This window comes from Bradyrhizobium sp. CCBAU 51627, from assembly GCF_028128765.1.
In the GTDB taxonomy this organism is placed as follows: Bacteria; Pseudomonadota; Alphaproteobacteria; order Rhizobiales; family Xanthobacteraceae; genus Bradyrhizobium.
Genome location: NZ_LBJG01000024.1, coordinates 1 through 55,234, shown reverse-complemented (window position 1 = coordinate 55,234; position 55,234 = coordinate 1). Strand labels below are relative to the sequence as shown.

Genomic DNA, 55,234 nt, shown 5'->3' with positions numbered 1-55,234 from the left:
ATCACCGAATGCGATGACAGCCAGCCGGCATTGCCGTAGCTCGCCGCCTGCTCGCCACCGGGCTCGCCGGCATCGATCAGCGTGACGCGATGGCCCTCGCGCAGCGCCTCGATGGCGCTGATCACGCCGACCGCGCCGGCTCCGATGATGACGACGTGGCGGCCTCCCGACATCGCTTAAGCCTTCACAGCCGGCGTAAAGTCCTTGCCGACCGATATCGCGCGTGGATCGATGATGCAGTGAAGGATCGACGGCTTGCGAGAGGCGAGCGCGCGCTCGAAGGCCGGCGCGAATTCTTCCGTGCGCTCGACACGCTCGCCATGGCCGCCGAACGCCTTCGCATACATCGCGAAGTCAGGGTTCTTGAGCTGGGTGCCGACGACGCGGCCGGGATAGTCGCGCTCCTGGTGCATGCGGATGGTGCCGTATTGCGAATTGTCGACCACGATCACGATCAGCGGCGCGTCATATTGCACGGCGGTCGCGAACTCCTGGCCGTTCATCAGGAAGCAGCCGTCACCGGCAAAGGCGACGACGACACGATCGGGATATTGCCGCTTGGCGAGCACGCCCGCCGGCACGCCATAGCCCATCGAGCCCGAGGTCGGCGCAAGCTGCGAAGCAAAGCTGTGGAAGCGGTGATGGCGATGGATCCAGCCGGCATAATTGCCGGCGCCATTGCAGACGATCGCATCCTTCGGCAGGCGATCGCGCAGCCAGGTCATGACCTGACCATACTGGAACGTGCCCGGCAGCTCGCGCGCCTTGTCGGTCCAGGCGAGGTAATCGGCATGCGCCTTGGCCGCCTCGCCCTTCCAGGCCACCGCGCCCGAAGGCTTCAGCGTCTCCACCGCGGCGGCGAACGCGGCCGGCGTCGCCTGGATCGCGAGCTCAGGCTGATAGATGCGACCAAGCTCTTCCGAGCCCGGATGCACGTGGATCAGCTTCTGCTTCGGCGTCGGGATGTCGAGCAGCGTGTAGGACGAGGACGGCATCTCCGACATGCGGCCGCCGATGAGGAGAATGACATCGGCGTTGTCGATGCGCGCCTTCAGCCCCGGGCTCGGCCCGATGCCGAGATCGCCGGCATAATGCGAATGGTCGGCGTCGATCAGCGAGGCCCGCCGAAACGAGGTCGCGACCGGCAGGTCGAACCGCTCGGCAAAACGTGCGATGCCCTTGGTGGCGTCCTCGGTCCAGCGCGAGCCGCCGAGGATGACCAGCGGCGCCTTGGCGCTCGCAAGCAGCGCACCGACGCGCTCGATATCACCAGGCGCCGGCCAGCTCATCGCCGGCTCGATGCGCATGGCATCCGCTACGGCAGCGGTTTCGGTCAGCATGTTCTCCGGCAGCGCGATCACGACGGGACCCGGACGGCCCTGCATGGCGACGCGGAAGGCGCGCGCGACCAGCTCGGGAATGCGATCGGGGCGATCGATCTCGACGGCCCATTTCGCCATTGAGCCGAACACGGCCTTGTAGTCGAGCTCCTGGAACGCCTCGCGCTCGCGCATGCCGGTGTCGACCTGGCCGACGAACAGGATCATCGGCGTCGAGTCCTGCATCGCGATGTGGACGCCGTGGCTGGCATTGGTGGCGCCGGGGCCGCGGGTGACGAAGCAGACGCCCGGGCGCCCGGTGAGCTTGCCGTAGGCTTCCGCCATCATTGCCGCGCCGCCCTCGGCGCGGCAGATCACCACGTCGATCGGGCTGTCATGCAGCGCGTCGAGCGCCGCCAGATAGCTCTCACCCGGCACGCAGGTGACGCGCTCGACGCCCTGGGCGACGAGCTGATCGATCAGGATCTGGCCCCCGGTGCGGGTGTTTCGGATGGACATGACAGCTCCCTGCAGGCTTTGGCGATGCGCTGAAGGCCTCGCGCGAGTTTGTTCCGAGGTGGCGTAAGACAAGCGGAAATAAGGTGCAAGCCGAAACAGCTGCACAGCTGCCCCGGCATCGTTCTGCACCGCGCGCACGGCGGTTGCCGGTTCGGATGCCCTGAGCAAACCGGGACGCTGATATGCACCGGGCCCACGCAGCGCTTCCGCCGTTGACGCAGACCGACGCCGGTTTAAGTAGGTGAGACAAATAATGCAGGGGTGGCGACGTTCGCTGGGCTGGTTCCCCTTGCCCCATGCAGGACTCATGACGCGCTCGCCTCACGCGACTTCGCCAAGCACGACATCGAAATCAGCTTCAGCGCCGCCTCATCTCGCCATCGTCCTGTTCTCGCTCGCGATGGGCGGATTTGCGATCGGAACGACCGAATTCGCATCGATGAGCCTGCTGCCGTTCTTCGCGGCTGACCTTCATATCGACGAGCCGACCGCCGGACACGCGATCAGCGCCTATGCGCTCGGCGTGGTGCTGGGCGCGCCGCTGATCGCCGTGCTCGGCGCAAAGTTCGCCCGGCGCACGCAGCTGCTGGCGCTGATGGCCGTGTTCGCGCTCGGCAACGCCCTGACCGCGCTGGCCCCCGGCTTTGGCTCGATGGTCGCGGCGCGCTTCCTCTCGGGCCTGCCTCACGGCGCCTATTTCGGCATCGCCGCGCTGGTCGCGGCCTCGCTCGTTCCGCAGCATCGCCGCTCGCAAGCGGTCGGCCAGGTCATGCTGGGCCTCACCGTCGCCACCATCATCGGCGTGCCGCTGGCCAATCTGATCGGCCAGTTGGTCGGCTGGCGCGCGAGCTTTGGCCTCGTATCGCTGCTCGCCTTGCTCACCGTCCTGCTGTGCGCGCTGTTCGCGCCGCGCGACCAGGCCGGAAGGTCGGACCCGCTGCGCGAGCTCGGCGCGCTCAAAAGCCGCCGCGTCTGGACGACGCTCGCGATCAGCGCCATCGGCTTCGGCGGCATGTTCGCGGTCTATACTTATCTCGCGACCACCTTGATCGAGGTCACCAAGGTCAGCACCGAGGTCATCCCGTTTTTCCTCGCCATCTTCGGCATCGGTGCCACGCTCGGCAATCTGTTCGTGCCGCGCTTCGCCGACCGCGCGGTGATGCCGACGGCCGGTGGCATCCTGATCTTTGCCGCCGTGGCGCTGCTGGTCTTTCCGCTCGTCGCCGGCAATCCCTGGCTGCTCGCAATCGATATCTTCGCCATCGGCGCCAGCGTCGCGCTCGGAGCCGTGCTGCAAACGCGGCTGATGGACGTTGCTGGAGATGCACAGGCGCTCGCGGCCGCGCTCAACCATTCGGCGTTCAACACAGCCAATGCGCTGGGCCCCTTCCTCGGCGGCCTCGCCATTCGCGAGGGGCTGGGCTGGACTTCCACCGGTCCCGTCGGGGCCGCCCTGGCAGTCCTTGGCTTTCTGATCTGGATCGTCGCCTATCGCGACACCGGCCCCGCGCCGGTCGCCCACGCCTCGGACAGCGCCGCGCCACGCGAAGCAGCTTCCCCGAAGCGCGCGCCGCCGCTAGCGCCGCGCGAGCGGAGCCGTCCCAGGGATCCGGTCGCCTGACCGATCGGAACAGGCTCAAAACAGAGCGGCGTTGAGGGCCTGTCCGTAGATCATCGCGGCGACGAGCGAGACCAAGAGGCCCGCGCCCGAGAAGATCACGAGGATCTTCAGAGTTTCGATATCGACGTTGGTTCCCGTCGCGCGGGATATTGCCCTTGCCAGTGCAGCAATCATCGCCAGCTCCGAAGCCTCCCGCGTGGTCGCGGGCCTGACTTCATCTAGCCCGGATCGGCGCATCCGGCTGTGAAGCAGATTACAGGTGCGGCTTGGCCGCAGTAATCCCGAGGTGATAGCTGAAGTGCTCAGCTTTTTCGACCGCACGCAGAAGGGTAAGCCGTGAGGCCACGCGGCCTCGCGCTAGACAGACGGCAGTGGCGCCACACACTCGCGGTCATGCCCCGGCTTGACCGGGGCATCCAGTACGCCGCGGCCTATCGAGGACACGCAACCGCCTCGGCGTACTGGATCGCCCGATCAAGTCGGGCGATGACACCGTGAATGGAGCACCAGCAGCGGCGACCGTGAAATTGCCGATCACCGATGCTCGATCGCGCGGATCGCACCGCGCAGCTCCGCGAGGCCGCGCAGGCGGCCGATTGCGGTGTAGCCGGGATTGGTGCGCTTGGTGGCGGCGAGATCGTCGAGCATGCGGTGACCGTGATCGGGGCGGAACACGATTTGCTTGTCGGGCGCCCGCCGCGCGTTCTCCTTCAACAGCGCCTTGAGCACCGCGACCATGTCGACGTCGCCATCGAGATGATCGGATTCGTAGAACGACAGACCGTCGGCCTCGCGCTTGGTGGCGCGCAGATGGGCAAAGGCGATGCGCGGGCCGAACCGTTCGACCATTTCAGGCAGATTGTTCTGAGGCCGCACGCCGAGCGAGCCTGTGCACAGGCAGATGCCGTTCGCCCTGGACGGCACGGCATCGAACAGCGCCTGATAATCATCCGCGGTCGATGCGATGCGCGGCAGGCCGAACAGCGGCCGCGGCGGATCATCCGGATGCAAGGTCAACGACACCCCGAGCTGCTCGGCGACTGGCGTCACGCGCGTGAGAAATTCGGCAAGATGCTGCCGCAGGATCTTTGGCGTGATGTCGCGATAGGTCTCCAGCCGGTCGCGGAATTGCGGGATCGTCATCGGCTCGGTGGTCGAGCCCGGCAGCGCGCTCGCGATGACCATGACGAGATAATCGATGTCGGCCCGGCTCATCTTCTCGAACAGCGCCTTCGCGCGCGCCTGCTGCTCCGGCGAGTAGTCCTGAACGGCAGCGGGCCGCTTGAGAATATGCAGCTCGAACGCCGCAAAGCGGTCCTGGTCGAAGCGCATGGCGCGAGCGCCGTTCGGCAGCTCCCATTCGAGATCGGTGCGGCACCAGTCGACCACGGGCATGAAATTGTAGCAGATGATCTTGATGCCGGCGGCTGCGACAGCCTCCAGGCTCGCGATCCAGGCGTCGATGGACTTGGTGGCCTTGCCGCCGAGCCGCTTGACGTCGTCCGGGATCGGAATCGACTCCACCACCGACCAGGTCAGCTGTGAGCGGCCCGGCTGATCGTTCTCGATAAAATTCTTGCGCTCCTCGACCGCCTTGCGCGTCCAGGCCTCGCCGATCGGCACCTGATGCAACGCCGAGACGATGTCGGTCGCGCCGGCCTGCCTGACATCGTCGAGCGAGACCGGATCATCCGGCCCATACCAGCGCCATCCCTCGAGCATCATTGGCTCTCTCCTAAAGCGTTTTCCAGCGAAGTGGGTACCGGTTCGCGTAAAGAAAACGCGCTAAATCAAGATTCAATTGGCCGTCAGAACCACCTTGACACTCTGCGAGCGGTCGAGTGCCAGACGCAACGCGTCGGGCGCGGTCGAGAGCGGCCGCTCAGCGGTGACCAGCGACAGCACGTCGACGCTGCCGCTCCCGATCAGTTCCACCGCTGTCATGAATTCGAGCCCGAAGCGGAACGAGCCGCGCAGGTCGATCTCCTTGGCCATCACGGCATTCGACGGCGTCGGGATCTGGCCACCCGGCAGATTGCCGATTTGCACCACGACGCCGCCACGCCTGACGATCCCGATCGCGCTGGCAAGACCTGCGGCCGTGCCGGAGACCTCGAACGCGACGTCATAGGAGCGCGACGCCGCCTGCGCCTTCAGGCCTTCGTCGCCGCCCGCAACGTTCTCGACGTGTGAAGCACCGAGCTTGGTCGCGAAGGCGAGCGGCGCCGGCGCGATGTCGGCGACCGTGACGTCGGTCATGCCGGCGCGGTGCGCGGCCAGCATGGTCAGGAGCCCGATCGGACCGGCCCCAAAAATGATTCCGCGCTTACCCTGGATGTTGCCGGCGCGCGCGACCGCGTGCAGGCAGACCGCCAGCGGCTCGGCCAGCGCTGCGGCCTGATAGGAGACGTGATCCGGGATCTTCACGCATTGCGCGGGGACGGCGTCGAAGTAGTTGGCAAAGCCGCCCTGCATGTGCGGCGTCTTCGACGCCGAGCCCATGAAGTAGATGTTCTCGCAGAGGTTCTGCCGGCCCTCACGGCAGGCGGCGCAATGGCCGCACCAGCGCGACGGGTTGACCGCGACGCGGTCGCCGACCTTGAGATTGGCCGCGGAGCCTGCGATCTCCACGACTTCGCCGGAGATCTCGTGACCAAGCACCAGCGGCGACTTCACCACGAAATCCCCGGTCCGGGCGTGGCGGAAGTAATGCATGTCCGAGCCGCAGATGCCTCCGGCGCCGAAGCGGATGCGCACCATGCCCTCAGTGAGCTTGCCGAGCGGATGCTCGACCATACGCAGGTCTTCGGGCCCGAACAGCGTTGCGGCGAGAGAGGTGGAGGTCATTTGGAGAGTCCCATGTATTTCGGCAGCCAGAGGGTCAGTTCAGGAATGTAGGTGATCGCGATCAACGCGAGCAGCAGCGGCACCAGCCAGGGAAGGATAGCGACCGTCGTGCGCTCGATCGAGAGCTTGGCCACGCGGGCAAGCACGAACAGCACCATGCCGAGCGGCGGATGCAACAGGCCGATCATCAGGTTCAGCGTCATGATCAGGCCGAAATGAATGGGATCGATCCCGAGCTTGAGCACGATCGGCAGCAGGATCGGCACCAGGATGGTGATCGCCGCCGTGGTGTCGATGAAGCAGCCGACGAACAGGATCAGGACGTTGGCGAGCGCCAGGAATACCCATTTGTTGTGGGTGATGCTGAGCATCCAGTCCGAGAGCAGCTGGGCGGCCTGTGACACCGTCAGCAGCCAGGCGAAGATCGAGGCGGCCGTGACGATGAACAGCACCGAGGCCGTGGTCTCGATGGTGTCGAACGTCGCCTTCGCCACCGTCTTCAAGGTCATGGTGCGGTAGCGCACGAGGCCGAGGAACAGCGACCAGATCACCGCGGCGACGGCGGCTTCGGTCGGCGTGAACCAGCCGAGCGTCATGCCGCCGATCAGGATCACCGGCGCCATCAGCGCCATCACCGCCGAGAAATCGAAGTACCAGTCGATCGCGAGCAGCGTGCCGAGACCGATGACGACCGCAAGGTTGGTCGACATTCCGGCCAGCGTCATCAGCCAGATCGCGAGCGGGAAAGCGAATACGACGACGATCTCGAGGCCGGCCGAGCCGAGCTGCGGCCAGGAGAACGGCGTATCGCTGCCCCATTTGTTCCGGTGCGCGAAGTAGGTGACGGTCGCCATCATCAGCAGCGTCAAAACGACACCCGGAATGACACCGCCCAGGAACAGCGCACCGATCGAGACGTTCGCCATCATGCCGTAAATGACGAAAGGCAGGGACGGCGGGATGATCGGGCCGAGCGTCGCGGAAGCCGCGGTGACGCCGACCGAGAACTCGGTGGTGTAGCCGTGGTCCTTCATCGCCTTGATCTCGATGGTGCCGAGACCCGCCGCGTCCGCGATCGCAGTGCCTGACATGCCGGAGAAGATCACCGAGCCGATGATATTGACGTGGCCGAGACCGCCGCGCATCCACCCCACAAGCGCGACCGCGAATTTGTAGATGCGCCCGGTCACGCCGGCGATGTTCATGAGATTGCCGGCCAGGATGAAGAACGGCACGGCGAGCAGCGGAAAGCTCTCGACACCCGCAATCATGCGCTGCGCCAGCGTGACATCGGGCGTCACGCCGCTGACCAGGATGTAGAGCAGCGACGACGCGGCCATGGCAATCGCCACGGGGACGCCGAGCAGCATCAGGACGAGAAAACCGCCAAGCAACAACAGCATGGGACTACCCTTCAAAACCGTCGTAGGCGCCGGGACGTTCGAGGATCGAATAGCCCTGCCGCAGATGTTGCAACGCGACCTGCAGCGAACGCGCGAACATCAGCACGAAGCCTGCCAGCACCGCGTAATAGACGTAGTTCTTGGGAAAGTTGATCGTGGTCATGGACTCGTCGCCGATGATCTGGATGTAGACCCAGACCAGCTTGATGGCGTAGCCGAAGAAGACGATGCGGATCAGGTCGATCGCCGTCGACATTGTTCGCGCCACGAGACGCGGAAGATACCGGTAGATCAGGTCGACCTGGATGTGCCGCGACAGCCGCACGCACATCGAGGCGCCGATGAAGACCACGCCGATCAGGCAGTAGGTCGCAATCTCCTCGGTCCAGGCATAGCTGTCGTTGAGCACGTAGCGGGTGAAGAACTGCAGGAAGACGGCGAGCGCCATCACCCAGAAGATCGCCAGCGCCACCCAATCCTCGAAAGCGTAGATGCCGAGATCGATCTTCGGCGTCCCCTCCTCCTCGAAAGTATGGGCGATTTCGTCCCCGGTAATCTGCCGGTGTACCTCGGCGGTCGACATGTCGTTACTCCTCAGAGGCCCTGAACATCATCCCGGGGCCTCGATGGAAGGCCCCGGGATGACCGTCCGTCACTTGATTGCCTGGATCCGCTCCCAGTCGGCCTTGCGATAGCCGAAGGTCTCGAACGGAACGTTCTTGAGAACGGTGTCGCGGAACTCGTTCTTGTCGACCTCGGTCACGGTCAGGCCCTTCTCCTTGAAGAAGGCGACGAGCTTGGCCTCCTTCTGCTTGATCTCCTCGGTCGCCCTGGCCGCAGCCTCCTGCGCGACGTCGGTGAAGATCTTCTTGTCCTCGTCGCTGAGCTTCTTCCAGAGCGCGCCCGCGATCACCGTATTGAGGTGGTCGACGATGTGGCCCGTCAGCACGATGTGCTTCTGCACCTCGTAGAACTTCTTGGCCTCGATCGTGGTCAGCGGATTCTCCTGAGCCTCGACCGTGCCGTTCTGGAGCGCGAGATAGACCTCGGCGAAGGCGATCGGAGCGGTGTTGGCGCCGCAGGCCCGCGGCATCGCGAGGTAAGCCGGCACGTCGGGCACGCGCATCTTCAAGCCTTTCATGTCAGCGCAGGTCTTGATCGGCTTGTTCGACGAGGTCTGGCGCACGCCGTAATAGGTCACTGCGACAATGTGGTGGCCGCTCTTGTCCTCATAGCCCTTGGCGAGCTCCTTGAAGATGTCGCTCTTGGTGTAGGCGAGCAGATGGTCGGCATCGCGGAAGGTGTAGGGATAATAGGTCACGCCGATCGGCGGAAAGCTCTTGGCCGCGAAGCTCGAGCCGGAGATGATGATGTCGACCGAACCGAGGGAGAGGCCCTGGTTGATGTCGGCTTCCTTGCCGAGCTGGGAGGCCGGATAGACGTCAATCTGGTAGCGCCCGTTGGTGCGCTTGCCGATCTCCTGCGCGGCCCAGACCGACGCGGTGTGGAACGGCTCCGACGTTTCGTAGACATGCGCCCATTTCAGCTTGGTCTGTGCCATGCCGGCCCCGGTGCTCGCAAACGTCGCGGCGACCGACATCGCCAGTACCATCGTGATTTTCTTCAACACTGATTATCCTCCACTGATTAAGTCTGCTTCTTGTTCACCCGCCCTGGAATTGAGGCGGGTCGCCCAATCTCATCCGCGTCGTCCATCGCCGCGTTTGGCCGCTTTGTTCGACGGTCGCTTTGGTTTTGCCGGCTGAGCCCCGGATCGCGTGGCCCGCTTCGGCGCCGCCGGCGCCGCCGCGCCGGTTTCGGCGCCGAAGTTCTGCGCAAAGCGCTCCTGCGAATGCGCGAGGTGGTCGCGCATGGCGTCGTGGGCCGCCAGCGGCCGGCGCGCTGCAATGGCGTCGCGCACGGCCCGGTGCTCGTCGAGCGCGGTTCGCCACGTGGTGGGGTTCTCGAAATAATGCGCAAGCTGCGCGAAATAGGGATTGAGTCGCTGGTCGAACAGTTCGCCGACGACGCGGACCAGCACGGCGTTGCCGAGGCACCCGGCGATGGCGATGTGGAAGGCCCGGTCATGGACCATCGAGGCTTCGCCGGGATGGTCGACATTCTCCATCGCGACGAGCGCGGCGTCGATGCGCGCGACATCGTCCTTGGTCGCCACCCGCGCGGCCTGCTCGGCGATGGCGCTTTCCAGGAATTCGCGGGCACGCAGCAGCTCGAACGGCCCTTCGATGACGGCTGATGGAACCGGCTTGGCATCGGCGGGCTCGGTCACATAGATGCCCGAGCCGACCCGAATGCGGACGCGCCCCTCCACCTCGAGCGCGATCAGGGCCTCGCGCACCGTCGGCCGCGATACCTTGAGCTGATCGGCGAGCTCACGCTCGGTCGGCAAGCGACTGCCGACCGCGTACTCGCCGCTGTCGATCAGGCTTCGCAATTGATCGGCGACCTGGCGATAGAGCCGTCTCGCCTCCACAGCTTCCAGCGGCACGCTGGTCCTCCCGAAGAGGGTCTCGCCGGGAAGCTTCCCGCCCGGCGGCCCGCCAATTTTGGAAAATTGGTCTTACCAATTGACCGGAGCATTGACCTGATATGGCCGTCATGTCAAGCAGCGGCCAATCAAAGGGGAGACGTTCATGCGGCTTGAAAGCGCCACTCTCGATCGGCTGGCACCTCGCATCCGCCGTCCGGCCTATGACCGCTCGCGCATCACGCCCGGCATCGTGCATCTCGGCCTCGGCGCGTTTCATCGCGCCCATCAGGCCGTCGTCATCGACGACTGCCTTGCCGCGGGCGCGACATCATGGGGCATCGTCGGCGCCAGCCTGCGCAGCCCCGAGACCCGCGACGCCCTTGCCCCGCAGGATCATCTTTATACGGTTGCGGTGCGCGCCACTGAGGGCACCGGGCACCGCGTCATCGGCGCGCTGCTGGACAGCGTCGTCGCGCGCGAAAAGCCGGCTGCGCTGGTCGAACGGATGGCCGATCCCGGCATTCGCATCGTCTCGCTCACGGTCACCGAGAAGGGCTATTGCCATACACCGCAGACCGGGGATCTCGACGAGCGGCATGCCGACGTCATTCACGATCTCAACAATATAGACGCGCCACGCTCGGCTCCCGGCTTCATCGTGGCCGCACTGGCGCGGCGGCGGGCGCTCGGCATTCAACCTTTCACGGTGCTGTGCTGCGACAACCTCGCCGCCAACGGCCACACCGTGCAGCGGATCGTGACCCAGTTCGCCGCGCTTCGCTCGAAGGATCTCGGCAAGTGGATCACAGACAATGTCGCGTTCCCCTGCACCATGGTCGACCGCATCGTGCCGGAAACCACCGACGCCGACCGCGGCACGGTCGCCGCAGCGCTCGGCCTGCGCGACGCCTGGCCGGTCATGACCGAGCCCTTCACGCAATGGGTGGTCGAGGACCGCTTCTGCGCGGGCCGGCCGGATCTCGCGGCTGCGGGCGTCGAGCTCGTCACCGACGTCAAGCCGTTCGAGCTTATGAAGCTGCGGCTGCTCAACGCCAGCCATTCGGCGCTGGCCTATCTCGGCTATCTCGCCGGCTACGAGACCATCGCCGACACGATGCAGGATCCGCATTTCGCGCGCCTCGGCGCGCGGGTGATGGAAGAGGCCGCCGTGACGCTGACGATGCCTGCAGGCACCGACCTTGCCGCCTATCGCGCCTCGCTTCTCGAACGCTTTTCCAATCCGGCGCTGCATCACCGCACGTGGCAGATCGCAATGGACGGCTCGCAGAAGCTGCCGCAGCGCCTGCTCGGCGCCATACAGGATCGCCTCGCCATGAACCTGCCGATTGCGACGCACGCGCTCGCGGTGGCGGGCTGGATGCGCTACGTGACCGCGCGCGACGAGCAGGACCGCGCCATCGACGTGCGCGATCCCCTCGCCGCCGAGATTGCAGGTCTGGCGCGCGAGGCCGGCCCGGCAGCAGAGCGGCTCGCACCCGCATTGCTCGGCGTCACAAAGGTGTTCGGACCACTCGGTGCCGAACCGCGCCTGCGCGAGGCTGTGACCGCCGCGCTCGGGCGGCTCTACAAGCAAGGTGCGCGGCGCGCAGTGGAGACGCTGGTTTCGGCGTGACCACAAACTGGGCAGCCATGCTGCACTGCGTTCAAAGTCGGCCTGAAGTCGCGCTTGATTTTTGCCTGCCATTGGCCCACCCGAGAGGCATGGCAAAGGACAGCAAGGTCATCGCCGCGAACGCGGCTTTTTACGCCGCCTTTTCAGCGGGCGATTTCGATGAGATGAAGCGGATGTGGGCGGATGACGACGCCATCTCCTGCATTCATCCCGGCTGGCCCGCCATCGTCGGCCATGCCACGGTGATCGGGAGCTGGCGCGACATTCTGCAAAATCCAGAGCGGCCGCAGATCGTCTGCGCCGAGCCGCAGGCCATCGTCGACGGCGACAGCGCCCGCGTGCTCTGCATCGAGATCGTCGACGGCACGGCGCTCGCCGCCGCCAACCATTTTCGCCGCGTCGGCGACGGCTGGCGCATGGTCCACCACCAGTCGAGCCCGATCGCGCAAATTGTCGAGCAGGCCGAGGACGATAGAGCGAGCCACCGGGTGCACTGAGGATGGCCCTCACGCCGGCGTGATCTACTGTGCATGGGGTTGTTTTTCAGTTTTTGATTTGGATGGCGAGTTCCGACAGATCATCCAGCACGAAACGGGCGTCGCGGAAGTCGTCTTCGCGGAAGTACATGCTGCGGGTGATGAGCACCGGAATGCCCGCCCGCGTCGCCGCGACCAGCCCGTTGGCGGAATCCTCGATCGCGACGCAGTCGGGCGGCGCGAGCTTCAGCCGCGCCAGGATCTCCAAATAAACGTCCGGCGCCGGCTTCTTGTGCCTGACATCATCGCCGACAACGGTCGCCTCGAAATCCGCCGCCCACCGCGGCCCCAGCGCCCGCGACAGCAGCGCCTCGATGTTGCCGTGCGAGGTGGTGGTCGCGATCGCCAGTCGCTGGCCGCGCCCCTTTGCGGCCGTGAACAGATCCGCCACACCGGGCCGCAAGCGGCAGCAGCCGGTGTCGACCAGTTCGGCGTAGTGCGCGGTCTTGATGCGGTGAAGCTCGGCGATCTCAGCGTCCGACAGGGACGGCGCGACCCACTGCCTGGTGTGGAAGGCGCGGATGCGTTCCTTGCCGCCGGTCACCCGCAGCAGGTCCCGGTACACCGTCCGGTCCCAATGCCAATCGAGACCGTGACGGGCAAAGGCGTGGTTGAAGGCGCGCCGATGCAGCTCTTCCGTCTCGGCGAGCGTCCCGTCGACATCGAAGATCAGCGCGGCCGCGTTCTGGATCAGCTCTGCCGCGCCCGAAGGCGTGATGGTTGCCGCTTCCGCCTGCATGGTCGGCGCCTCCCTATGATGGCGACCATCGCCTGAGGTGGCGAGTGAGTAAAATCGCAATATCTTTTGCCGGCCCCAAAAATCTCTTATGAGCGAGGATGCGCTGACAGCGCGAACGGGAACTCGGACCAGCACGGAAGACGCATGCGGCTCTTCATCCTCGGCCTCGGCTATAGCGCCCACCATTTCGTTCGCAGGTTCGGCGGCAGCTTCTCGCATATCGCCGGCACGGTGCGCGATCCCACCAAGCGGGACGACCTTCCCGGCCTGGAGCTGCATGGCTTTTCCGGCTACCGTCCTGACGACGCGACGGTCAACCGCATCCGTGATGCCGACGTCCTGCTGGTGTCGATCCCGCCTGATCGCACCGGCGATCCGGCGCTCGCGGCGCTCGGCGACGTGCTGGCGGCCGGTCACCGCAAGGTGGTGTATCTCTCCACCATCGGTGTCTATGGCGATCATGCCGGCGGATGGGTGGACGAGAGCACGCCGCCACAGTCCGCGCTCGATCGCGCACGGATGCGGGTCGCGGCCGAGCAGGCCTGGATGGATACGGCCCAAGGCAATGTCGCGATCCTGCGGCTCGCCGGCATTTACGGCCCCGGACGCAACGCGCTGGTGACGCTGCGCAGCGGCACGGCTCGCCGCATCATCAAGCCCGGGCAGGTCTTCAACCGCATCCATGCCGACGACATCGCAAGCGCAATCATGGCCGCCATCGACCGTCGTGGCGGCGGCACCTGGAACGTCTGCGACGACGAGCCCGCGCCGCCGCAGGACGTGATCGCCTATGCCGCGCAGCTCATGGGCATTGCGCCGCCGGCCGAGGAAGCGTTCGCAACCGCCGAGATGTCGGCGATGGCGCGCAGTTTCTATGCCAGTAGCGCCCGCGTCTCCAACCTGAGGCTGAAGCGCGAGCTGGGCGTCACGCTTGCCTACCCGACCTATCGGCACGGCCTCGATGCGCTGTGGCATGATGGCGAGGCGCAGCTTGCGCCCTAAAGCAAGAAGGGCTGCCGATCGGCCGCGCTTTGCAGTTCTGCGTCAGCTCAACACGCCGTATTTCTTGAACCACGCCTGCGCCTGCTTCCAGCCATCTTCCGCCGCATCCTTGCGATAGCTGCTGCGATAGTCGGCATGGAAGCCGTGCGGCGCCTCCGGATAGATCTTGAACTCCGCCAGTCAGCCCGACGACGTCGGCTGTCACGGTGGTTTCAATGCTCATCGGTCGTTCCTTCCTGATGCCTGCCTGGTGTCTTGCCCTGATCTTTCAGGCGACGCATTCGCCGCCACCCGCCAGCCATAGAGATCCAGCATCTCCGGCGCCATCGTCTTGCTGAGCATGACGCCGACGAGCGCTCCGGTCGTCGCTGCGATCTCCTGGCTCGCCGGCTGCCACACCACGACCAGCGCCCGATGCTCCGGCGGCGCGATCTCGATCAAATAGGCGGTGGTCGGCCCCACCTCGCCGCCAAGCGCAAAGCCTTGCACCATGCGGGCCGCAATCACGATGATCGGCGCCGCAAGCCCAACCGAATTGTAGGACGGCGTGAACGTGATGGTCAGGATCGCCGCCCCCATCAGCGCGAAGCTCAGCAGCATCGCCGGTCGCCGGCCGATCCGGTCGGAATAGATGCCGAGCACGATACCGCCGATCGGACGCGTCACGAAGCCGGCCCCGAACGTCGCCAGCGACAGCATCAGGCTGCCGTACTCGCTGCCGGTCGGAAAGAAGGTATGGCCGATCTGGATGGCGAAGAAGGTGTAGGTGATGAAGTCGTAGAACTCGAGCATATTGCCGACCGTGGCGGCCAGTGCTGGGCGTTTGACGCTGAACGGCTCCGCTTGCTCGATTCCCGACGACACTCTTGGAGTCCCGACCTGCTGATGTGCACGATTTAACCGCGTGACCGCGCTGCGCCGCAACATCCATTAGCCGAACAAATGGGTTATCCCGTCCCTTGCCGCATCTATACCTGCTGCAGCTTGTGTGCAGTTTCGCGCGGTTCGAAACGCCTGACCGCAACAAACAGCCTCGAACGTCCCCATCGACACATGATGTCGCTCAGGCACAGCACAGCGCCCGACAATCGGACGCGAGCCCGCGCCATTTGACTGAAATTTTCAGATCAGTCGAACCGTCATATTTACTCGAACTTTCTTCGCGGCGCTCTAGTTCCACTCCCGAATGTTCCATCTCCAGAACGGAGAAGTGTCTTCCAAGCGCGGCAATTGTCTTCGACAGCTCCACTGTGACCCGCAGCGATCGCGCCCCAAAGGCTCAATTGAATAAAGCTTTATCCGATCTGGCACCGATATGAATTTGGCTCGCGAAGCGATTGAATTACTGGGACAGGTGGCGCAAATCCTCTGGTTCGAAGGCACCAAGCACGGCATGCGCGACCGCGAGTGGATGGCATTGCGTTTCCTCTCGCGTGCCAACCGCTTCTCCAGGACGCCGTCGGCGCTGGCGAGCTATGTCGGCACCACGCGCGGCACCGCCTCATTCATCATCGGCGAGCTCGAGCGGCTCGGCTATCTGGAACGGAAGCGCTCCGCCAAGGACAAGCGCTCGGTGATGCTGAGTGTGACGCTGCAGGGCAAGAAGTTTCTGGCGCGCGATCCTGTGAATGGCCTGGTCGAGGCCATCGCCGTCCTCGAGGAGGACAGCAAGATCCGCCTTCGCGACATCTTGCGACACGTGCTCGACCAGGCGGATGCCGCCGAACAGCGGCACCACACCGACGTCTGCAAGCGATGCATCTTCCTTCGGGAGGATCGCACCAGCTCCGAGAACAAGACGGCCGAGTTCACCTGCCGCCTGTTTCGCGCACCGATCGCGGAGACTGAGGTCGATCTGCTATGCACCAGCTACGAACATCATCGCCAATAGCATTATCGGCCTCTCACCTGCGCGCCGAATAGACCACGCCTCCGCTGGTTTCCACGACCAGGCGGCCGTTCTCGTTCCTGATTTCCTCGATGCGGCCGAGGCTCGGGACCTGCTGGCCGAGTACGGCCTCGACGACACCGTTTGGCCCCTGAAGAATCGCGATACCTTCATAGGCCTGGCGCACTGACCAACCCTTGACCGTCTTTCGTGGTACCGAGCTGCGGTCGACCGGCGATACCGACCCGGTGGTTTCGGGCACGGTGATCGAGGCCATCATCGGCATCGCCGGTGGCGGCGAAAGCGGCTGAGCCGCGACGGGAGGCGGCGGCTGGACCTGGGCCTGAGCCAGCCTGTCGAGCTTCGCCGTCGACGACGAGCTCACCCGCTCGATGCGATCGAGATTTTCGGCAAACCGGCCGAAGCGATCACTTGTTGCCTTGCTCGACTGATCGACTGCCGTGCGCAGACCATCGAGATTTTCGGAGACCCCAGACAATTGCTTGCGCAGCTGCGCGACCGTGTCGCGCAGATTCCTGATCTCCGCATTCGCCGCGACATTGGTCTGGCTCGGCTGCGTGGCGAGATAGGCGATAACGCCGGTGCAGGCGCAGACGACCAGGATGGCGGCAACCGCCAACGTCGCGAGCGGCGCGACCCAGGTCGGACGCGGCGGCGGCGGCTTGGCCACGATCACGGCCGGCTTGATCACCGTCGGCACGGGCTTCGGTATCGCCATCTTGTCCAGACGCGCCTTGGCGCGAATGCGCTTCAGTCCCTCCAGCGCTTCTTTAGCTGCAACTTCGTCGCTCGACGCCGATGCGGGCTTCGCGCCCGTTGCAGGCCTGGCCGCGCGCGCATTCGTGTTGAGCTTCGTGTCGCGCACTTCCGGAGCGGGCTTCGCCGTAGCGGACATATCCGCAGCTTCGGCGGGACGCGCTTTTCCATCGGACGACATTTGAAAATGCTCCGTTCGTTTCGATCTTCGAGCGAAGCTAGTTGGTGAAGCTTGCCTGAAACGTGCGCATCGAAAACTCTTCGCCGCGAATGATCGCGGGCGAGTCAGACGCATCGAGCGTGAGGCAAAAGTGCGACTCGAAAGACACACCCTCGCCAAGATTTCGCCAAGTTGGAGTCGCGTCGCTGCACATGAGTCGAATTGTCGCACGAAGCTGCGCGGCCAGGAGAGTCAATCCGGGGTTGAAAACCCCTCACTGCGACGATCCGACAGCACTACCAAAAATAGCTGTATTTGTACGGGCATATGGAACTTTATAACCGTCACGGTGCAAAACTAGTTTGGATTTGAAATCAACTGATGCGGAACGACACACAAAGAAACAACCGGAAACGAATCAACAGCATCAAGCACACGTAGCAAACGCTTTGTTTCGCACGCTTGATCGGAAATCGGCAATTGTTACGGTCTACATCAAGTGATTCTCGCCCGTTGGCGAGGAGATCGACTGAGTTCAGTAGTGTTCGGACGCGATATGCAACGTGACGCCACTGTACCAGGTCGCTTTCTCAATCCGCCCCGCAAGGTGATCCGTAAGACACCCGCCGGGCTTCACACAGTAAGCGTTCAGTATCGAGTCGAAGTAGCAGGCCTGCTCACGCAGGCACTGAATGCGTAGGGCTGCCCGCGAATATCGAAACCATAACAACGGTTCGCGGGAGGGAAATATCGTCAAACAGCATGGCTGCCGAGCCGGGGCATCACAATAAACCTCCCGGCCGCGGCAAGTGCGAAACAGGGGCGACTGACTGATGTATATTATCGTTGATGATCGCGAGAGCGTCACGAACAGCTACGTAGGAGGGCTCGTTCGCGAGGGCGTGTCGTCGATCGGCTTCTCCTCCGGAGAATTCTGGGACTGGCTGCATTCCGCGAACGAATCGGACCTCGCAGCCGTCGATGCCTTCCTTCTGGGGGAGTGCGATGCCCGCGGAAGCTTGCCACGGGCGATGCGCAAGCGGTCCGCGGCTCCGATCATCGCGATGAGCGGCCAGAAGATGCTCAAGAACACGCTGGAGCTGTTCGAATCGGGCGTCGACGACGTCGTGCACGTTCCGATTCACCTGCGTGAGATCCTCGCTCGAACGGCCGCGATCGCACGCCGCCGGGTGGGCGAGTTGCCGAGGCCCTGCGAGACCAGGATCCAGGTCTTCTTCAATGGACGTGATCCCGAGATCGCAGGCCACGCCCTGACCTTGCCGCGCCGCGAGCTCCGCATCCTCGAGTATATGGTCAGCAACCACGGCAAGTGGATTACCAAGACGCAGATCTTCAACGCGGTCTACGGCATCTTCGAGTCAACTTTCGACGAGAGCGTGATCGAGAGCCACGTCAGCAAGCTGCGCAAGAAGCTCCGTGACCGCCTCGGTTTCGACGCCATCGTGGCACGGCGCTATGTCGGGTACCGGCTCAATATCCCCGCCAACGAGACCATCGACGAGCCGATGCAGGACCTCGATGAGGTCGGCATCCTGCTGAACCGGGCCCATGCCGCCCAAGCGGCGTACCCGGCCGGCAACTGACGCGCCAGAGCGCAAGGCTCGCAAACGACGACCGGCCTCTGCGGGAGATTCCGCAGAGGCCGGTTTGCTATTGGGAGCAGAAATGTCGTTGCGCAGGCGCGGCTTCGCGGCCCGTCGCGTTACGGCTTCTGCTGGAATTCTTCCTTGGAGACGTAGTTGAAATCCTCGACCAGCACGTCCTGGACGACATCGGCCTGCATCCGCTCGTTGACGCGCTGCTTGATCGCAGTGGTGAGGATGGAAAGGTCGTAGCGGGCGAGCTTCCTGAAATCGAGGCGCTCATCCGCATAGATCCTGCGAAAGGCCTCATCCACGACGAACGGCTCCGGTGGAACGGTGAGCTGGTGCATGATCTTCGCCTCTACTGTGTAGACGAAGCGCGCGACGATGTAGCCCTGCACGGCGCCGCCCTCGACCATAGGCACGCTCAGCGCCCGCGTCTTCTGGTACTGCAGCCCGTCGAGATATTCGTCCTTGGCGGGCAGCAGGCTGCCGTTTTCCTTCCAATAGGCCACGCCGTAGCTCGTGCCCGCGGTGAGGATGCAAACCCAGAGCCCGGCCAGCACCAGCTTGATCATTTTGTATCTCGCGCTGCACGACCGGTATAGGTGCCGTCCGACTCGGCATCCTTGATCGCCTTGACGATAATGGCCGCGACCTCGCGCACCGCGTCGTAGTGCATCTCGAGGAGAGAGCGATTTCGCTCCAGCTTCTCGCGCAGCCGGCGGATTTCCTCGGTGATCTCGGTTTCACCGCCGAGATGCATCCGAGCCCGCATCAGGCGGACGAATTCGAGCATGCTTCGGCTTTTCCGGGCGCTGAAGTCATCGAAATCGACCTTCTGCCCTGTCGTGAGCGCAGTGGTCTCTTCCACGACGATGGTTTCGAGCCGCCGAATCGCGGCCAGCAGGCCGCGGATCTCCTCGGACCGCGTCGCCTCCGCCCCTGCCGCTTCAGCATCGTCGGGTGTCACGTCGCTGCCACTAGGCAGGAGGGCGGGCAGCAGAACCCCGCCCGGCGCAACCTCGACCTCGATGTCCACGACCGGCTGCTCCATCACCGGGGCCGTCGCACATTGTTCTACCTGCATAGCAAATTCACCCCTCAACTTTCGTCATCTATGTCTGGATTCATCATCCGGCCTTGCCCGTCGCATCCGGGCGCGCCGGATGCGCGGCCGCGAGCTGCTTGGCAATTCCGATCCCCTTGCCCTTCGCAAGCTGGGCGCCAAGCTGCTCGGCCAGCATCGATTTCCAGATGCCGCCGGCTGTGCCCTTGCCAAATACTTCCTCCGACTCCTTCGGTAGCATCGTTTCGACGAAGGTCTGGAGGATGAAGGCTTCGAACTTGCGATAGACCTCGTCGGGGCCGGGCTTCTTGATCACCTGCACCGGTGGCCCGTTCACCAGGCCCGATTGCGCCTCGGCGACGCTTGCGGTCGATTGATCTGCCGCCTTGCTGGCCGCGTCCATCGTGGCGGCAAAATCGGTATTCGACGATTTCAGCGCATCGAGTTTCGCCGTTGCCGCGCGTTGCGCCACAGGATCGGCCGCGTCGAGGACGTCGAGAACGAGGTCGGATGTCGGTGTCACGATCATGTCTCGTTCCGGCTGGCTGGCCGCCGCGTCAAATCGCGCACGGCGGCGTATGTCCCCGTCATGTCCTCGAGCGACCGCTTCTCGGCGTCGCGCACCTTGTGGGCGAGCGCCACCTTGGCGACCTCCTCGAGCTGCTTTACGCGGCGCGTCTCCGAGCGGACCTTGTCGAGTTGCATCGAAGCCCGCTCCTGCACGGCGCTTGCGCCGACGCTCGTCCTGTTGAGGCGCCGGGCGATCGAGGCGCTCGACGATCCCGCCGGCGCCTTGCCTTCGTTCAGAGTTCCCACCAGCCACGCCTGCTCATCCTGCATGGCCTGCTGCTGCTGCCGCAATTGCGCGAGCTGCCATTCAGACAGCCGCAGCTGGAGCTTCACCAGCGAGACGATGCGACTGAGCTTGTCCGCGCGCGATTCCATAGCCGATCACCCCGCCAGCCAGGACGACAAGCCGAGCATGAACTGCGTCAGCAATTCATCGCTGGTGAGGTAGAGCAGCAGGAATCCGCCGAACAGGACGAACGGCACCGAGACGAAATAGACCGGAATCGCCGGCGTCAACTTGTTGATGAGACCGATCGAGAAATTGACGACGATGGAGTAGACGATGAAGGGGCTGGTGATCCGGAGTGTCAGCACGAACGCGTCCGTCAGTCGGTTCACGAGCTGGTTCAGTGCCATCTCGCCGCTCAACTTCTCTCCGGGGTGCCAAACGTCGTAGGAGTTCATCAACCCGCGCAGGACCTGCCAGTGCTGGTCGGTCAGGAAGAACAGCGTGGTGACGGCGGCCATCATCAGCGGCACCACGGGGGGCGCCGGATCGGTGTCCCCGACCGGCGTGCCCGGGATGCTGCTCAGGCCGATCGCGCTCGTCATCACGGCGAGCATGGTCTGGAGCGCGAGGAAGAACACACGCCCGCCAAGGCCGATGACGCTGCCGACCAGCAACTCGGTGCCGATCAGCAGCGCCAGCGTCGGTGGCGAGGCGTCATCCACGAGCGGCTTCAGGATCGAAAGCAGGATCGGCGTCAGCGCGAACGTCGTGACCAGCGCGACGAACAGGCGGATCTGCGGCGGGACGTTCACGCTGGAATAGCCCGGCACCAACATCAGGCAGGCACCGATACGGCAGAATACGATGAACGTGGCGAGCACGCTGTCGGCGAGGCCGCTGATCACGAAATGGCTCCGAGCGCCTGGATCTCGGCGCTGCGGGCGACCTCGACATGCGAGAGGACCGGCAATGTCGGGAACACACGCTCGAGAATCATGCGGACAAAGGGGCGCGCTTCCGGGGTCACCGCCAGCACCACGCTGGTGCCGTCTTCGGTGAATTTCCGGATCGCGGCGCTCGCTTCGGTGGCGAACTGCTCGATCAGCCGCGGATCGGCATCGAACTCGACGACATCACCCTTGCCGTCGCGCTTCAGGCTCTGGTGGAAGGCGAGATCCCAACGGTTGCCGAGACGAAGGACATTGAGCACGCCGTTGTCGGAGAGGTCGCCGCAGATCTGCTGGGCCAGGCGCATCCGCACATGCTCGGCAACCTGCTCGGAGCGCCGCACGTGGGGCGCAATCTCGGCAATCGCTTCAAGGATCAGATGAAGGTTCCGGATCGACACCCGCTCGCCCAGCAGGATCTTCAGGATCGCCAGCAGACCGGAATAGGAGATCTGCGATGGGCAGAGGTCGTCGACCAGACGCTTGTACTCGGGCTCGAGCCGATCAAGCAGTCCGCGCATGTCCTTGTAGGACAGAAGCTGGGAGAGATTCGCCCTGAGCACTTCGCTTAGATGCGTAAGCAGCACCGACAGATTGTCGACCGGCTTGCAGCCCTGCCGCTTGACCTCTTCGGTGAAGGCTTCCGTCACCCACAGCGCCTTCATGCCGAACGCGGGTTCGATCACCTCGTCACCGGGCACGTCGGGCTTGCCGTCCTTGTCCACCAGCACCAGCACCTCGCCGATCCTGAGCTCGCCGTGGGCGACACGGGTGTCGTGGATGCGGATCTGGTAGCCCTTGGGATCGATCGATAGATTGTCCGACAGTTTGATCTCGGGAATGACGAAACCGTACTGCTTGGCGAATTTCTTGCGGATCTTGCTGACGCGGTGGGCCAGCTCGTTGCGCGAACCGAGCAGATGAACCGACAGATGGCTGCCGAGCGACAGCTCTATCTCGGCGGTCTTGAGCGATTCCTTGACGGATTCCTTGACTTCGTTCTGCGCGCGCTCTTCGGCCTTGCGCGCGTCTTCCTTCTGCTTCGCAGCCGCCTGCCGCTTCGGCAGCGAGTAACCGACGAAGGCCATGACGCTGCCAAGGAGCACGAAGGGCGGCATCGGCAGCCCCGGCATCAACGCGAGCACGAACATCATCAAGGAAGCCGCTGACACGGCGCGCGGATACCCGCCGAGCTGCCGCAGCACCGCCTGCTCGGCCGAGCCCCTGGTGCCGCCCTTGGACACCAGAAGTCCCGCCGACAGCGACACGATCAGCGCCGGCATCTGCGACACCAGGCCGTCGCCGACCGAGAGCTTGGTGTAGACGTCGGCGGCGCGCGACAAAGTCAGCCCATGATGGGTGACGCCGATGATGATGCCGCCGAAAATGTTGATCGCAGTGATGATCAAGCCGGCGATGGCATCGCCACGGACGAACTTCGAGGCACCGTCCATCGCACCGAAGAATGCGCTCTCTTCCTCGAGCTCGCGGCGCCGGCGCTGAGCCTCCTTGTCGTCGATCAGACCCGCAGACAGATCAGCGTCGATCGCCATCTGCTTGCCGGGGATGGCATCCAGGGTGAAGCGGGCGCCGACTTCCGCGATGCGGGTCGCACCCTTGGTGATCACGACGAAATTCACCGTGACCAAGATCGCGAAGATGATCAGACCGATGACGAAGTCGCCGCCCATGACGAATTTCGAGAAACCGGCGACGACGTGGCCTGCGGCCTGCTCGCCCTCCCCGCCTCGGGACAGGATCAGGCGGGTGGTCGCGATGTTCAGCGCCAGACGCAGGATCGTCGCGATCAGGAGCACGGTGGGAAAGGCCGAGAAGTCGAGCGGCCGCTGGATCCACAGCGCAACCATGAGAATAAGCGCGGACAGCGCGATCGAGAAGGCAAGGCCGAGGTCGATCAGAACAGGAGGAATCGGCAGGAACAGGATCGTGAGCATGGTCACGATGCCGCCCGCGAAGAAGGCGTCCGCGCCGAAGCGTCGCGGGTTCGGCAGGCTAGCAGCTAACGTATCGGCCATGGGTCACCGGAAGCAGGGTCCGCCCCGCAATCTGCCCCGCAAAGCTTACGCGAAGGTGGTGGCCGGGCCCTCCACGGATCAGAACCCGTGCTCAATCCGCGAATAGACCATTTCGGTAAAAGTGGAGAGATGCGCACCGATGAAGGAGCCGGAGATGGCCACGACAACGAGAATGACGATGATCTTCGGAACGAAGGTCAGCGTCGCCTCCTGGATCTGGGTCAGGGCCTGGATCAGTGCGATCAGGATGCCGACCAGCATCGCCGCGCCGACTGCGGGTCCGCAGGCGACGAGGATGGTCCAGATCGCCGCCTGGACGATGTCGAGCGCGTCCCGCTCGTTCATCGCTAGCCGCTGATCGTGAGGCCAGGGCCGACCGCAACCTTGGTGCCGTCCTGGAGGGTCGCGACGGAGCCGTTGCTGTTGATCGAGATCGAGGCGACCTTGCCGGTGAAGGCCGCTCCGGTCGAGTCGGTGAAGCTGACGGTCTTCCCGATCAGCCCGTCCGCCTGCGACAAGGACTGGGAGGACAGCAGCGAATCCAGCTTGGTATTGGTTTGCATCGCCTGCTCGACCGTCGAGAGCTGGGCGAACTGGCTCATATATTGCGAGGTATCCGTCGGATTGGTCGGATCCTGGTTCTTCATCTCGGCGATGAGGAGCTGAAGGAAGGTGTTATAGTCGACGCCGTTGCTCGACGAGGTCAAGCCGGTGGATGACGTTGAGCCGGTCGAATTCGTGCTCGTGGTATCGGTCGCGCTGGTGACGTTCATGTGGCTCTCCGCTGTCAGGCCGCCTTGAATGGGGATTCCGTGGTGGCGCCGGCAAGGATCGCCTGCTCCAGCGGAAACAGCGCTCGGATCCGCTTCAGCGCCTCGAAGTAACGGGTGCCGCCGACCATCTCGTCGATCGCCGCGAGACCGTCCAGCATCTCGCGGTTCTCGCAAACCGCGAGAAGTGCCGCGTGGTGCTGCGCATAGAGCGAGGCCGCGGCGGCGATGTCAGTCGGGTTCATCAGCATGAGCTGGACGATGAAATAGAGCTGGCGCATCGCCGTGGTGGCGTCGGAGGCCTGCATCACCTGCCCTTCGAGCAGGAACATCACGTCGTTGACGAGCTCGAGCGAGACCTTGCGATCCACGCGCAGCACCGCACCGTTGATGTAGATTCGTTCACCGGCCCGCAGGGAAATCTTCATTAAAGCGCGTCTCGGATCAGGCGGTTGATTTCGACGAGCTGCATCACGTCGTTCGATCGTTCTTCACGCAGACGATCGGCTTCCTTGACCACCCACAGGCCGATGGAGATGATATCGGCACGCAGTTGCTCGGGCAGCCCGTTCTCCGGGTGGGCGAGATCCTCGATGAAGATGGTCCATAGCCTCCGGACGTAGAGCAGGCTCTGAACCTGGTCCTCGATGCTGAAGCGCTGCTCCTTCTGGAGCCGCTCCAACCGGTCGATGCCGAGGCTGAGCGCCTGGCGCTCGCGCCCTCGCGCCTCGTACCCGCTGTCTTCAACGACCGTCTCGTAGGCTTCAAACGTCATGCGGACCAACTCTGCGCAGGATATTGCAGGAAACTGAATTGAGAGCGACCGTCGCCGGAGCTCAGAGATAGTTGATCAGGCTGATCTTCTGGAGCTGCGATGTCAGCGCGAGCGCGGTCTGGATCTGGGTCTGCAAGGCATTGACCCGCGTCGAGGCTTCCGCCGGATCGACCTTCTCCATGCCGACGATCTGATTGCTCAGAATATCCTTCTGCGTCTTGAGCTTGTCGGTCGCGGTGGTGATCCGCTGCTGGACCGTGCCGACGCTGCCGCCGAGCGCAGCAAGGTCGGTGATGGCGCTGCCGACGAGGCCGATGGCCTTGTCGACGACCACCTGGAAGGTCGATTGATTCAGGTTCGCGTTCCCGAGATCGGCCATCATGGTGTAGGCCTCGGCGAGCTTGCGGAAGCCGATCTGGTTGGCGCTGACGGACGTATCGGCGATCTCGGTGGTCGAGATGCGGCTTTGCATGACCTGGTCGGTGGCCGTCGACCAGTTGGTGTTCCAGGCCGGGCTCGTGAATTCGGCGTCGAAGCTGGTGTTGAGAAACGTCTGCATTTGGGCCGGGGTAATGCTGCTCACGCTGGCCGAGGATTGCGAGAAGCCGAACGCCGCGAGGAAGTCGCTGTCGACCTGGTTCTTGCTGGCCGAGCCGGCGGTGTAAGCCGTGATCGGCTGGGTCTGTGTGTTGATGCCCGAGAACAGATACGAGCCGTTGTAGGAGATGTTCAGCGCACCGATCAGATCCTGGAGGTTGGAGGACGCAGGCGGCAGGATGATCCGCCCACCGCCGTCGGTGCTGCGGGCTGCGATCAGATCCTTGAGGAAATCCGTCGCGGTCGTGCTGAGTTGGGTGATGCGGTCCTGGGTCACATCCAGACGTCCCGCGACCAGCCCGTTGGTGTCGACCAGCTGGTCGGCGAAGTTCAGGTCCGCCCGCAGGGTGACGTCGCCGCCCGTCGTGGCCCCGAGTTCGAGGCCGACATCGGCGAAGCGGCCGGTGGTTGCTTCCGTCGAGGCCTTGCTCAGCGCAGCCTGGTTGTTCGTGATCGAATACCTCAATGACGAAGACAACATCAGGGTGGAAATGTAGTTTGCGCTCATCATGACTTAATTCCCCACGGCGGCCAGCAGGCTCTGCATCATCTGATCGACGGTCGAAATGATCTTCGACGACGCCGAATAGGTCCGCTCGACCTGGAGCATCAACGACATCTCGTCGTCCATGTTGACGCCGCTGACGTTCGACAGCGCCGTCGTGCTGCGGTTGAGCAGTGTGTTCTGATACTGGGAGTTGTCGTTGGCTGTCTTGCGCTGGTTTTCGATCCAGCTCGTCGATGACGATGCGTAGTCGATCAAGCTGCCATTTGGCTTGCCTTGCGTCGTGGCATCGAACGGCTGCGAGGCATCCATGTTGCCGATGAGCTGCTGAAGCCGTGTCGAATAGCCTCCGTTGCCCGCTGTATTGTATTTGTAGGCGACGTTGCCGCTGATCGCACCGTCGCGCAGCAGATTGGGGTTGCCACCCTGCGCCGGGTCGACCGATGCCGCAACCGAGATCGTGGCGGCGAGACCCACCGAGACGGTGGCGCTCGCCGGCATCGCCGGCGCGCCGGGATAGGTGAAGAGGCCGGGAACGTCGGGCAGCGACGCGCCCGATTGATCGCTCTCCTTGAAGGCATTGATCAGGCCGCGGGCGATTTCGTCGAGCTGACTCTGATAGGTGACCGTGTCGTTGTCGCGCAACTGGGCGAGACCGGCCAGCTTGCCGGACTTGATCGGCATCACGGAATTGGCGCCGGTCACGGGCACGCCGTCGATGAAGACCGCATTGCCCGTGAAGTTGGCCGAATAGGAGGTGGTCGGGGCGAAGCTGACGGTGCGCGCGGTCTTGTCGAACAGCACCACGCCGCTGTCGGTGTAGAGCGCGGCATCGCCGTTGGTGCGGATCGACATCGTGACGCCGACCTCCTGCGACAGCTTCGAGACGATGTTGTCGCGCTGGTCGAGATAATCGGTCACGTCGTCGCCGGAGATCGTTCCCTTCACGATCGCCGTGTTGACGGTCTGGAACTGGGAGAGCAACTGGTTGATGTTCTGGACCGATATGTTCATGTCGGCATCCGCGCCTTCGCGGACCGACTGCACGGTCTGGCTCGCCTGGTTGAGCGCGGTCGCCATGTCCTTGGCGGAGGTAACGGCCGCCTGCGCCAGCGTGGTGTTGTCAGGCGCGTTGGCGTATTGCTGCAACGCCTGCTTCAGCGCATTGAGTTGGGCGGTCGGCGACTGGTCGAGTTGCGGATCATCCACCGTGGCGGACGCGATCTTCTGGAGACCGTCATAGATCGCGCTCTGCGTGGCCGCCGCGGAGGTTGCGGTCAGGACGTTGCTGTACAGGCCCGACGAGGCCGCGCGCTGGATCGCCGCCACATAGACGCCGGCGCCGGGAAGATTGTCCAGCACGGTGATCTTGCGCGAATAGCCGGTCGTGCTGGCGCCGGCAATGTTGCGCGAGATGGTCGACGACTGGATGCCCGACGCCATAAGCGAAGAGCGGGCGGAGTCGAGGGCTGATGTAAGGGACATGGCGTGCTCTTGAACGTTCTCTTGCCCACAAACGGCGCTGAGGGACTCAGCGCTTCAGGTTGACGACGACGTCGAGCAGATCGGCGCCGGTCTGGAACGATTTCGAGTTCGCGGTGAAGCCGCGCTGCGCCTCGATCATCGAGGTCAATTCGTTGGCGAGATCGACGTTGGAATCCTCCAGCGCGCCCGACTGGATGGTTCCGAGACCGCCCTGGCCGGCGAGGCCGACCTGCACGTTTCCGGAGTCAAGGTTCGGCGAATAGACGTTGCCGACTTCGGGCGTCAGATGGTCCGGGCTCGGTACGGTGGCGAGCGCGACCTGGAAGCTCGGCAACTGGGTGCCGTTCTTGAGCACCGCGGTGACCACACCCTTGGAGTCGATGCTGACCTTGTCGACGGCGGACGGCGCATTGCCGTCGACTGTCGCCTTGAAGTCGAAGCTGGAGGCGACCTGGGTCATGGCCGAGAGATCGATCGTGAAGGGGTAGGTCGAACCGCCGGCACTGGGGACGTTGAACGAGAGCGACTTCGTGCTCGCTGCGGCCAGTGCACCCTTGCCGGCCGCAGTCGTGTCAAAGGTGAACGTGGTACTGGGGCCGGTCGGCGCGAGCAGCGACCCTCCCTGATAGACCTGGATATCCCAGGTGTCCGTTGCAGTCTGGGCCATATAAACGTCAAGCGTCACGGCATTGCCGATATTGTCGTAAGTCACCATTGACGTCTTGGACGTATAATTGGCTGGGCCTGCCGGAGCCGTAAGGTTGGTGGCGCTCGGCGCCAGGTTGGCGGCAACCGTCGCCTTGGTCGAGGCCGAAGCTTGGAGCGCCATCTGATTGACGTTGATGACCTGGAGATTGCCGAAACCGTTGGCTGCAACGTTGGGCGCGGCGCCGTTCTGGATGTTGTAGCCCATCAACTGGAAGCCGGCGGTGTTGACGAGATTGCCCGTGCTGTCAGGCACGAACGAGCCGGCACGGGTAAGGAAGTTGTTGCCGTTGGCGTCCCGCACGACGAAGAAGCCGTTGCCCTGGACCGCGAGGTCCGTCGCCGAGGTCGTGAACTGGAGATTGCCGCGATCGGTGATGGCGTAACGGACCGTGGTCTCGACCGCGCCGGAGTCGTAATTGCCGGAACCGCTCTTCAGGATCAGCGAAGAGAATTCCGTCGAAGCCCGCTTGTAGCCAACCGTGTTGACGTTCGCGATGTTGTCCGAGACCGTCGACAGCTTGTTGGACTGCGCGTTCATTCCGGAAACGCCGGTGCGCATAACACCATACAGGCTCATGTAGTGGGCTCCTTTGGCAGATTGAAATTACAATGGGGGGTCTTGCTTGCGCGGGGCTGATGGTTGCTGGCGATGCACAACTTGATGCGCTTCGTCATTTCACGTCATCTTGGGTTGGCAGAACGAGCGCGCCTTGTCGGTCCATGCGCCGAAGCCGCTGGAAACGAGATGCGCGACGATGTGGCAGACGTAGCGCTTCTGCGCCGGCTGATTGTTGGGGCCGGCATTGTAGCGGGCCACCGCCATGGTCCAGCTCCCCTCGCGCTGCTTCAGCTCTTTCAGGAAGCGCGCGGCATAGTCGACGTTCTTGGCCGGATCGAACATCGCCCGCACCGATGGAAATTTGTCGCCGTGAAAATAATGGTTGATCTGCATGCAACCGAGATCGATCAGCTTGATGCCCTTGGCTCGCATCGCTTCGAAATTCGCGATCGCGTCATCCAGGTCCCTGGCGAACACGGTCTGTCCTTCGGCACCGAGCGCGTAGGGATAGAGCGCGCCGCGCCTGCCGGTCTCGGTGAGGCCGACGGCATAGAGAATGCCGAGCGGAATCCCGTGCTGCTGCGAGGCACGCGCCATCTCGCGCTCGCAGGAGCGCGCGGGGTCTGTCGTCGCCGCCGCGGCGGAGCCGGCGCTACAGATAAACAGGGCCGCGACGAATCTGCGGCGCCACGTCCTGATCATGGCGTGCCTCCTGGTTAAGCTGCTGTTCCTGCCGGGCTTGCCTGGCTCCGCCGTCCGACTGACCGGACGACGTGCCGGCGCCGCCGAACGCGCCTTGCGACTGGGATGATTGCTGTTGCTGGCCCGAGAGCTGCGGTTGCGACTGGCCGGATCCAGACTGGAAGCCGTCGAGCGAGCCATGCTGCACCGGCGCGACGTCGGCCACATAGCCTGCCGACTGCATCAGGTCGCGGATCTGGTCGCGCTGCTGATCCAGCATCGTGCTGGTGTCCTTGCGTTCGGCGGCCAGCTGAACCGAGACCTCGTTGCCGACGAGACGGAGGCGCATGGTGACATTGCCGAGATCAGGCGGCTCGAGATTGACGGTGAGGATCCTGAGCGGCTGATCCGGCGAATTGCTCTGGGCGCCCACGAGATCGGGTGAGGCGGATGCAGCGGGCGCGGGCGAACTTTTCAATTCCGACACTACCGCATTTGTGACCTGCTGGGTCGCGCTGAACTGCGCCACGGGAGGCAGATGCGTCTCCTGCTGAACCACCGTGACCTTGGTCGTCTCGGGCAGCGCGTCTCGGCCTGCGGACTTTGCCGCGCGCTCGACATTCGCTGCGACCGCTTCGAAGCCGGGCGTCACGGGTACGCCTTTCGGCTCGACGTCGCTTCCCTGCGGCATCGCCTGGCCGGCCTGCGCGTCCGCAGCCGGTTGCGGGCGCGACCCGGATGCATCGGTCCCGGAACGTGCGACGATCGACGGCATGACGGCGGATCTCGCGACATCTGCCGCCGTCGTGCTTGCGGTGCCAAGTACCTCGCGCTTCGTTGCGGAGGGACGTTCGTCCCGAGCCGATGTCTCCTTCTTCTCGGTCGACGGCTGGGGCGCCTGCATCGTCACGGCCGGCGCGACGGCGAGCTCCTGCCCCATGATCGTGGGAACGCTTGGCCGGTTCGGGACCTCCGCCTTTGCGGACTGATCAAGCGGATCCTGCTTGCCCGACGACTTGGTCTCTCCGGCGCGCCCGTGCGCCGACTCGTCCTTCGACGTGTCGCGCTCAGCAAGCTGGGCGAGGCGCGGGCGCACCGGAGCAACGGCCTTGGTGGTCGTGTCGCCGTGCTGATCGTCCAGGGCCCGCTTGGCCATGTTCGAAACGGTGTGGAGCAGATCGTGGAACGAGGAATCGTCGGTCGCTTTCGCCCCCGTCGTTGCCGATCCCTTCGTCGAGCGGGACACCCCGCGGGTTAGGGATTCGGCAAGACCCGCGAAAAGCTGTCCTGAGGTTCCACTAAGCTTGGTCATGGACGGCGATCCCTCGTGAGAAGCTCCAGTTCGCCGAGCTGCGTCCTGGCGCGCGCGAGCGTCGCGTCGGATGACGCAAGATCGATCCGCGCCGGCGTGAGTGGAGGTTTTTCGGCCGACGCGACCGCGGGCGGGGCTGTAATCGGCTTGCGGATGTCGAGTGCGAGCTGAAGGGTTGCGTTGAGGAGCAGGATGTCGCGCTCGGCCAGCTTCGATCTGTCGAGCGCCTTCAGCTCGGCAAAACCGCCGTCATACTCGTCGGTAAGTGCGCGGGATGCGCCCCGGTAGAAATGGGCGCGCTCGCGATCGGCCGTGGCATCGGCGCTGAGCGTCAGAGCACGCTCGCCCGCGAGTCTGACGACAGTGAGCTTGCCACGGATCAGCGCGCCGCGCGCAATCACCAGATAGAGCTTGACACGGCTGGCGCGATCGACCTGTTCGAGCAGCGCCGCGATCCGCGCAAAGCGACGATCATCCAGGGCAAGGCTTGATTGTGTCAGGCCCGTGGAGAACCGTTGCCAGAAGTCGCCGGCATAGACCGAGTTGTGATAGTGGCGAATATAGGCCAGCGTCAGGAACTCGAACTTGTCGAAATCCTCGGCCTGCCCGACCAGCAGGATCTCGCGCCGCAGCGCCGCCTCCTCGACCAGCGTGCCGGGCAACAGCAGGCGCGCGTCGTCGAGACGCTCGATCGCGAGCGAGGCCTCGGAACGAGCGAACAGCGCGCCCTGGACCAGCGCCACCTGCCCGCCCATGCCGGACGAGATCGTGCGCGGCTTGACGTCCTTGAGCAGGTCCCTCGCCTCGTCCTGACGACCCTCGACATAAGCCAGCGCGCCGTCGAACAGCCGCGCATCGACATTGATCTTGTCGCGCGGCAGCCTGCGGACGATCTGCGGCGCGCCGCCCGAAAGCAGATAGATCACAACCGCCTGGCCGTTCTGCGGATTGCTCCACAGACTGGGATCGGCGGCAAGAAATTTTTCCCCGATCTGCCGGATCAGCGCGATGTGGCTGCCATGTGCCGCGGTATCGCCATTGGCGATGCCGTCTTGCACGGTCTGCAGCGCGCGGACGAGCTCATACGGCTGGCCGGACGGCGGCGGCGCGGCTTCAGCCGATGCGCGCGTCGCCGCAAGCGACAACACCATCAGCAGCGCGGCACGGAGCAACGACTTGATCAAGGGCGCTTCTCCCGGATCAGGATCTCGATCCGCCGATTCTGCGCGGCTGCCGGATCGTTCGGAAGTTTCGGCCGCCTGTCGGCATAGCCTTCGACATGTTCGATCCGCTGCGCATCGATGCCGGAGCGAACGAGCATATAATACGCCATCTGCGCGCGCGCGGTGGACAGCCGCCAATTGTCGTAGTTCTCCGATTTGTATGGACGATTGTCGGTGTGCCCCCGGACGATGATCAAGCCGCGACGCTTCGCGATAATCGGACCGATCTTGTCGATGACGCGGACCAGCTCGGGCCGCGGCTCGGCCGAACCGACCGCGAACATGCCGAAGCTTGCATCGTCGGTCAGGCTCACCAGCAGCCCCTCCTCGACCTGGCGAATCTCGGCCACCGGCCCGGCTCCGGCCTTGATATCCGACAGCGCATCGGCAATCGCGGACTGAAGCTGCTTGACGGTCGGCTGCTGGGTCTGGGCGGTGTCGCGCGGCTCGGGCTCCTTCGGCGAATCGGAGGGACGCGCCTGCGGTGTCGCGTTGGCCTTGAGATTGGCCTGCGTGTTCGGCTGAACGCGGCCATCGCGCGCAGCCGATGATGGCGCCGGTCCCGGCGGCAGCAGCGGCGACATGCTCGTGGACGACGCCTGCGCGTCGGGAGCCACGCTGCCGCCGGCATCATCAGTCCTGCCGCGGCGCGGCTCGCCCTGATTTGTATCCGCCGGGTTGTCACGCGCGGAAGCGGTCGGCTTCGGCTCGCCGTCCATGATCCGGTCGGCTTCCTTCGAAGCCTCGGGCGCGAGTTTCCAATAGCCGGGATCGAACGGGTCGCGATAGGCATCGCCGCCCTTGAGGCCGTCTTCTTCGACGGACGTCAGCGCACCGGCGCGCCGCTGGCCGGAAGCCTGGTTCGAGCTCGCCGCGATTTCGGCCAGCGTCGCGTAGGGATCGCGGAACAACACCTTCTCTTCATAGAAAGGCGGCTTCTCTGCCGTCGGCGAGTCGCCGCGACGCTCTTCGTTCGGCCCCGCTGGCTGACGCTTGCCGTCCTGACCGTCGAACGTCGTCGGCTCCTTCTTGGTAAGATCCTTCAGACCCTTCGGCGCGGGCGCGTTCTCGGCGAGCTTGATCGGGTTGAAGTAGCTCGCGACCACCTGTTTCTGGTCCTGGTTGAGCGCGTTGAGCAGCCACATCACCAGGAAGAACGCCATCATCGCGGTCATGAAGTCCGCATAGGCGATCTTCCAGACGCCGCCGTGCGCCTTCTCGTCCTCAAAGGCGCTCCGCCGACGAATGATGACGAGCTCGTGCTTGACCTCCTCCATGGTGAAGCTACCGGCGCGCCTCTTTCAACCGATCCATCCAGGTCGAGATCTGCGTCTCGATCGTGGTCTGATCGGCGAGGACGCGAACCTCGACGGTGTCGGCGGACTGATACTCGACACCGGTGCGGCCGGCGCGATTGAGTTGCGTCCTGACGAGATCGATGAGCTCGCCCGGGCCGGTGACGCGGAACGCCGGCACGGGAGAATTCGAAGTCAGCGCCGAGATCTGCTCGACCAGGGATCCGATCGCCTTGTCGCGAACCGCCTCAGCGAGGAACGGCAGCAAGATCCGCGCAACCGAGCTCGCGATGTTGCTCTCGATCTCCCGACAGGCTGCGTCAAAGCCGTTGACGATCGCGACCGCCTGCTGGTCGGACCATTTGGCCCGTTCCTCGCCGAGCCGGATCGCGCTGCGGACCCGCTCCTCGGCGAGCTTGGCTTCGCCTTCCGCAAGGCCGGCGGCATGGCCACGGCGATAGGCCTCGTCGAGGAGATTGGCCGATGCAGCTTCCGCCGGCGCCGGCTGAAGCTGCGACTGCGCTTGGCGCTCCTGACGCTGCGGTTGATGTTGCGGCGGCAATTGCGGCTCGCGCCGGATTTCCTTCCTTGCCAGAACGTCCTGGATCTTCAGTGGCGGAGGCGGCGGCGACTTGGCCCGACCGTTGGCGTCGAATTGCGTCAGGAGCTTTCCAATTGCCGCGTTCATGCCGCCTCCTCGCGTCGCATCCAGTCTTTAAGGATTGCCGCCGCCTGCATCTGATCGAGGCGAACGATCTGCTCCAGCCGCTTCTGCGGCGTGCGTTGCATCTTGCCTTCGAGATCCTCGACGAGATTGAGCTCGGGATCCTGGCTGTCCGCCAATGCGAGCGCCGCCGCAGAGTCGAGTTCAGCAGCCTCCATTGCCTCGGTCTGCTCCTGCTGCGCGCGATGGGTCAGGATGCCGTTGACCGCGGGGCGAAGCCCGAACCAGACCAGCATCGAGGCGACCGCCAGGATCGTCACCGCGTTGATGACGCTGCCGAGCTGCTTGTTCATCATCTCGACGAAACTGATCGGCGGCACCGGCGCGAGATCGCGCGAGCCCTCGACGAAGTCGACCGCGGTCACCTGGATCTGGTCGCCGCGCGTCTTGTCCAGACCACCGGCGGTCGCCGCGAGCTGGCTGATCTCGGCGAGCTTGCTATCGACGATCGCCTGGTTGGTTTTGTCGCCGAGGTCGGCGACGAGCCTTGCGCGATTGACCAGCACGGCGATGAAGAGCTTCTTGACCGAGTAACCGTCACTTACGGTCGTCGTGGTCTTGGACGAGACCTCGAAATTTGTGACGTCCTCGCGGCGCGTCTTGTCCTCGCTGGAGTTCTTGGTGCCGCCGGCATTGACCTGCTGATCGGGCAGGTTCTGCTGCACCGTGGTTGGCGTCGAGCGATCTGCATTCGATGACTTCTCGTTTTCGCGGACGTTGCGAACGGAGCGCTCGGCGCGGGTCTCCGGATCGTAAACGGTCTCGTTGATCTGCCGCTTGTCGGTCGAGAGCTGCGGTGCGACGCTGACCTCGAAATTGTCCAGGCCCAGATAGGGCGTCAACGCCTTGCGGATATTTTCCTGTACCATGCCGCCGACGGTCTTCTGGAGGCTCGCCATCCTGGTCGGCGCAGCGCTGGCCTCGTCTTCCTCGGCCAGCAGCATCGAGCCGTCGGCATCGAGCACGGTGACCTTGTCGCGTGTCATGCCGGGAATGGCGGCCGCGACGAGATGGCGGATCGACTGCGCCGTGCGCGCCTCGATCGCGCCGTCGGTGCGCAGCACGACCGATGCGGAGGGCGGCTGCTGCGTGGCGCGGAACGAGCCACGCACTGGCATCACGATATGGACCCGTGCCGCCTTGACGCCCTTCATCAGCTGAACGGTGCGCGCGATCTCCCCTTCGAGCGCGCGAAGCTTCGTCACCTCCTGCATGAAGGAGGTCAGCCCGAGCGACCCGATCTTGTCGAACAGCTCGTAGCCGGAATTGGCGCTGGTCGGCAGGCCCTTCTCGGCCAGAAGCATTCGCGCCTGGCTGGTCTGGCTCGGACGCACGGAGACTGTATCACCGGCCGCGTTCACGTCGAACGCGATATTCTGCTCGCGCAGCGCAGCACCAATGCGTGTCACGTCTTCGCGGGTCAGGCCGGTATAGAGAGATTCGAATTCAGGCCGGCTCAGATAATAGGCACCCCCGACCACGGTGACGAGGACCGCGAAGCCAATCAATCCCAGGGCCATCAGACGTCGCGGCCCAAGTTCCAGCAGATTGTTGAGCAGCTGCTGTAGCTGCGCGCGACTGAGCATGTGACCTCGTACCAATGCGAATGGTCAGGACACTCCGCCGCCAACCTTGTCTGAAGGTTGCGCGCAAACAGGAATGTGTCAGTTCGCAGGCAGGGCGTTGCAAATTTTGCGGGAATCGTGGCTGCCGCCAGCGGTCCAACGGCAACAAGCGGGCGCGCTCACTGCCGCGCGAAGCACGCATAGCAAGAAGTCAGGATCAGGAGGCCAATGGCGGGCACATCATGTGCCGTTACATCCGCCGGTCACGGCGAGACCGTGCTCCCGAGGGAGCACGGTCGTGTTTAATGCCGAAAGCTTACTTGAACAGCGAGAGGATGCTCTGGCTGTTCTGGTTGGCGATCGAGAGCGCCTGAACGCCGAGCTGCTGCTGGGTCTGAAGCGCCTGAAGGCGGGTGGATTCCGCGTTCATGTCGGCGTCGACGAGCTGGCCGACACCGCGGGTCACGGAGTCCATCAAGGTCTTGACGAAGTCGGTGTTGGTCGCGATGCGGTTCTTGACGGCACCGAGGTCAGCGGCGGCCGACGCCACCGAGTTGATCGCAGTGGTGAGCTGCGTGATGTAGCCGGTGAGCGTGGTCTGGTCGGCCGCCGAGTCGGTCAGCGTGCTGATGTCGATCGTGTCGACCGACGCACCACCGCTGACCTTGTCCAGGATACCGCCCTGGGACGAGGTATAGAGCGAGTAATTGGCAATCGTCAGGGTGATGGCGCCGATGGTGGGCGTGCCACCAACGCGGGAGAACGACGACACCAGATCGAAAGTCGCCGGCGTCGCCGTCGTCGTGCTCAGCCAGTTCACGCCGTTGAAGGTTGCCGCCGAGGCAGTAGCCTTCATCTGCTGCTGGATCTGGGTGATGTCGGCCTGGATCTTGGTGCGGTCGATACCGGCGGTCTTGGCTTCGACCAGCAGCGACTGCAGCTTGGTGAGACCGCCGCTGCTGTCGCCAACAACCGCGGTGAGAGCGGTGTATTCGGTATCGACGGTCGCGGCCGACAGACCGAGCGAGTCGGAGACGGCGGAGAGCGCGGCGTTGTCGGCGCGCATCGAAGTCGCGATCGACCAGTAGGCGGCGTTGTCCGAAGCGGTGGCGACGCGCTGGCCGGTCGAGATCCGGTTTTCGGTGGTCTGGAGGTTGGAGCTGACGTTGCGCAGGGTCTGCAGCGCGGTCATTGCAGCGGAGTTGGTGAGAAGGCTTGAACTCATGTTTGACGTCCCCTTGAAAACGAATTGAATGTGTTGGGACATACCGGGCTTGCACCGGTACGACAGGGCGGCATCATGCCTTTGGGCTGCGGAGAAGCGCGCTCAACCTGCCGTAACGGCGGCGATAGCACGCGAAGTTTGTGCGAAGCTTGTGGCTCAGTGACGGACCACAGCCAAGCGAGCGAATTCGAGGCGCCGAGCCAGGATCTTGGCGCACAGTCAACGCAGAGCAAAATGAAAAGGGCCGCGCTTCTCGCGAAGCGCGGCCCCCTCAGATGGTTTTCAGGCTTAGCGGAACAGCGACAGGATGCTCTGGCTGTTCTGGTTGGCGATCGAGAGCGCCTGAACGCCGAGCTGCTGCTGGGTCTGAAGCGCCTGGAGGCGGGTGGATTCCGCGTTCATGTCGGCATCGACGAGCTGACCGACACCACGATTCACGGAGTCCATCAAGGTCTTGACGAAGTCGGTGTTGGTCGCGATGCGGTTCTTGACGGCACCGAGGTCGGCGGCGGCCGACGCCACCGAGTTGATCGCAGCGGTGACCTGCGTGATGTAGCCGGTGAGCGTGGTCTGGTCGGCCGCCGAGTCAGTCAGCGTGCTGATGTCGATCGTGTCGACCGAAGCACCACCGCTGACCTTGTCCAGGATACCGCCCTGGGACGAGGTATAGAGCGAGTAGTTGGCAATCGTCAGGGTGATGGAGCCGATGGTGGGCGTGCCACCAACGCGGGAGAACGACGACACCAGGTCGAAGGTCGCCGGCGTCGCCGTCGTCGTACTCAGCCAGTTCACGCCGTTGAAGGTTGCCGCACCGGCGGTACCCTTCATCTGCTGCTGGATCTGGGTAATGTCGGCCTGGATCTTGGTGCGGTCGATACCGGCGGTCTTGGCTTCGACCAGCAGCGCCTGCAGCTTGGTGAGACCGCCGGTGCTGTCACCGACAACGGAGGTCAGAGCGGTATATTCGGTATCGACGGTCGCGGCCGACAGACCGAGCGAGTCGGAGACGGCGGAGAGCGCGGCGTTGTCGGCGCGCATCGAGGTCGCGATCGACCAGTAGGCAGCGTTGTCCGAAGCGGTGGCGACGCGCTGGCCGGTCGAAATCCGGTTTTCGGTGGTCTGGAGGCTGGAGCTGACGTTGCGCAGGGTCTGCAGCGCGGTCATTGCAGCGGAGTTGGTGAGAAGGCTTGAACCCATTTTGATGTCCCTTTGAAGATCGATTTGATTTGGGGACATACCGGACTTGCACCGGTACGACAGGGCGGCGTCATGCCTTTGGGCTGCGGGAAAACCGGTTAGGGCCCAACCTGTCGTACGGCGACCGTAACGCGCGAAGCTTGTGCGAGGCTTGTGGCTCTGTGCCTTGATTGCAACAGGGCCACGCAATTTGCGGCGTTCGCGCGACGCCACGTCAAACGAAAGGGCCGCGCTTCTCGCGAAGCGCGGCCCCCTCAGATGGTTTTCAGGCTTAGCGGAACAGCGACAGGATGCTCTGGCTGCTGCTGTTGGCGATCGAGAGCGCCTGAACGCCGAGCTGTTGCTGGACCTGGAGGGCCGACAGGCGGGTGGACTCCTGGTTCATGTCGGCGTCGACGAGCTGGCCGATACCGCGGCTCACCGAGTCCATCAGCGACTTCACGAAGTCCGTATTGGTCGAGATACGGTTCTTGACGGCGCCGAGATCGGCTGCGGCCGACGCCACCGAGTTGATCGCAGCGGTGACCTGCGTGATGTAGCCGGTGAGCGTCGTCTGGTCAGCCGCCGAGTCGGTCAGCGTGCTGATGTCGATCGTGTTGACCGACGCACCGCCGCTCACCTTGTCCAGGATGCCGCCCTGGGACGAGGTATAGAGCGAGTAGTTGGCAACGGTCAGGGTGATGGCACCTGTGGTCGGCGTGCTGCCGACGCGGGAATACGACGACACCAGGTCGACCGTCGTCGGGGTCGCCGTCGTGGTGCTGAGCCAGTTCACGCCGTTGAAGGTCGCCGCGGAAGCGGTCGCCTGCATCTGCTGCTGGATTTGGGTGATGTCCGCCTGGATCTTAGTGCGGTCGATACCGGCCGTCTTGGCTTCGACCAGCAGCGACTGCAGCTTGGTCAAACCGCCGTTGCTGTCACCGACGACCGAGGTCAAAGCGGTGTACTCGGTGTCGACGGTCGCGGCCGACAGACCGAGCGAGTCGGAGACGGCGGAGAGCGCGGCGTTGTCGGCGCGCATCGAGGTCGCGATCGACCAGTAGGCGGCGTTGTCCGAAGCGGTCGAGACGCGCTGGCCGGTGGAGATCCGGGTCTGGGTGGTGGCAAGTTGCGAACTCACAGACCGCAGGGTCTGGAGAGCGGTCATGGCAGTCGAGTTCGTAAGCAGGCTTGACATTGCGAATGTCCCTTTATGTACGCGTTACATTTTCACGAGGGGACATACCGGGCTTTCACCGGTACGACAGGGCGGCATCATGCCTTTGGACTGATATGGGTGGGGTCCAACCCGCCGTGCTGCATTGCTAGCACGCCGAATCTTGCTTCCGGCTTAATACGAGCTGGAATTGTATAGTAAAATCATATGGTTAACATCACTACTTGATAACCTTAACCAATCATTAGGGCGATGCTCTCTTACGAGAACGACCGCACCAGCCCGGAGGCGAGCAGATTCCAGCCGTCGATCAGCACGAAGAACAGCACCTTGAACGGCAATGCGAGGATCGACGGCGGCATCATCATCATGCCCATCGACATGGTCAGCGTCGCCACGATCATGTCGATGACGAGGAACGGCAGGATGATGAGGAATCCGATCTCGAACGAGCGCCGGAGCTCGGAGATCATGAAGGCCGGAATGATGATGCGCATGTCGATGCGCTTGTCGTCGAACTTCTTGCGGAAGCTTTCCGCTGCAAGCGACTCGAACGTCTGCAGGTCCTTGTCGCGGACATGTGCCAGCATGAACTCTCGGAAGGGGTCGCTGATCCTCAGGTAGGCTTCCTCCTCCGAGATCTCGTTCTTCATCAGTGGCTGCACCCCGGTCTCCCAGGCGCGATCGAAAGTCGGCGCCATGACGTAGAAGGTCATGAACAGCGCGAGGCTGATCAGCACGAGGTTCGGAGGCGTCGTCTGAAGGCCGAGGCCGGCGCGCAGGAACGACAGCGCGACAGCGAAGCGCGTGAAGCTCGTCACCATGATGAGCAGCCCCGGTGCAACGGAGAGCACCGTCAGCAGCGCCATCAGCTGGATGATGCGGCCGCTGGTCGAGCCGTTGCCCGGCGGCAGCAGCGAATTGAGGTCCGGAATTTGGGCGAACGCCACCTCAGGCAGTACGACCAGCAGGAACGCGAGTAGCAGGACTCTCAATTTCACTGGATCACCAGCGTCTCAATGATCAATTCTCGGACCTTTCCGGACGAGCGGATGCTGGCGCGTTCGGACAGATCGTCGCGCAGATGCTGCAGCCCGCGCGTGCCCTCGAACTGCGTGACCGAGGCCGACCGCAGATAGGTGACGATGTCCTCGCTGATATGAGCGGCCAGGATGCCGGCATCCTCGTCGCTCATGCTGTCCGTCACCATGGAGGCCTCGACCCGCGCCCAGTTGTTGGCTGGCGCTGCAAGATTGGTCACGATCGGCGACAGCTTCCTGAGCCGTGCGCTGCCGGCGTAGCTCGACGCGATCGGCGGCGGTGTGGCGCCTTTCCTCGCGTCGGCGACGCGTTCGGCGGCGGCGAACAGGTGCAGGCCTGCAAGCGCGCCCGCGCCGATCGCGACCAGAGTCAGCACGACGATGGCTGCAATCAGGCGCATGACGCCCCCTGCTCGCACGGCGCGCCAGCCTCAGAACGGTGCCACGGCATCATAGATCCGATGTCCCCATCCCGGCTGCTGCACGTCAGACAGATTTCCGCGACCGCCGTACGACACGCGCGCCTCGGCGATCTTTTCGTAGGAGATCGTATTGCCTCGCGAGATGTCGCGCGGACGCACGATGCCGCCGACGTTGAGCACGCGCATTTCCGTGTTGACCTTGAATTCCTGCGAGCCGCTGATCATCATGTTTCCGTTCGGCAACACGTCGGTGACGATGGCGGCGATCGAGAGCTTGATGTCTTCGGCGCGGTCGATCTGGCCGTTGCCTTTGATCTGGGTATTGGTCGAGAGGTTGGCGTTGGCTTGGCCTGTGTCGCTCCATCCGGCGACATTCATCAGCCAGTCGAGCCCGAACTTGATCTGCGAATCGCGCGAACGACCGGTCTTGTTGTCGAGCTTCGCCTTGTCCTGCATCGAGATGATCACCGTCACGACGTCGCCGGTGTGCCGGGCGCGCGGATCGCGGTACAGATCGGTGCCGTCGTCCCAGGTCGAGCGATAGCTCACGGGCGTGCGGATGCGTGGCGTTACCGGAATCGGATCGGCTTGCGACCGCAAGCCGCTACCGACGGGAGACACCTGCGGGCCGGTCAGGATCTCGGCGGGATCGTGCGAGCATCCGGCAAGAAGCACGAGCGACAGGATGAGGATCGGCTTCTTCATTCACTTGGTCTTTCCGTCGTCCACGCGACGCATTCCACCGAGCAGATCGGCGAGATGGGCGGCACGTGACGTTTCCATCTCATTGAAGATCGCGCTCGAGCTCCTGGGGCTGAGCTTTGCGAGCACCGCGGCGGCGGTCTCGTCCGCCATTCCGGCGATCTGGGTAGCGGCCGCGTCCGGCTTCATGCGCGAATAGATCTCGACGACGCTCGCCTCGGCCTTCTTCAGGAAGTCGTCGCGCAGCGCCATCCATTTCTCGTATTCGGCCCGCTTGGCCTCGACTTCGGCGATCCGCTCCCGCAGCTGGCTCTCGGCCTTTTCCAGCTCTTTCAATTGCCAGGCGAGCCTGGCATCGACGGCGGGATCGGCCACGTTGCTGCAGAACAGCGCAACCTCGTTGTCGGTGGGCGCGACCGCTTGCGCGGGCGCCGGCCTCGGCGGCGCCGCGACACTGCCGGGCTTCGCCGGACGCGTCGGCACGGGCGCGGGAGCCGCTGCAGGCGGCGGTGCTTCCGACGCCGGCACGGCGCCGGTGATCGCGCCCCCCGTATCCTCGGCCACCCAGGCCGTTGCCCGTGTGTTATCGCCCGGAGCCGGTGCGTGCGGCTTCTGCGGCCCGGGCGCGCGGGCGCGTGCGAAGGAAAGCAAATTGAGCGGCCTCGATGGCTTCGGCTCGTCCAGCGCCAGCGCCGGCGATCCGGCCGCGAGCGCGAACGTCGCGACGAGGAGAAGGAGTTGCGCTTTGTGATCCAGCTTCAGCATCGGGTGGCGTGCGATTCTCGGTCGAGACCAGAGCATTGAGCGACCAAGCTTGCACGACGCTTATGCATCATTGCACGATGACTTCAGCCTGCAACGCGCCAGCTGTCTTGATCGCCTGAAGGATCGCGATGATGCCGGACGGCTTCAGTCCGATCTGATTCAACCCGCGCACGAGGCGCTGGAGATCGACGCCGCTCAGGATCGCCACCTGCGATCCGGCTTCGTTGGCCTCGACGACCGTCTGGGGCACGACGACCGTCTGGCCCTGCGAGAACGGCGCCGGTTGCGACACCACGGGCAGCTCGGTGACGCGGACCGTCAGATTGCCATGCGTGACGGCGACGGTCGAAATCCGCACGTCGCGTCCGATCACCACGGTGCCGGTGCGTTCGTTGATCACCACTCGCGCCGGTGTGTCGGGTTCGACGGTCAGCTCCCCGATCTCGGCGAGGAAGCGGACCGGACCGACATAGCGCGGCTTGGACAGCACGATGGTTCGGTAGTCACGCTCGAAGGCGATCTGGGAACGATAGCGGCCGCCCGCATAGCGATTGACGGCATCCAGGATTCGCGTCGCGGTGACGAAGTCGGGGTTCTTCAGCTCCAGCACCAGGAATTCCATTTCATGGAGGCTTCCCTGCATCTCGCGCTCGACCAGCGCGCCATTCGGAATGCGGCCCGCCGTCGGCGTGCCCTGACTGAGGTTCTGGGCCTGGCCCCCGACGCTGTAACCGGCGACGGTGACCGCGCCCTGCGCCACCGCGTAGACCGCGCCGTCGGCGGCGCGCAGCGACGTCATCACCAGCGTGCCGCCGAGCAGCGACGTTGCATCTCCGAGCGACGACACCGTCACGTCCATCCGTTCGCCCGGCCCGATCGACGGCAACAGATCCGCGGTCACCATCACGGCCGCGACGTTGCGCGTGCGCAGAGTCGTCGGGCGTGGCGGATTGGTGGTGCTGGTGGTCTCGTTCCGAACATTGATGCCCATGTTTTCGAGCATCGACTGGAGGGACTGTTCCGTGAACGGTGCGTTACGCAGGGTGTCGCCGGTACCGTTGAGACCGATGACCAGGCCGTAACCCACGATCTGGTTTTCACGCAGCCCTTTGATATCAGCGATGTCCTTGATGCGGACGGCGGCCTGGGCGCTGGCGGCGGAAAGAATGAGGACGAGCGCGAGCAGGAGTCTGGTCATGACCCATCCGCGACCTTGACAGTGCCGTCCGCCTGGACGATCGCCCTGATGATCACACCCGTGTCGGTGTTCCGCACGGTGATGAGCGAGCCCGGCGCACCGGATTGCATGGCTGCGCCGTAGGTCACGATTGACAGGCCCGAGTCTTCGACGACGACCTTGACCGTGGCGCCACGGGCGATGGTCCAGGGATCTTCCACCGAATTGGTCGGGATCGGCTGCCCCGGCAGCAGCGCGCGCCGCGCCATGCGGCCAACCAAGGCCTGACGGCCTTCGACGAACAGGGCGACACCGAGCACGTTCGGCGCAAAGCTACGCTCCGTGATCATGTCGTTCTTGATCAGCTCGCCGGCACGGATCGCCACCGCCGGCACGGGAAGCCGCCGCTCGTCTGCCGCGGCAAGCCGCGCGGAGACGAGTACCAGCAGCGCGGCGGCCAACCCGCGTGCGATCAGGCCCACCCAGTTCAACATCGACACACCGGAACTAGCGACTGAGATTCTTCGATACCGTCTGCGCCATGTCGTCCGACGCCTGGATCACCTTGGCATTCATCTCGTAGGCGCGCTGGGCGGAGATCAACTCGGTGATTTCCTTGACCGGATCGACGTTCGAGGCTTCGAGATATTGCTGATTGATCTTGCCGTAGCCGGCGTCGCCGGGGAGACCGACGACCGGCGTGCCTGACGCCGTGGTTTCGCGATAGAGGTTGCTGCCCAGCGGCTCGAGGCCGGCTTCGTTGGCGAAATTGGCAAGGTTGAGCTGGCCGATCTGCCGCGGATTGATTTCCGTGTCGAGCTTGGCGAACACCTGGCCGGTCTGGTTGACGGTGACCTGCACCGTTCCCTGCGGGACGGTGATGGCGGGATCCAGCAGGTAGCCATCCATGGTCACCAGCTGGCCGTTGGCGTTGGTATTGAACGAGCCCGCACGGGTATACTGCACCTCGTTGTTCGGGCCGAGCACCTGGAACCAGCCACGGCCGTTGATCGCCAGGTCGTACGGATTACCGGTCTGCGTGAGCGCGCCCTGGATGTGCAGCTTGCGGATCGCGGCCGACTTGACGCCGAGGCCGAGATTGGCGCCTTCCGGGATCGGCGAGGAGCCGTTGACGTTCGCGACGCCCTGCATGCGATCCATCTGATAGAACAGATCGGTGAACTCCGCACGCGCGCGCTTGAACGACGTGGTGTTGATGTTGGCGATGTTGTTCGCGATGACCTCGATATTGGTCTGCTGGGCATTCATGCCCGTAGCCGCGATGGCGAGCGATTTCACGATCGTCACTCCTTCAGATCAAATCGACATACGAACGACTTCTTGGTACGCCTGCACGACCTTGTCGCGGACCGCGACCGCCGTCTGCAAGGCCTGCTCGGCAGACATCAGCGCTTCGACGACCTTTCGTGTCGATTCCTTGCCCTGCATCGCCGAGATCGAGGCCGCCTCACCCGCCTTCAGCGTTCCGATCGCATCGGTGGTCACCTGCTTCATCACGGAATCGAAGCCGAGGTCGTTGGCTGATTGAACCGCGGACGTGGCTGTCGGCGCTATGGACTGTGTTTCAGTGGCCCGGGAGGCCGCCTGCCCTGCGGTGATCGCGGTGGACGAAATTGCCTCAAGCATTGTCAGCTCCTCAGGAGATCGATCGTCATGCCGAGCATCGACCGCACCTGCTTCACGACCTGGAGATTCGCTTCATACGACCGGTTGACCTCTCGCATGTCCGCCATCTCGATCATCATGTTGACGTTGGGCATCTTGACGTAGCCGGCCTTGTCCGCCGCGGGGTGCCCCGGATCGTACTCGACGCGATAGGGCGTGGTGTCGACCCCGATCTCCTTGACCTTCGCCAGCTGCGTGCCCGAAGCGCGATCCATCGCGGCATCGAAGGTAATCGTCTTGCGCTGATACGGATCCGCGCCAGGCGTGCGTCCGGTCGAGCTCGCATTGGCAAGGTTTTCCGAGACGATACGCATGCGGGTCGATTGTGCTTCGAGCCCGGAGCTCGCGACCGTCAATGAGGCCGATAGAGCGTCAAGCATGTCAGGTCACCTCAGGTCTTCGCACCGGTCATAATCATGCGATTGAACGACCGCACGATCGCCGAATTCATCGAATAGTCGCGATTGACGTCGCTGCCCTTGATCATCTCCTGCTCGAGGCTGACGGAGTTGCCGGAGTGGACGACGTCCCAGCTATCCTTCTTCGCGGTTGCGTGCGTATCGGTTTCCGCCGGAGACAGCTGCATATGCGCGGGCGACGTCGTCGCGAGCCGGACCGGCATTCCATCGAGCACCTTGTTGAACGGCTCGACGTCGCGCGCCTTGAAGCCCGGCGTATTGGCATTGGCGACGTTGGTGGCGATGGTCGACTGGCGAAGCTCGAGCCAGCGCGCTTGCGACGATGCGAGTTCGAAAAGATAAAGCGGTCCCACGACGGCCCCATTATGGTTCATTGCAAAGAACCCTAGGGCGTTAAGCTTTCGTCAAGCTGTTGCGCCAAGCATCATCCTCGGAAATCTACCGGACCTTCTCGGGCCGCGGCGCCTGCTTCGACTGCAGGAAGTAGATGATCTCGGCGACAGGGCGGAAAAATTCGGCCGGGATCACCTGATCGACCTGCACCGCCTCGTAGAGCGCGCGTGCGAGCGCCTTGTTCTCGATCACCGGGATCTTGTTCTGCTCGGCGACTTCGCGGATTTTAAGCGCGACCAGATCCATGCCCTTGGCCACCACGAGCGGTGCGGGATTCTCTTCGCGCTGGTAGCGCAGCGCGATCGCGAAATGCGTCGGGTTGGCGATCACCAGCGTCGCGCGTGCTGCGGATGCGATCATGCGCTGGCGGGAGCGGTCGCGCGCCAGCGAACGCAGGCGCGCCTTGATCAACGGATCGCCCTCGGCCTGCTTGTGCTCGTCCTTGATCTCCTGCTTGGTCATGCGCAGCTCGCGACGCCAATGGAAGCGTGCCCAGGCAAGGTCGATCGCGACCAGCACGATCGTCGCGATGCAGATCGCCGATACGATCCGCATCGCAATGGTGAGGATCATCTCGGGCAGCGCAACCGGATCGGTGTACATCGCCTCGAACGCTCTCGCCTCCGAGGATCGCAGCACGAAACAGACGACCGATGTCACCGAGGCAAGCTTGAACAGCGATTTGGCGAACTCCACGAGGCCTTGCGTGCCGAAGATGCGGCTCCAGCCACTGACGGGTGAGAGCCGGGAGAAATCCGGCATGATGCGGTCCAGCACCAGACGGGGTGCATTCTGCAGCAGCGAGGCTGCCAGCCCGAACACCGCCAGGATCACGACCAGCGGCACCAGGAACCGCAAGGCCTCGAGGCCCACTGCTGTGAGCAGGTTCTGCGCATCCGCAGCAGTCCTGAGGCGAAAGCCGCCGGGATCATCGAGGAAGCCCATCAAGGTCGGCGTCAGCTGCTGTACGCCCTGCCCGATCAAGAACGCCTGAATGACCATCAGTGCCGCCATGGATGCGAACATGGACGCCTCCCGAGAGACCGGAATCTTGCCCTGTTCGAGCGCATCGCGGACTTTCTTCTCGGTCGGCTCTTCTGTTTTGCTCTCCTGGTCGGATGTCTCTGCCATGCCGGTTCAGCGGTCAGCGGAAGACCAGCTCATCCTCCTGCTCGGGATTGAGCTCGATTTCACCTTTTTCGGCGAGGTCGAGCGCGAGGTCGGTGATCACGCGGCGCGCCTCCAGCACGTCGCGCTGGTTCGACGGCTCGCCGATCGCGAGCTCGTGCTCGACGACGCGACGGACGCGCGAGGCGACCGACGACAGGATCAGCTCCCGGAACTGCTTGTCGGTCCCCTTCAGCGCCACCACGATGCGGTCGGTCGGCACCTGATCGAAGATCATGGTACGTGCCTTCGGCGTCAGGTTGACGACATCATCGAAGGTGAACAGCAGTTCCTTCAGCACTTCGGCCGACTTCGGCCGCTTTTCCGACAGGCTCTTCAGCATATCCTCGATATGGCCGCGCTCCATCTTGTTGATGATATCGGCGACGCGGGCATAGGTGTCGGCCCCCAGGTTGCGGGCGAAATTGAGCGTCAGGTCTTCGTGCAGCGTCTTCTCCAGCACCTTCATCGCATCGTCCACGATCGGCTTGAGGCTGAGCACGCGCCGCATCAGCTCGTTGCGCAGGCTCGACGGCAACTGGCTCATCACCTTGGCCGCGCAGGACGGCTTGACCTTGGACAGGATCAGCGCCGCTGTCTGCGGGTGCTCCTTGGAGAGGTAGGTCGCCAGCGAGTTTTCCGACACCGACGAGACGCGGTCCCACACCGAGCGGCTCGAATTGCCGAGCAGGTCCGACATGATCGCAGTGACCTGGTCGGCCGGAAGCACATCGCCAAGCACGGCTTCGAGGCCGCCGATCGTACCGAGAATATTCGCGCCCATCGAGAACTGCTGGGCAAACTCCTCGACGATCGACTCCAGTTCCTGCGCCGTGATCGGCCGCAGCTCGGCTGCGGCCTTGGTGACGATGCGAATGTCTTGCGGCTCGAACTGCGCAAGCACGCTCGCGGCCGCCTGGCGGCCCATGGCCAGCAGCAGCGCCGCGACCTTTTCCGTTCCGCCCAGCGTGGCAACGCCTCGCTGTTTGATGGGAGCGATGCCGACCTGTGCCGCCATGGTCAGGAATCACCCTGCCCCAGGGGTCCGACGATCTCGGTCAGCGACACACCGAAGCGGGAATTGTCCTCTTCCACGACGACCACCTCGCCGCGGGCCACGACGCGGCCGTTGACCACGACATCGACGGGCTCGCCGACACGATGATCCAGCGGAACCACGGCACCGCGGCCGAGCTTCATCAAGTTCGCGACCGGGATCGTCGCCGACCCCAGCACCACCTGCATGGTGACGGGAATGCGAAGAATGGCATCGACATTGGCGAACTTGCCGGTCTCCTCGGCCGTGCGGGCGGCGATCTCCGCCAGCCGCTCCAGCGAAGACGTCTCGGCATCATCGGATGCGGTTGCAGACTCGTAGTCGAAGGATTGCGCCATTTGTTATCGCCTCTTGGTATTTCCGCTCCCGGAGCGTCGCGACGTTCCGTTCCGTCTCTTCAGCCGGTGCCGGCCCTAATGTTTATTGACCTCGGCGCCACTCGCCCTCGCCGCGGGCAGGAGACCACTGCGCGCGTCGAGCGCCGCGATCGCCTCGTGAGCCTGGTCGATCTTGGTGCTCAGCACGTTGGCGAGCCGGCCCAAATTTGCGGTGGAATCATGCGCCGCGTTGATCACCGTGTCGAAGGCGCCTGCGGTTTCGTGGACGATGGTCGAGAACTCGCCCTGATAGCTGCGCAGCCTCGCCAGCTCGCGGTGCATCCGGGTCACCCGCATGCTGGTGAAGGCCAGCGCAATCAACAACACCGCATCAACGAGATAGGATATCATCGACGAACTCCCGCTTCTGATCGACGGGATCTGCCACCTGCATGGCGTAGTAGCCATCGAGCTGGCCGATCTGGCACCAGAACAACACCTGGTTGTTGCTCTCCAGCCGCGCAAGCGTGCGCGGCGTCGCCTCGAGCTCCAGGACCTGCCCGACCCTGAACTTCACGACGTCCTCGAGGGAAATCATCTTCTCGTCCAGCACCGCGCTCAGCGTCACCTCGGTCCGGTTGACTTCGCTCTCCATCTGCTCGCGCCAGCGCGGATCGGCCGCGCCGCCCTCACTGACGACGACATGAGCCAGCTTCTGCCTGAGCGGGTTGAGCGCCGAGTGGGGAATGATCAGGAACATCTGGCCGCCGCGATAGAGCGCCTGCAACATGATATTCGCGCAGATCGACATGTTGCCGCTGCGCCCGATGGCCAGCGACGCCATCGCGGTCTCGACCCGTTCGACACGGAAGGTGACGTTGGATGTGCCCGCGAAAGCGGTTTGCAGCGCCTTGGCGAACCGCTCGAACAGCGCCTGAACCAGACGGATCTCGATATTGGAGAACGCACGCTCGACGTCGAGCGGCGGCTCGGCACCGTCGGAGCCGAACATCGCCTCGACCATGGTGAACACGAAGTCGCGGTCGAGCACGATGATGACGCGGGAGTCCCACTGCTCGGCGTAGAGCACGGCAGCGACCGCATTGCCCTCATAGTCCTTGATGATGTCGCCGACGCGGTCGTTGGTGATGCCGTTGACCGAGAAGTAGCAGGGCGTGCCGGCCATCGGCTGCAAGCTGTCCGTGCACGATGCCGCCATGCGATCGAAGATCACATTGAGCATCGGCATGCGTTCGATCGAGATGCCCGCCGCGTCCAGCAGATAGTTCGGCAGCTGCTTTCGCTGATCGACCTCGACGTCTTCCATCGTCATGCGCGTGCAGCCTTGGGTTCAGCCTCGGTAACGACGGCCTTGGGACCTGCGATGGTCTCGTTCTCGACAACGTCGATCGACGGCCGCTCGCCGCTTGCGATCATCTTGCGGCCGTGCTCGACGGCGATCTGCGGCATCGCGCCGTTCATGAACGCCAGGAGCGTTTGCTTGACGATGATGTAGGGCCGGCACTTCTTCTCGCGCGTCATTTTGATCTTCAGCGCGAAGGGGGAAATGATTCCGTATGACAGGAAGATGCCGGCGAAGGTGCCGACCAGCGCCGCACCGATGAAGCCGCCGAGCAGCTTCGGCGACTGATCGAGCGCACCCATGGCTTTGATGACACCGAGCACGGCGGCGACAATACCGAGCGCCGGCAGCGCCTCTGAAACCGTCACCAGCGAATGATACGGCGTCAGCTTGCTCTTCACGATGGTATGAATCTCCTCATCCATCAGCGCTTCGATCTCGTGCGTTCGCGCGTTGCCCATGATGATGAGGCGGACATAGTCGCAGATGAACTGGAGCAGCGCGGGATCGCCGAGCACGCTCGGAAACGCTTTGAAGATCTCCGATGACGAAGGATCGTCGATATGCGCCTCGACCTCGTTGCGGCCCTTGCCGCGCAGCTCGCGCATCAGGGCGTGAAGCGCTCCGAGCAGATCGAGATAATAGCGCTCACCCGGCACCGCGCCGGTGATGGCCTGCATGCAGGCGACCCCGGTATCCACGACCGTTTTCCAGGGATTGGCCACGATGAAGGTGCCGACCGCCGTGCCCATGATGATCACGAATTCCCACGGCTGCATGAGCACGGCCAGATGGCCGCCCATGGCGGCAAATCCGCCGAGCAGTGCCACCACCGTGATGAAAATCCCCACGAAACTGAGCAACCCGCCACTCCATCGCCGATCCCACCGGCAATATCTAGTGGGCGAGCCTTGCGTGAAGCTGGCTTGGGGATCGACAGCCCCGCGCAAGCAATTCGCGGCAGCTTGGACGAGGTCGCAACGACGGCCAAAGGGGCGCGTGCCATGCTATCGACCATCGCGGACTACACCAGAATAACGAGCAATATGGGCAAGTCGATGACCCAGGTCGCGACTGAGCCGGATGTCAGCCGCGAGACCGACTACTTCCTGAGCCATATCGGCAACGTGAAGACGATCGACGACTTCCTGGCGGACTACCGGCTCTACTCCTATGCAATGAAGGCCTACGGCCTCAGCGACATGACCTACGCCAAGGCCTTCATGCGGAAGGTCCTGACCGAAGGTGTCTCGAGCAAGGACGCCTTCGCCAACAAGCTGAGCGACTCCCGCTACCGCGAGTTCGCCACGGCTTTCAATTTCGCGGCGAACGGCGCCAACGCAACCTCCACCACCGCGGCGACCACCGGCACGGCCACCCAATACGTCACGCAGACGATGGAGCAGAACGCCGGCGACCAGAACGAGGGCCTGCGGCTCGCGCTCTATTTCACCCGCAAGGCCTCCTCGATCACCAATGCCTACCAGATCCTCGCCGACAAGGCCCTGACCCAGGTGGTGCAGACCGCGCTTGGCTGGTCGTCGACCGTCAGCTCGGGTGACATCGATTCCCAGGCCAAGATGATCACGAAGAACATCGATCTCGCCGATTTCAAGGACCCGGCCAAGGTCACCAAATTCGTGCAGCGTTTCGCGGCGATGTGGGATGCGACCCAGGCCCAGAGTGACACCTCGACCAATCCCGCATTGGTCCTGATCACCGGCGCGTCGGCAGGGTCGGCCAGCATGGACACCAATATGCTCACGACACTTCAGAACATCAAGTTCAACAGGTAAGCCATGCAATCGGCTCTTTACGTGGGATTGTCGGCGCAGGTCGCGATCGAGAAGCGTCTCCAGACGATCGCCAACAACGTCGCCAACGTCAACACATCGGGCTTTCGCACCGACGTGGTGAAATTCGAGACGGTGCTCTCGAAGGCTGCCGCGAACCCGGTCGCGTTCTCCTCGCCCGGCGAGAACATCATCTCGCGCGAGCAGGGCAACATCACCGAGACCGGCAACCCACTCGACGTCGCCGTGGTCGGACAGGGCTGGATCGCCTTCGCCGGTCCCAACGGCACGGTCTATACCCGCGACGGCCGGCTCCAGATCGCCCCCAATGGCGACCTTCAGACGGTGTCGGGCTTCCCGGTCATCGACTCCGGCGGCGCGCAGCTCACGCTCGATCCGAACGGCGGTCCGGTCTCGATCTCGCGTAGCGGTGCGATCACCCAGGACAACAACGAGATCGGCACCATCGGCCTGTTCAACATTCCCCCCGACGCCAGTCTCGATCGCTACGGCAATTCCGGCGTCACGCCCGACCGGCCCGCCACCGCCATTGCCGATTTCAGCCGGGACGGGTTCAAGCAGGGTTATGTCGAGGGCTCCGGCGCCAATCCGATGATGGAATTGACGAAGCTGATGTCGGCCTCGCGCGCTTTCGACAGCACAAACTCGCTGATCGACGGCACGGAGAGCACGCTCCGGAATGCAATTCAGACGCTGGGCGATCCCAGCAAGTAGACTGCGCGTCGCGCGTAATTTGGGTGGACGGTTTCCTTGAACGCTCTTCGCCAACTTGAATGGGCGCTGCTCGAACTTCAGCAGAGTACGCCACTGGCAAGCATCAGCGGCGCAATCTCCGAGATCGCGCCGACGCATTTCCGCGTCTCCGGCCTGTCGCGTTCGGTCAAGCTCGGCGAGCTGATCGGCGTCAACTCCGCCGGCAAGCCCCAGATCGGCGAGGTGGTGCGGATCGACAGCGACGGCATCGTCGCCAAGCCGTTCGATCGGCAATTCGCCGGCGGGCTCGGCTCGGTCGCCTATCGCATGCCGGCCTTGTCGTTCGCGCCGGATCCGAGCTGGAAGGGCCGCGTCATCAACGCGCTCGGCGCACCACTGGATGGAATGGGCCCTCTCACGCCGGGCTCGCGGGCCGTTTCGGCCGAGACGGAGGCACCGCCGGCCATGAGGCGGGCGCGCGTTCACAAGCCGCTGCGCACCGGCGTCCGCGTCATCGACCTGTTCGCCCCGATCTGCGCCGGCCAGCGCGTCGGCATCTTCGCCGGCTCTGGTGTCGGCAAATCGACGCTGCTCGCGATGCTCGCCCGCAGCCAGGGCTTTGACACCGTGGTGCTCGCGCTGGTCGGCGAGCGCGGCCGTGAGGTGCGCGAATTCATCGAGGACGTGTTCGGCAACGACCGCAACCGCGCGGTCACCATCGTGTCGACGGGCGATGAAAGCCCGATGATGCGCCGGCTGGCACCGAAGACCGCGATGGCGGTGGCCGAATATTTCCGCGACCGCGGCGAATCGGTGCTGCTCGTGGTCGATTCGATCACCCGCTTCGCCCACGCCGCCCGCGAGGTCGCACTCGCGGCCGGCGAGCCCGCGGTCGCGCGCGGCTACGCCCCGACTGTTTTCACGGACCTTCCGCGTCTGCTGGAGCGCGCCGGGCCCGGCGAGGAGGGATCCGGGACCATCACCGGCATCTTCTCCGTGCTGGTCGACGGCGACGACCACAACGAGCCGATCGCCGACACCATCCGCAGCACGCTGGACGGGCATATCGTGCTCTCCCGGCACATTGCCGACCAGACGCGCTATCCCGCCGTGGACGTGCTGGCCTCGGTCTCCCGCCTCGCCCACAACGTCTGGGACCCCGAAGAACGCGAGCTGGTGAGCAAATTGCGCACCCTGATCGCCAAATACGAGGACACGCGCGACCTCCGCCTGATGGGCGGATACCAGTCGGGGCGTGATTCGGGGCTCGACCAGGCCATCGACATGGTCCCGCGAATCTACAACGCGATGCGGCAAGACGCCTCCGCTCCGCCGAGCGCCGATCCGTTCCGCGAGCTCAGGGACATGCTCAAGGGCGACTAGCGGCAGGAACGAGGAGCGCGGCGAGCCGGCGTGAGCGGGCATCGTCGCGTATGACGGATGCATGTCATCACCGCGCGTGAGCGGCGCACGCGTTGGATTGTCCCCAATGTTCGCGACGCCGATCTCAGCCATTCGGGTGAGGCGCCCCGCATCGGACGCAAGCCGACGTGTGCGCGATAGCCGGGCACGACATCGCAACAACCTCCGCGTGCAATCCTTGCGAGTTCTCCTGCCGTATTCCAGGCGCCTCTGACAGCAGAACGTGGAAGTTGTGGATGAATTCGTGATCCACTCGCCCGTCGTGCACAAGCTTTGCTCAGGTTGCATCAACACGAACAGCAATATCCGTGCAATCAGGCAAGCGTAGAACTACGTGCATGCCGGCTTTTAGGCATGGCGTTCACCATCACGTGTCCCGAAGAGGGCGATTGCCTTGAACTTTACATTCCGCTGCAACGACACCCGGACTGCATGACTGTCTTGACTTGATTTTGTTGAGAAGCTCATTCATCGTTTCGATCGAACATAAGAAACGTCTGCGTGTGTTTTGAACTCAGGGGCTTCGGTTGAACCACTCCGATCCATCGTCCAGCAGTGACGGCAGCTCGGGCTTTCGTTCAACGGCTCTGCGGTTGGCACGCCGTCGGTCTCGTTTCTCGCGCAGACTCCTGCGACGCTCATTTGTCCAAGTCGAATGCCTTGCAGTCCAAGCCTTCGTGCTGAAGCCGGGCACGAAGCACGCGTTGGACATCGCTGAGCATCCGGCATCTCGTGAGACCCTGGTGGGCCACGGCGGAAAGCGGCTTCGGGATGCCGCACACGCGATTCCCGGAGCGAGGTAGGAATTCATGTCGTCGGCACGCGAAGCAGTCGAGCTGCTGGTCCAGGCGGCCCGAGCTTGGTATTTCGAAGGCAATCAGCACGGGTTGCGCGATCGGGAGTGGATGGCACTGCGCTTTCTCGGGCGCGCCAATCGCTTCTCGCGCACACCGTCGGCGCTCGCCGGATTCATCGGCGCGACGAGGGCAACTGCGTCGCAGATCGTCAAGACGCTGGAGAGCAAGTCCTTCCTGGTGCGCAAACCGTCGCAGGAGGACAAGCGCTCCGTCGTGCTGCACGTCACGCCGCAGGGTGAGAAATGCCTGAGCCAGCACGATCCGATCAATCATGTGGTCAATGCGGTCAATTCGCTCGGCACCGAGGAGTGCATCAGGTTGCGCGACTCGCTTCGCGAGATTCTCAACCATCTCGATGCAGCCCATCAGCGGCTCGATGCCAGCATCTGCCGCGATTGCATGTTCCTGGCCGAGCGCAGCCCGGGTACGGGCAAGGCACGCACCGCCGCCGAATTCACGTGCCGGCTGTACCGCGCCCCCGTCTCGCTCGAGGAGACGGAGCTGCTCTGCACGAGCTTCGAGCGCACCCGCGACCGTCCCAAGATCGAGGAGCATTTCGATCGCGCGCGCGTGGCAAGCCAGGGTTGAGGCGGCTCGTTACGACCTGTGCCTGACGTTTCCTTCCCTTCGTCATTGCGAGCGCAGCAACACCTCGCGGGCGATGACAGCGAGTGGGCAGGCGCAGACGCGCCTTCGCAGCCTCGCGGCTCAATTCGCCCGAGCTTTGCTTGATCTCGCCGCCCTCTGATCCAAGAGGGCGCAGGGAAGACCGG

59 protein-coding genes and 2 pseudogenes (1 of these 61 cut by a window edge) are annotated in these 55,234 nt (G+C 63.9%); 10 read left to right on the top strand and 51 right to left on the bottom strand.

From position 1 onward, the window contains the following. A protein-coding gene (locus XH88_RS15245; protein WP_271669122.1) for an NAD(P)/FAD-dependent oxidoreductase crosses the window boundary here: on the bottom strand, positions 1-173 show its 5' portion. Its footprint begins 1,093 nt before the window's first position; 173 of the gene's 1,266 nt are visible here — the first part of the coding sequence; it begins with the start codon at positions 171-173; its stop codon lies beyond the left edge, outside the window. A 3-nt stretch (positions 174-176) separates the two neighbouring features. Continuing rightward, the gene (locus tag XH88_RS15240; RefSeq protein ID WP_271669121.1) at positions 177-1,838 is read right to left on the bottom strand and encodes a thiamine pyrophosphate-binding protein; all 1,662 of its coding nucleotides are present in this window, start codon (positions 1,836-1,838) and stop codon (positions 177-179) included. A gap of 307 nt (positions 1,839-2,145) precedes the next feature. Between XH88_RS15240 and XH88_RS15235 the strand changes: the two genes are divergently transcribed. Next, positions 2,146-3,459: an MFS transporter gene (locus tag XH88_RS15235; protein ID WP_271669120.1), complete on the top strand. Its 1,314-nt coding sequence runs from the start codon at positions 2,146-2,148 to the stop codon at positions 3,457-3,459. Positions 3,460-3,474: 15 nt separating this feature from the next. On the opposite strand, the gene XH88_RS15230 is transcribed toward XH88_RS15235, so the two are convergent. The 7 genes from XH88_RS15230 to XH88_RS15200 all read right to left on the bottom strand — a co-directional run bounded on the left by XH88_RS15230 (position 3,475) and on the right by XH88_RS15200 (position 10,218). Continuing rightward, on the bottom strand, positions 3,475-3,633 hold the full coding sequence (locus XH88_RS15230; RefSeq protein ID WP_164934211.1) for a hypothetical protein: 159 nt from the start codon (positions 3,631-3,633) through the stop codon (positions 3,475-3,477). 360 nt (positions 3,634-3,993) lie between these two features. Continuing rightward, positions 3,994-5,184, bottom strand: coding sequence for a mannonate dehydratase (gene uxuA, locus XH88_RS15225; RefSeq protein ID WP_271669119.1), 1,191 nt, complete (start codon positions 5,182-5,184; stop codon positions 3,994-3,996). Positions 5,185-5,256: 72 nt separating this feature from the next. Then, a complete protein-coding gene (locus XH88_RS15220; protein WP_271669118.1) occupies positions 5,257-6,306 on the bottom strand; it encodes an L-idonate 5-dehydrogenase in 1,050 nt (349 codons plus the stop codon). Further along, positions 6,303-7,709 carry a TRAP transporter large permease gene (locus tag XH88_RS15215; protein ID WP_271669117.1) on the bottom strand — a complete coding sequence of 469 codons (1,407 nt, stop codon included), beginning with the start codon at positions 7,707-7,709 and terminating at the stop codon, positions 6,303-6,305. The genes XH88_RS15220 and XH88_RS15215 overlap by 4 nt, the downstream gene beginning before the upstream one ends. Before the next feature lie 4 nt (positions 7,710-7,713). Further along, positions 7,714-8,292 carry a TRAP transporter small permease gene (locus XH88_RS15210; protein ID WP_271669116.1) on the bottom strand — a complete coding sequence of 193 codons (579 nt, stop codon included), beginning with the start codon at positions 8,290-8,292 and terminating at the stop codon, positions 7,714-7,716. 69 nt (positions 8,293-8,361) lie between these two features. Beyond that, positions 8,362-9,321: a sialic acid TRAP transporter substrate-binding protein SiaP gene (locus tag XH88_RS15205; protein WP_271670355.1), complete on the bottom strand. Its 960-nt coding sequence runs from the start codon at positions 9,319-9,321 to the stop codon at positions 8,362-8,364. An 87-nt stretch (positions 9,322-9,408) separates the two neighbouring features. Continuing rightward, on the bottom strand, positions 9,409-10,218 hold the full coding sequence (locus XH88_RS15200; protein ID WP_271669115.1) for a FadR/GntR family transcriptional regulator: 810 nt from the start codon (positions 10,216-10,218) through the stop codon (positions 9,409-9,411). Positions 10,219-10,363: 145 nt separating this feature from the next. On the opposite strand from XH88_RS15200, the gene XH88_RS15195 reads away from it, so the two are divergent. Beyond that, positions 10,364-11,833, top strand: a complete 1,470-nt coding sequence (locus XH88_RS15195; protein WP_271669114.1) for a mannitol dehydrogenase family protein — start codon at positions 10,364-10,366, stop codon at positions 11,831-11,833. Between the two features lie 89 nt (positions 11,834-11,922). Next, positions 11,923-12,330 (top strand): nuclear transport factor 2 family protein, encoded by a 408-nt coding sequence (locus XH88_RS15190; RefSeq protein WP_271669113.1) that lies wholly within the window; start codon positions 11,923-11,925, stop codon positions 12,328-12,330. A 46-nt stretch (positions 12,331-12,376) separates the two neighbouring features. On the opposite strand, the gene XH88_RS15185 is transcribed toward XH88_RS15190, so the two are convergent. After that, a complete protein-coding gene (locus tag XH88_RS15185; RefSeq protein WP_271669112.1) occupies positions 12,377-13,108 on the bottom strand; it encodes an HAD family hydrolase in 732 nt (243 codons plus the stop codon). Between the two features lie 144 nt (positions 13,109-13,252). On the opposite strand from XH88_RS15185, the gene XH88_RS15180 reads away from it, so the two are divergent. Further along, positions 13,253-14,110, top strand: a complete 858-nt coding sequence (locus XH88_RS15180; protein WP_271669111.1) for an SDR family oxidoreductase — start codon at positions 13,253-13,255, stop codon at positions 14,108-14,110. 42 nt (positions 14,111-14,152) lie between these two features. On the opposite strand, the pseudogene XH88_RS15175 reads toward XH88_RS15180, so the two are convergent. Together XH88_RS15175 and XH88_RS15170 are read right to left on the bottom strand one after the other, a co-directional pair. Further along, a pseudogene (locus XH88_RS15175) lies at positions 14,153-14,287 on the bottom strand (dienelactone hydrolase family protein); the annotation flags it as partial. A 108-nt stretch (positions 14,288-14,395) separates the two neighbouring features. Continuing rightward, positions 14,396-14,974 (bottom strand): annotated as a pseudogene (locus XH88_RS15170) (MFS transporter); the annotation flags it as partial. A 451-nt stretch (positions 14,975-15,425) separates the two neighbouring features. Here XH88_RS15170 and XH88_RS15165 point away from each other — a divergent pair. Beyond that, positions 15,426-16,001, top strand: a complete 576-nt coding sequence (locus XH88_RS15165) for a MarR family winged helix-turn-helix transcriptional regulator (protein ID WP_271669110.1) — start codon at positions 15,426-15,428, stop codon at positions 15,999-16,001. A gap of 13 nt (positions 16,002-16,014) precedes the next feature. On the opposite strand, the gene XH88_RS15160 is transcribed toward XH88_RS15165, so the two are convergent. After that, positions 16,015-16,956 (bottom strand): hypothetical protein, encoded by a 942-nt coding sequence (locus tag XH88_RS15160; RefSeq protein WP_271669109.1) that lies wholly within the window; start codon positions 16,954-16,956, stop codon positions 16,015-16,017. Between the two features lie 812 nt (positions 16,957-17,768). Between XH88_RS15160 and XH88_RS15155 the strand changes: the two genes are divergently transcribed. Next, a complete protein-coding gene (locus XH88_RS15155; RefSeq protein WP_271669108.1) occupies positions 17,769-18,539 on the top strand; it encodes a response regulator transcription factor in 771 nt (256 codons plus the stop codon). 119 nt (positions 18,540-18,658) lie between these two features. Here XH88_RS15155 and XH88_RS15150 read toward each other — a convergent pair whose 3' ends face one another. From XH88_RS15150 to motA, 38 genes are all read right to left on the bottom strand, one after another. Next, positions 18,659-19,117: a hypothetical protein gene (locus XH88_RS15150; protein ID WP_271669107.1), complete on the bottom strand. Its 459-nt coding sequence runs from the start codon at positions 19,115-19,117 to the stop codon at positions 18,659-18,661. Then, on the bottom strand, positions 19,114-19,629 hold the full coding sequence (locus XH88_RS15145; protein ID WP_271669106.1) for a flagellar biosynthesis protein FlgN: 516 nt from the start codon (positions 19,627-19,629) through the stop codon (positions 19,114-19,116). The genes XH88_RS15150 and XH88_RS15145 overlap by 4 nt, the downstream gene beginning before the upstream one ends. A gap of 43 nt (positions 19,630-19,672) precedes the next feature. Then, positions 19,673-20,137 (bottom strand): rod-binding protein, encoded by a 465-nt coding sequence (locus XH88_RS15140; protein ID WP_271669105.1) that lies wholly within the window; start codon positions 20,135-20,137, stop codon positions 19,673-19,675. Next, complete coding sequence (locus XH88_RS15135) at positions 20,134-20,553, bottom strand: hypothetical protein (RefSeq protein WP_271669104.1); 420 nt, start codon at positions 20,551-20,553, stop codon at positions 20,134-20,136. Before XH88_RS15135 ends, XH88_RS15140 begins: the two co-directional genes overlap by 4 nt. A gap of 6 nt (positions 20,554-20,559) precedes the next feature. Continuing rightward, a complete protein-coding gene (gene fliR / locus XH88_RS15130) occupies positions 20,560-21,312 on the bottom strand; it encodes a flagellar biosynthesis protein FliR (RefSeq protein ID WP_271669103.1) in 753 nt (250 codons plus the stop codon). Further along, complete coding sequence (flhA, locus tag XH88_RS15125) at positions 21,309-23,390, bottom strand: flagellar biosynthesis protein FlhA (RefSeq protein ID WP_271669102.1); 2,082 nt, start codon at positions 23,388-23,390, stop codon at positions 21,309-21,311. Before flhA ends, fliR begins: the two co-directional genes overlap by 4 nt. A gap of 78 nt (positions 23,391-23,468) precedes the next feature. Then, positions 23,469-23,735: a flagellar biosynthesis protein FliQ gene (fliQ, locus tag XH88_RS15120; protein ID WP_128964483.1), complete on the bottom strand. Its 267-nt coding sequence runs from the start codon at positions 23,733-23,735 to the stop codon at positions 23,469-23,471. Between the two features lie 2 nt (positions 23,736-23,737). Then, entirely contained in the window at positions 23,738-24,163 is a 426-nt protein-coding gene (gene flgD, locus XH88_RS15115) for a flagellar hook assembly protein FlgD (RefSeq protein WP_271669101.1), read from the bottom strand. 14 nt (positions 24,164-24,177) lie between these two features. Further along, on the bottom strand, positions 24,178-24,588 hold the full coding sequence (flbT, locus tag XH88_RS15110; RefSeq protein ID WP_271669100.1) for a flagellar biosynthesis repressor FlbT: 411 nt from the start codon (positions 24,586-24,588) through the stop codon (positions 24,178-24,180). Continuing rightward, the gene (gene flaF / locus XH88_RS15105; protein ID WP_237862721.1) at positions 24,588-24,935 is read right to left on the bottom strand and encodes a flagellar biosynthesis regulator FlaF; all 348 of its coding nucleotides are present in this window, start codon (positions 24,933-24,935) and stop codon (positions 24,588-24,590) included. The genes flbT and flaF overlap by 1 nt, the downstream gene beginning before the upstream one ends. 61 nt (positions 24,936-24,996) lie before the next feature. After that, positions 24,997-26,043 (bottom strand): flagellar hook-associated family protein, encoded by a 1,047-nt coding sequence (locus XH88_RS15100; protein WP_271669099.1) that lies wholly within the window; start codon positions 26,041-26,043, stop codon positions 24,997-24,999. Positions 26,044-26,046: 3 nt separating this feature from the next. Then, the gene (gene flgK / locus XH88_RS15095; protein ID WP_271669098.1) at positions 26,047-27,522 is read right to left on the bottom strand and encodes a flagellar hook-associated protein FlgK; all 1,476 of its coding nucleotides are present in this window, start codon (positions 27,520-27,522) and stop codon (positions 26,047-26,049) included. Between the two features lie 46 nt (positions 27,523-27,568). Further along, positions 27,569-28,807: a flagellar hook protein FlgE gene (locus tag XH88_RS15090; RefSeq protein WP_271669097.1), complete on the bottom strand. Its 1,239-nt coding sequence runs from the start codon at positions 28,805-28,807 to the stop codon at positions 27,569-27,571. A 99-nt stretch (positions 28,808-28,906) separates the two neighbouring features. Then, positions 28,907-29,491, bottom strand: a complete 585-nt coding sequence (locus XH88_RS15085) for a transglycosylase SLT domain-containing protein (protein ID WP_271669096.1) — start codon at positions 29,489-29,491, stop codon at positions 28,907-28,909. Continuing rightward, a complete protein-coding gene (gene fliK, locus XH88_RS15080) occupies positions 29,442-30,782 on the bottom strand; it encodes a flagellar hook-length control protein FliK (protein WP_271669095.1) in 1,341 nt (446 codons plus the stop codon). Before fliK ends, XH88_RS15085 begins: the two co-directional genes overlap by 50 nt. Then, on the bottom strand, positions 30,779-31,966 hold the full coding sequence (locus XH88_RS15075; RefSeq protein ID WP_271669094.1) for a chemotaxis protein: 1,188 nt from the start codon (positions 31,964-31,966) through the stop codon (positions 30,779-30,781). Before XH88_RS15075 ends, fliK begins: the two co-directional genes overlap by 4 nt. Next, positions 31,963-33,282, bottom strand: coding sequence for a MotB family protein (locus tag XH88_RS15070; RefSeq protein WP_271669093.1), 1,320 nt, complete (start codon positions 33,280-33,282; stop codon positions 31,963-31,965). Before XH88_RS15070 ends, XH88_RS15075 begins: the two co-directional genes overlap by 4 nt. Positions 33,283-33,289: 7 nt before the next feature. Beyond that, positions 33,290-33,988 carry a hypothetical protein gene (locus XH88_RS15065; protein WP_271669092.1) on the bottom strand — a complete coding sequence of 233 codons (699 nt, stop codon included), beginning with the start codon at positions 33,986-33,988 and terminating at the stop codon, positions 33,290-33,292. Beyond that, positions 33,985-35,610 carry a flagellar basal-body MS-ring/collar protein FliF gene (gene fliF, locus XH88_RS15060; protein ID WP_271669091.1) on the bottom strand — a complete coding sequence of 542 codons (1,626 nt, stop codon included), beginning with the start codon at positions 35,608-35,610 and terminating at the stop codon, positions 33,985-33,987. The genes XH88_RS15065 and fliF overlap by 4 nt, the downstream gene beginning before the upstream one ends. A 295-nt stretch (positions 35,611-35,905) precedes the next feature. Then, complete coding sequence (locus XH88_RS15055) at positions 35,906-36,814, bottom strand: flagellin N-terminal helical domain-containing protein (protein WP_271669090.1); 909 nt, start codon at positions 36,812-36,814, stop codon at positions 35,906-35,908. 288 nt (positions 36,815-37,102) lie between these two features. Further along, a complete protein-coding gene (locus XH88_RS15050) occupies positions 37,103-38,011 on the bottom strand; it encodes a flagellin N-terminal helical domain-containing protein (protein ID WP_271669089.1) in 909 nt (302 codons plus the stop codon). 271 nt (positions 38,012-38,282) lie between these two features. Further along, positions 38,283-39,188, bottom strand: a complete 906-nt coding sequence (locus tag XH88_RS15045) for a flagellin N-terminal helical domain-containing protein (RefSeq protein WP_271669088.1) — start codon at positions 39,186-39,188, stop codon at positions 38,283-38,285. Between the two features lie 239 nt (positions 39,189-39,427). Then, positions 39,428-40,168, bottom strand: a complete 741-nt coding sequence (gene fliP, locus XH88_RS15040) for a flagellar type III secretion system pore protein FliP (protein WP_271669087.1) — start codon at positions 40,166-40,168, stop codon at positions 39,428-39,430. After that, positions 40,165-40,608 (bottom strand): flagellar basal body-associated FliL family protein, encoded by a 444-nt coding sequence (locus XH88_RS15035; RefSeq protein ID WP_271669086.1) that lies wholly within the window; start codon positions 40,606-40,608, stop codon positions 40,165-40,167. Before XH88_RS15035 ends, fliP begins: the two co-directional genes overlap by 4 nt. A gap of 30 nt (positions 40,609-40,638) precedes the next feature. Beyond that, entirely contained in the window at positions 40,639-41,334 is a 696-nt protein-coding gene (flgH, locus tag XH88_RS15030; protein ID WP_271669085.1) for a flagellar basal body L-ring protein FlgH, read from the bottom strand. Beyond that, the gene (locus XH88_RS15025; protein ID WP_271669084.1) at positions 41,335-42,096 is read right to left on the bottom strand and encodes a MotE family protein; all 762 of its coding nucleotides are present in this window, start codon (positions 42,094-42,096) and stop codon (positions 41,335-41,337) included. Positions 42,097-42,163: 67 nt separating this feature from the next. Further along, entirely contained in the window at positions 42,164-43,294 is a 1,131-nt protein-coding gene (gene flgI, locus XH88_RS15020) for a flagellar basal body P-ring protein FlgI (RefSeq protein WP_271669083.1), read from the bottom strand. Next, positions 43,291-43,767: a flagellar basal body P-ring formation chaperone FlgA gene (gene flgA / locus XH88_RS15015; protein ID WP_271669082.1), complete on the bottom strand. Its 477-nt coding sequence runs from the start codon at positions 43,765-43,767 to the stop codon at positions 43,291-43,293. Before flgA ends, flgI begins: the two co-directional genes overlap by 4 nt. A gap of 13 nt (positions 43,768-43,780) precedes the next feature. After that, positions 43,781-44,572, bottom strand: coding sequence for a flagellar basal-body rod protein FlgG (gene flgG, locus XH88_RS15010; protein ID WP_209958573.1), 792 nt, complete (start codon positions 44,570-44,572; stop codon positions 43,781-43,783). 18 nt (positions 44,573-44,590) lie between these two features. Continuing rightward, entirely contained in the window at positions 44,591-44,920 is a 330-nt protein-coding gene (locus XH88_RS15005; RefSeq protein ID WP_271669081.1) for a flagellar hook-basal body complex protein FliE, read from the bottom strand. Positions 44,921-44,922: 2 nt separating this feature from the next. Continuing rightward, on the bottom strand, positions 44,923-45,339 hold the full coding sequence (gene flgC / locus XH88_RS15000) for a flagellar basal body rod protein FlgC (RefSeq protein ID WP_271669080.1): 417 nt from the start codon (positions 45,337-45,339) through the stop codon (positions 44,923-44,925). 11 nt (positions 45,340-45,350) lie between these two features. After that, complete coding sequence (gene flgB, locus XH88_RS14995; protein ID WP_271669079.1) at positions 45,351-45,752, bottom strand: flagellar basal body rod protein FlgB; 402 nt, start codon at positions 45,750-45,752, stop codon at positions 45,351-45,353. A gap of 64 nt (positions 45,753-45,816) precedes the next feature. Further along, entirely contained in the window at positions 45,817-46,902 is a 1,086-nt protein-coding gene (gene flhB, locus XH88_RS14990; RefSeq protein WP_271669078.1) for a flagellar biosynthesis protein FlhB, read from the bottom strand. A 13-nt stretch (positions 46,903-46,915) separates the two neighbouring features. Continuing rightward, positions 46,916-47,956 carry a flagellar motor switch protein FliG gene (locus XH88_RS14985; protein ID WP_271669077.1) on the bottom strand — a complete coding sequence of 347 codons (1,041 nt, stop codon included), beginning with the start codon at positions 47,954-47,956 and terminating at the stop codon, positions 46,916-46,918. 2 nt (positions 47,957-47,958) lie between these two features. Further along, positions 47,959-48,333 (bottom strand): flagellar motor switch protein FliN, encoded by a 375-nt coding sequence (fliN, locus tag XH88_RS14980; RefSeq protein ID WP_209958583.1) that lies wholly within the window; start codon positions 48,331-48,333, stop codon positions 47,959-47,961. Positions 48,334-48,408: 75 nt separating this feature from the next. Further along, positions 48,409-48,723 carry a hypothetical protein gene (locus tag XH88_RS14975; protein WP_271669076.1) on the bottom strand — a complete coding sequence of 105 codons (315 nt, stop codon included), beginning with the start codon at positions 48,721-48,723 and terminating at the stop codon, positions 48,409-48,411. Beyond that, a complete protein-coding gene (locus XH88_RS14970; RefSeq protein ID WP_271669075.1) occupies positions 48,704-49,645 on the bottom strand; it encodes a flagellar motor switch protein FliM in 942 nt (313 codons plus the stop codon). The genes XH88_RS14975 and XH88_RS14970 overlap by 20 nt, the downstream gene beginning before the upstream one ends. Further along, positions 49,642-50,538, bottom strand: a complete 897-nt coding sequence (gene motA / locus XH88_RS14965) for a flagellar motor stator protein MotA (RefSeq protein ID WP_271669074.1) — start codon at positions 50,536-50,538, stop codon at positions 49,642-49,644. The genes XH88_RS14970 and motA overlap by 4 nt, the downstream gene beginning before the upstream one ends. 141 nt (positions 50,539-50,679) lie before the next feature. Between motA and XH88_RS14960 the strand changes: the two genes are divergently transcribed. From XH88_RS14960 to XH88_RS14945, 4 genes are all read left to right on the top strand, one after another. Continuing rightward, complete coding sequence (locus XH88_RS14960; protein WP_271669073.1) at positions 50,680-51,471, top strand: DUF1217 domain-containing protein; 792 nt, start codon at positions 50,680-50,682, stop codon at positions 51,469-51,471. Positions 51,472-51,474: 3 nt separating this feature from the next. Beyond that, positions 51,475-52,203: a flagellar basal-body rod protein FlgF gene (gene flgF / locus XH88_RS14955; protein ID WP_271669072.1), complete on the top strand. Its 729-nt coding sequence runs from the start codon at positions 51,475-51,477 to the stop codon at positions 52,201-52,203. 36 nt (positions 52,204-52,239) lie between these two features. Continuing rightward, positions 52,240-53,565, top strand: coding sequence for a flagellar protein export ATPase FliI (fliI, locus tag XH88_RS14950; protein WP_271669071.1), 1,326 nt, complete (start codon positions 52,240-52,242; stop codon positions 53,563-53,565). A gap of 848 nt (positions 53,566-54,413) precedes the next feature. Beyond that, positions 54,414-55,049 (top strand): MarR family winged helix-turn-helix transcriptional regulator, encoded by a 636-nt coding sequence (locus XH88_RS14945; RefSeq protein ID WP_271669070.1) that lies wholly within the window; start codon positions 54,414-54,416, stop codon positions 55,047-55,049. Positions 55,050-55,234: the final 185 nt, after the last annotated feature.

Excerpts from the sequence above, each read along its gene's own strand:
- XH88_RS15240 (WP_271669121.1), bottom strand. The coding sequence starts at position 1,838 with ATGTCCATCCGAAACACCCGCACCGGGGGCCAGATCCTGATCGATCAG.
- XH88_RS15235 (WP_271669120.1), top strand. The coding sequence starts at position 2,146 with ATGACGCGCTCGCCTCACGCGACTTCGCCAAGCACGACATCGAAATCA.
- XH88_RS15230 (WP_164934211.1), bottom strand. The coding sequence starts at position 3,633 with ATGATTGCTGCACTGGCAAGGGCAATATCCCGCGCGACGGGAACCAAC.
- uxuA (WP_271669119.1), bottom strand. The coding sequence starts at position 5,184 with ATGATGCTCGAGGGATGGCGCTGGTATGGGCCGGATGATCCGGTCTCG.
- XH88_RS15220 (WP_271669118.1), bottom strand. The coding sequence starts at position 6,306 with ATGACCTCCACCTCTCTCGCCGCAACGCTGTTCGGGCCCGAAGACCTG.
- XH88_RS15215 (WP_271669117.1), bottom strand. The coding sequence starts at position 7,709 with ATGCTGTTGTTGCTTGGCGGTTTTCTCGTCCTGATGCTGCTCGGCGTC.
- XH88_RS15210 (WP_271669116.1), bottom strand. The coding sequence starts at position 8,292 with ATGTCGACCGCCGAGGTACACCGGCAGATTACCGGGGACGAAATCGCC.
- XH88_RS15205 (WP_271670355.1), bottom strand. The coding sequence starts at position 9,321 with ATGGTACTGGCGATGTCGGTCGCCGCGACGTTTGCGAGCACCGGGGCC.
- XH88_RS15195 (WP_271669114.1), top strand. The coding sequence starts at position 10,364 with ATGCGGCTTGAAAGCGCCACTCTCGATCGGCTGGCACCTCGCATCCGC.
- XH88_RS15190 (WP_271669113.1), top strand. The coding sequence starts at position 11,923 with ATGGCAAAGGACAGCAAGGTCATCGCCGCGAACGCGGCTTTTTACGCC.
- XH88_RS15185 (WP_271669112.1), bottom strand. The coding sequence starts at position 13,108 with ATGCAGGCGGAAGCGGCAACCATCACGCCTTCGGGCGCGGCAGAGCTG.
- XH88_RS15180 (WP_271669111.1), top strand. The coding sequence starts at position 13,253 with ATGCGGCTCTTCATCCTCGGCCTCGGCTATAGCGCCCACCATTTCGTT.
- XH88_RS15165 (WP_271669110.1), top strand. The coding sequence starts at position 15,426 with ATGAATTTGGCTCGCGAAGCGATTGAATTACTGGGACAGGTGGCGCAA.
- XH88_RS15160 (WP_271669109.1), bottom strand. The coding sequence starts at position 16,956 with ATGTCGTCCGATGGAAAAGCGCGTCCCGCCGAAGCTGCGGATATGTCC.
- XH88_RS15155 (WP_271669108.1), top strand. The coding sequence starts at position 17,769 with ATGTATATTATCGTTGATGATCGCGAGAGCGTCACGAACAGCTACGTA.
- XH88_RS15150 (WP_271669107.1), bottom strand. The coding sequence starts at position 19,117 with ATGATCAAGCTGGTGCTGGCCGGGCTCTGGGTTTGCATCCTCACCGCG.
- XH88_RS15145 (WP_271669106.1), bottom strand. The coding sequence starts at position 19,629 with ATGCAGGTAGAACAATGTGCGACGGCCCCGGTGATGGAGCAGCCGGTC.
- XH88_RS15140 (WP_271669105.1), bottom strand. The coding sequence starts at position 20,137 with ATGATCGTGACACCGACATCCGACCTCGTTCTCGACGTCCTCGACGCG.
- XH88_RS15135 (WP_271669104.1), bottom strand. The coding sequence starts at position 20,553 with ATGGAATCGCGCGCGGACAAGCTCAGTCGCATCGTCTCGCTGGTGAAG.
- flhA (WP_271669102.1), bottom strand. The coding sequence starts at position 23,390 with ATGGCCGATACGTTAGCTGCTAGCCTGCCGAACCCGCGACGCTTCGGC.
- fliQ (WP_128964483.1), bottom strand. The coding sequence starts at position 23,735 with ATGAACGAGCGGGACGCGCTCGACATCGTCCAGGCGGCGATCTGGACC.
- flgD (WP_271669101.1), bottom strand. The coding sequence starts at position 24,163 with ATGAACGTCACCAGCGCGACCGATACCACGAGCACGAATTCGACCGGC.
- flbT (WP_271669100.1), bottom strand. The coding sequence starts at position 24,588 with ATGAAGATTTCCCTGCGGGCCGGTGAACGAATCTACATCAACGGTGCG.
- flaF (WP_237862721.1), bottom strand. The coding sequence starts at position 24,935 with ATGACGTTTGAAGCCTACGAGACGGTCGTTGAAGACAGCGGGTACGAG.
- XH88_RS15100 (WP_271669099.1), bottom strand. The coding sequence starts at position 26,043 with ATGATGAGCGCAAACTACATTTCCACCCTGATGTTGTCTTCGTCATTG.
- flgK (WP_271669098.1), bottom strand. The coding sequence starts at position 27,522 with ATGTCCCTTACATCAGCCCTCGACTCCGCCCGCTCTTCGCTTATGGCG.
- XH88_RS15090 (WP_271669097.1), bottom strand. The coding sequence starts at position 28,807 with ATGAGCCTGTATGGTGTTATGCGCACCGGCGTTTCCGGAATGAACGCG.
- XH88_RS15085 (WP_271669096.1), bottom strand. The coding sequence starts at position 29,491 with ATGATCAGGACGTGGCGCCGCAGATTCGTCGCGGCCCTGTTTATCTGT.
- fliK (WP_271669095.1), bottom strand. The coding sequence starts at position 30,782 with ATGACCAAGCTTAGTGGAACCTCAGGACAGCTTTTCGCGGGTCTTGCC.
- XH88_RS15070 (WP_271669093.1), bottom strand. The coding sequence starts at position 33,282 with ATGGAGGAGGTCAAGCACGAGCTCGTCATCATTCGTCGGCGGAGCGCC.
- XH88_RS15065 (WP_271669092.1), bottom strand. The coding sequence starts at position 33,988 with ATGAACGCGGCAATTGGAAAGCTCCTGACGCAATTCGACGCCAACGGT.
- fliF (WP_271669091.1), bottom strand. The coding sequence starts at position 35,610 with ATGCTCAGTCGCGCGCAGCTACAGCAGCTGCTCAACAATCTGCTGGAA.
- XH88_RS15055 (WP_271669090.1), bottom strand. The coding sequence starts at position 36,814 with ATGAGTTCAAGCCTTCTCACCAACTCCGCTGCAATGACCGCGCTGCAG.
- XH88_RS15050 (WP_271669089.1), bottom strand. The coding sequence starts at position 38,011 with ATGGGTTCAAGCCTTCTCACCAACTCCGCTGCAATGACCGCGCTGCAG.
- XH88_RS15045 (WP_271669088.1), bottom strand. The coding sequence starts at position 39,188 with ATGTCAAGCCTGCTTACGAACTCGACTGCCATGACCGCTCTCCAGACC.
- XH88_RS15035 (WP_271669086.1), bottom strand. The coding sequence starts at position 40,608 with ATGCGCCTGATTGCAGCCATCGTCGTGCTGACTCTGGTCGCGATCGGC.
- flgH (WP_271669085.1), bottom strand. The coding sequence starts at position 41,334 with ATGAAGAAGCCGATCCTCATCCTGTCGCTCGTGCTTCTTGCCGGATGC.
- XH88_RS15025 (WP_271669084.1), bottom strand. The coding sequence starts at position 42,096 with ATGCTGAAGCTGGATCACAAAGCGCAACTCCTTCTCCTCGTCGCGACG.
- flgI (WP_271669083.1), bottom strand. The coding sequence starts at position 43,294 with ATGACCAGACTCCTGCTCGCGCTCGTCCTCATTCTTTCCGCCGCCAGC.
- flgA (WP_271669082.1), bottom strand. The coding sequence starts at position 43,767 with ATGTTGAACTGGGTGGGCCTGATCGCACGCGGGTTGGCCGCCGCGCTG.
- XH88_RS15005 (WP_271669081.1), bottom strand. The coding sequence starts at position 44,920 with ATGCTTGAGGCAATTTCGTCCACCGCGATCACCGCAGGGCAGGCGGCC.
- flgC (WP_271669080.1), bottom strand. The coding sequence starts at position 45,339 with ATGCTTGACGCTCTATCGGCCTCATTGACGGTCGCGAGCTCCGGGCTC.
- flgB (WP_271669079.1), bottom strand. The coding sequence starts at position 45,752 with ATGAACCATAATGGGGCCGTCGTGGGACCGCTTTATCTTTTCGAACTC.
- flhB (WP_271669078.1), bottom strand. The coding sequence starts at position 46,902 with ATGGCAGAGACATCCGACCAGGAGAGCAAAACAGAAGAGCCGACCGAG.
- XH88_RS14985 (WP_271669077.1), bottom strand. The coding sequence starts at position 47,956 with ATGGCGGCACAGGTCGGCATCGCTCCCATCAAACAGCGAGGCGTTGCC.
- fliN (WP_209958583.1), bottom strand. The coding sequence starts at position 48,333 with ATGGCGCAATCCTTCGACTACGAGTCTGCAACCGCATCCGATGATGCC.
- XH88_RS14975 (WP_271669076.1), bottom strand. The coding sequence starts at position 48,723 with ATGATATCCTATCTCGTTGATGCGGTGTTGTTGATTGCGCTGGCCTTC.
- XH88_RS14970 (WP_271669075.1), bottom strand. The coding sequence starts at position 49,645 with ATGACGATGGAAGACGTCGAGGTCGATCAGCGAAAGCAGCTGCCGAAC.
- XH88_RS14960 (WP_271669073.1), top strand. The coding sequence starts at position 50,680 with ATGCTATCGACCATCGCGGACTACACCAGAATAACGAGCAATATGGGC.
- flgF (WP_271669072.1), top strand. The coding sequence starts at position 51,475 with ATGCAATCGGCTCTTTACGTGGGATTGTCGGCGCAGGTCGCGATCGAG.
- XH88_RS14945 (WP_271669070.1), top strand. The coding sequence starts at position 54,414 with ATGTCGTCGGCACGCGAAGCAGTCGAGCTGCTGGTCCAGGCGGCCCGA.